Genomic DNA, 57,671 nt, shown 5'->3' on the forward strand with positions numbered 1-57,671 from the left:
GGTAGACCTCCTGACGATAGAGTTCGGTGGTCAGGGTGCCTTCCCCGAGGCCGTTTTCCAGACCGATCTGGAACAGCTCGCGCTGCTGTTCCGGCGAATGGATGGTCGCGGTGCCGAGTGGTACCGGGATGCCGGCACCGCCCGGCTGGCCACCAGTACGCGCCGAGCCCGGGTACCAGACGTCGCGGTCGGTGTGGCGCTGGACGTTCAGGTTGACGCTGACATCCTCGGCCAGGCGCTGCTTGTACTTGAGCAGCAGGGTATCGGAGCTGTAGCCGGTGTTCTCTTCGGTACCGTTGGGGCTCTTGTAATCGTTGACCTTGCGCCCGGCAACGCCCAGCACCAGGGCATGATCGGAGCTGGAGTCGCGCAGCAGCGTGGCGCCGGTGAAGCCCTTGTCGACGCTGCTGGCGCTGGTGGAGAAACGTCCGCTGCGCTCGTCCTGCTCGGTGAAGCGTGCCTGCGGCGTGATCAGGTTGACCACCCCGCCCATGGCCCCGCTGCCGTACAGCACCGAGCCCGGCCCCTTGACCACCTCGGCGCGTTCCAGCAGGCCGAGATCGAGCATTGAGGCCAGCGAGCCCTGCGGCTGGCCGGAGTTGACCCGCACGCCGTCGACCATCAGCACCACGCTTTCCTTCTTCATACCGCGTAGCACCGGGTTCTGGCCCCAAGCGCCGTCGCTGTGCACGGCCAGGCCCGGCTTTCCGCGGAACAGGCTGCCGGCCGGCGCTGCCGTTTCAGTTGGCTGTGCTTGCAGGACCTCGATGGCTTGCGGAATGTCCTGCGTCGCGGCCTCGTAGCCCTTGGCGGTGACGACCGTTTCCTGCAACTCCAGGGGCGCGGCGAGTACGGAAGAGGTGCTGACGGCCAGGCAGGCCAGGGCGAGCGGGTGAAGGCGGAGAATCATTGAGCTGCTCCCAGGTGGTTCGTCGGCTGCGAAACCGACTGGATGGGAGCGATTCTCGTTTAGTTGATAATAATTATCATTTGATCGGAATCAAGTTTATCGGTAATGCCGTCGCCGCTCGCTTATTGCTGCCAGTCGCAGAAACAGGCGACGGCCAGCGAATGCGTGGCGCGCACCTTACGGCCGGCGAGTACCGCGTCGAGGATTGGCTCGACGAAGCTGTTGTCCGAGCTGCACACAGCGCCCTCGCTGTAAGGCCCGATATAGACAAGCTCGCCGCTCTGGTCCCAGATGCCCACAGCAGGACTGGCCGGCAGTTGCTCGGAGCCGGGCAGGGCGCTGAGGGATTTGAGCGATAACAGCGGTTGCGGCAAGCGGCCCTTGCTGCCCGGCTTGCGGACTTCGTAGAAATCGACGGGTTGCCCGGCGAAGCGTTTCAGCAGTTCTTCCAAGTGCTGCTGATTGCCGACATTGCAGGGACAGCTTGGGTCCCAGAAATGCACGAAGCGCACTGACCCCGGGCCCTGTAGCTCTGCAGGCAGGCGCAGTGCATCGCCGGAGAACAGCTCGGCACGCTCACCGTCGAAGGTGCGCAGATAGCGCGCCTCGAACCACCAGAAGGCGGCCAGCATGGCGCCGCCCCAGAGCAGAGCGACCAGTGCAGCAATCAGGTATTTGCGACAAGCACTCATGGTGGGCTCCGATGTGGGTGCGCAAGCTTGCCATGGCACGACGCAGAGCAGAATATTCCGAGTCCTTGCCAACCGAAGAAAGTCCATGCCCGCGCGTATCCAGCCCGATCGCCTGCGTAACAGCCTGCCCGCCCTGTGCGAAGCAGCTGACGCATCCGCCGAAACGTTGCACTACCAGGCCTATTACGGCCTGGACATGCCGCATCGGGGAAATGTGCAGCGGCGGCTGGGGCGTTTTCGCGTGCACGATTACGACGTGGTTGCCCAGGCCTGGTGGCCTGAACAGCCCCACGCCAGCCTGCTTATTCTGCACGGCTACTACGACCACATGGGCCTGTACCGGCATGTGGTCGACTGGGGGCTGGAGATGGGTTTCGCCGTGCTCGCCTGCGACCTGCCGGGCCACGGGCTGTCCAGCGGTCCGCGCGCCAGTATCAACGAATTCGACGAGTATCAGGCCGTGCTGAGCGGGTTGTTCGAACAGGCGCGTCAGCTTGATCTGCCGCGGCCCTGGCATCTGCTTGGCCAGAGTACTGGCGGTGCGATCGCGCTGGATCACCTGCTGCATCAGGCCGACAACCATGACCTGGGCCGCACCATCCTGCTTGCCCCGCTGGTGCGTCCGCGCGCCTGGCTGCGCTCACGCGTCAGCTACGAACTGTTGCGGCGTTTCGTGCAGCAGATTCCGCGAACCTTCAGCGAGAACTCCGGCGACCCAGCCTTTCTCGAGTTCGTCCAGCGCCAGGACCCGCTGCAGCCGGACGTCCTGCCAACAGCCTGGGTCGGTGCGCTGTCACGCTGGATTCCGCGTATCGAGGGCGCGGCTGACAGTGCGCATTCGCCGCTGATCATCCAGGGGGAGGCGGACATGACGGTGGACTGGCAGTACAACCTGCCGATCCTCGAACGCAAGTTCGCCGGCGCGGAGGTTCTGCGTCTGCCCGGTGCTCGTCACCATCTGGTGAACGAGCGTGAAGAGTTGCGCCAGGCGTATTTCGACTTTCTGCGCGAGCGCCTGAACTAGCGCCGCGCAAGCAGTCAGTCAGATGCCTTGCTGCGGTTCCAGCTCGGTTCCGCTCATACCCACCGCGAGTCCGGCCCGCAGCGCCTTCAGCGCCGCCTGGTAATAGGACTTGCCCTCGTCGGACTGGGCGAACTGTACGTATTCCTCCAGCTCGGCGTCGGACAGGTCTCGATAGACATACAGCAGGGTATTGTCGAGGTCGGCTTCGGCCTGCTCGATCAAACGCTGGCGCTGGCTGCTCAGCAGACCCTGCGCCTGATTGCCGCCGAGCAGGCCGGGAATCATCTGGCTGAGGCTGTCGGCGGCCACACCGGCCAGCGCCAGGCTGACCTCCGCGCCCGCTTCGCTGGCCGGAATGGCGGTAGCCAGATGGCGGATGAGCAGTTGCCGGTTGCTTCCGGCCTCCACCCGCGGCAGGCCGTTGACGTGCTGCGCCAGTTGCTCGCGACGTGCGGCGAGCACTTCGGCAGAAACGATCTTGCGTCCCAGCGGGCTCTGGAAGAACTCCAGCGGCGGTTGCGGCTCGGCCAGGTTGTCACGCAATGCCTGCTGTGCGCGCTGATCGATGGCATGGGAGGCGAAACGGCGATTGCTGTTGGTCACCAGAGCCTGAAATACCGCCGGCGGCAGGGTGTCCTTATAGCGCTGCTGGGCTGCGGTCAGCGCATCGGCGAAATTGGCTCGCTGTTCGGTCCAGCCAGCGGTTTCATAGAGCTCGTTGTAGGTGTCGGCGAGGCTGTTGATGCTCAATGTCAGCAGTACACAGGCTAAGAGGGCGCGCATGGAAGCTCCTGTATGGCGGGCGGTTCATTTTCCGTGCCCCGGCGCATGCTTGTCGAGGCGTACAAGTGCTGCAGACATCTGGCGCAGCGACGGTGCTTGTGGCGGAGTCTCAACAGACCCTAGACTCCTGCGGTATCCCTTCGGAGTCACTTCCTTGCAGTTCTCTTCGATCATCGACGACCTGGCCGAGCGCGGCTGGTCGCTAAAGAGTTCTTTCCTTCCCAGTGATGTGACCCACAAGCTGGCCGACGAGTGCCGCAAGCGTGAGGCCGAAGGGGCGCTGGCGCCTGCGGGAGTTGGCCGTGGCGAAGCGCAGGCAGTGCGCGAGGGCATTCGCAGCGATCATATTCAGTGGCTGGAGCCGGGCCAGGCTGTGGTGTGCGATCACTACCTCACGGTGATGGATGAGCTGCGTCAGACGCTCAATCGCGAGCTGTTCCTCGGTCTGGAGGAGTTCGAGTGCCATTTTGCCTTCTACCCGCCAGGCGCCTTCTACCAGACGCATCTGGACCGTTTTCGCGATGACGACAGTCGTGCCGTCACCGCGGTGCTGTACCTGAACCCGGACTGGCAGCCCAGCCACGCCGGTGAGCTGCGCATGCATTTCCCCGACGGCAGGCAAATGGATGTGCCGCCGCTGGCCGGCAACCTGGTGGTCTTCCTCTCCGGTGAATTCCCCCATGAGGTGCTGGTCACCCAGGCCGATCGTCTGTCGTTGACCGGCTGGTTCCGGCGGCGCCCGGCGGATGTGCTTGCGATCTGACGAAGCTTTCTCCAGCCGAAAAAAAGCCCGGCATACGCCGGGCTAAAGGGAAGTAAGCGTTGAGGGTTACATGCCCAGCCAGTTCGGCAGTGCCAAGGAAATCGATGGCACGTAGGTGATGACCACCAGGAAGCTCAGCATCAGCGCCAGCCACGGCATCACTGCGCGGATGACCTGGGTAACCGGCATACCCGTCACCGCCGAGGCGACGAACAGGTTTAGCCCCACGGGTGGTGTTATCAATCCGATCTCCATGTTCACCACCATGATGATGCCCAAGTGAATCGGATCGATGCCCAGCTGAATGGCGATCGGGAACAGAATCGGCGCCAGGATCAGAATGATTGCCGACGGCTCCATGAAAGCACCGGCCACTAGAAGGACGATATTCACCACCAGCAAGAACATCCAGGGTTGCAGGCCTGCTTCGATCACCCAAGCGGTGATTGCCTGCGGAATCTGTTCGGTGGTCAGCACGTGGGCGAAGAGCATGGCGTTGGCGATGATGAACATCAGCATGATGCTCAGCTTGCCCGACTCCAGAATCACCTTCGGGCATTCGCGCAGCGTCATGTCTTTATAGACGAACAGCGCGATGAAGGCCGAATACACCGCCGCCACGGCTGCAGCCTCGGTGGGTGTGAACATGCCGGAGTAGATGCCGCCGAGGATGATCACCATCAGCAGCAGGCCCCAGAGCGCCTTGCGTGCAGCCGAGAGCCACTCGCGGAAAGATGCGCGCGGCAGCGCCGGCAGGTTCTTTTTCACCGCGATAATGTAGATCGCCACCATCAGTGCCAGGCCGAGCAGAACGCCCGGTATCACGCCGGCCATGAACAGCTTGCCCACGGACTGCTCGGTAGCAGCGGCGTAGACCACCATCACCACCGATGGTGGGATGAGGATACCCAGGGTGCCGGCGTTACAGACGATGCCGGCGCCGAAAGCCTGCGGGTAGCCGGAGCGCACCATGCCCGCAATGGCAATGGAACCGACTGCGGCCACGGTTGCCGGTGACGAACCGGACAGCGCGGCGAACAGCATACACGCCAGTACTGCGCCAATTGCCAGGCCGCCACGAATGTGGCCGACGCAGGCGTTGGCGAAATCGATCAGGCGACGTGCTACGCCGCCCGTCGTCATGAATGAGCCAGCCAGCAGGAAGAACGGGATCGCCAGCAGCGTGTAGTGTTCGGAGGTCTCGAACAGCTTGATCGCCAGCGAGCGCACCGAGTCCTGGCTGAAGATCATGATCGTCAGCGAACCGGCCAGGCCCAGGGAAACGGCCACCGGCACACCGATGAACATCAGTGCGAAGAGGGCGACGAACAGGAACAGAATGGTCATTACTTGGGCTCCTCTTCGCCGAGCTTGATGGCATCGGCCGCTTCATCGGCGAGGCCGAGGCCGGTCTGCTCGTTGCGCAGGATACGCACGAAGATCTCGGCGAAACGGATGAACACCATGGCGAAGCCGAATGGCACGATCATGCCTATGTGCCATTGCTTGATGCCGACATGACCGAGGTCTTCCGCACCGATGTTGGCGATGAACAGTGCCTGGATCCATTCGAAGCTGGCGACGGTCAGCAGGCCCGCGTAACCCAGGCAGAACAGGCAGGCAACGATGCCGATGACGCGCTGAATGTGGCGCGGCGCCAGCTTGACTAGGGCGTCGACACCGATGTGGCCAGCGGTGCGCACGCCGTAGGCAAGGCCGGAAAAGATCAGCCAGGCGAACAGTGCTTTGGTCAGCGCGGTACTCCAGGTCATGGCCTGAGCCAGGCCGATGATGAAGTCGCCGATGCCGAACCAGAAGTCGGCGCTTCCTTCGAACCGGTCGCCCAGATCGTAGAAGAGCGTGTAGAGATTGTTGAGGATCACGTAGACGAAGGTCACCAATGTCATGGCGGCCAGCAGAAAGGCGATGAAACCTTCCTCGAAGCGATCCCAGACGCGCCAGAGGGCGTTCATGGATGACATCTCCCGATGGACTGCTGTTATGCGAAGGCAGCACGGAGGTGCGCCGTGGACCAGCCGGGGTAGGCTGGGAGACAGAGCAATGAAAAACTCTTGTTGTCGCCATCGAAGGGGCGTGGCCCGGGATCACCTCGGCCTGGCCTTTCTGCCCTTGGGTGCGGGCATGATCTTCGCTAGCTGCTTTGTTTTTTCACTGAGCTGTCGGGTTTCGCTGGTGGTGCAGCAAAGGGGCGGGGTACCGCCCCTCGGCAAAGGCTTATTGAGCCTTGTTGGCAGCTTCGGCAGCCTGAATCAGGTTGGCTCCGATTTCGCCTTCGAACTTCTTCCAGACCGGCTTCATGGCTTCGCGCCACATTTCGCGCTGCTCTGGGGTCAGATCGATGATTTCAGTAGTGCCTGCATCGACGATGCGCTGCTTGTCGCCCTGGTTCAGCTCTTCGGCCTGCTTGTTCACCGCTACAGTCACTTCGTCCAGAATGGTCTCCAGTTCGCTGCGAATGTCAGCCGGCAGACCGTTCCAGAACTTGGTGTTGGTGATCACCATGTAGTCCAGCAGACCATGGTTGGACTCGGTGATGTACTTCTGCACTTCGTGCATTTTCTGCGAGTAGATGTTCGAGTAGGGGTTCTCGGCACCGTTTACCACGCCAGTCTGCAGGCCTTGGTAAACCTCAGCGAAGCTCATCTTGCGCGGGTTGGCGCGCACGGCCTTGAACTGCTCGTCCAGTACGGCGGAAGCCTGTACGCGGAACTTCAGACCACGGGCGTCCTTGGGCTCGCGCAGCGGCTTGTTGGCCGACAGCTGCTTCATGCCGTTGTGCCAGTAGCCCAGACCGGTGATGTTCTTGTCTTCCATCGAACGCAGCAGACTCTGGCCGGCTTCGCCTTTCTGGAAGCGGTCGACTGCCGCGATGTCATCGAACAGGAACGGCAGGTCGAAGACCTGAATGCCCTTGGAGTAATGCTCGAACTTGGCCAGCGACGGAGCGATCAGCTGAACGTCGCCCAGCAGCAGGGCTTCCATTTCCTTGCCATCACCGAACAGCGAGGAGTTCGCGTAAACCTGAACCTCGACCTTGCCGGCCAGACGCTCTTCCACCAGCTTCTTGAACATCAGGGCGCCCTGGCCTTTCGGCGTGTTTTCGGCGACCACATGGGAGAACTTGATGGAGATCGGGTCGGCCGCGTGGGCCAGACCAGCGATGCTAAGCGACAGGGCGCATGCCAGCGCCTTGGCAGTCAGTTTGAACATGGGTGTTTCCTCTTGTTGTGGATGGGTCGCCACGGGGCGTCCCGGCAGTAACCAGCTGGGCAAGTCTAGGCGTTCTAGCCATGGGGCGACGCTCGATCGCCACTCGTTCCGTCCGGTTCATTGAGTTTCAGGAGCAATGCCTGTGCCAATAGCGAGCAGAGCAGCCTGAGGGCATGGAGTTTACCCAGCAACAGATGAAGGTTTGAATGGCCAATCGCCAACAAGTGCGTCTAAGTCGCACCTTTGCGCCGGGCAGATGCTATTTGCGGGGCTCGCTGGCGCGGCGTTGTCAGGTGCGGCGATCGCTTCGGTCAAAACAAGCTGCATGGCGGTTTCCCGCCATCTACTCGCTTTCATCAGGCGAGCTTCCGCCAGTGTCGGTTGCGCTCAGGCCATGCTTGCGCAGCTTGTCGTGCAGCGTCTTGCGGGGCAGGCCCAGGGCCTCGGCAACGCTGCGCAGTGAACCGTGGGGACGGTTCAGCTCAGCGGCGATCAGAGCCTTTTCGAAGGCCTCCACCTGCTCGCCCAGGCTGCCGCTACCGGCAAGGCCCCCGGCCGGTTCGTCGCCCGGTAGCTCAAGCCCCAAACCCAATCCCAGGGCGAAGCGCTCGGCGGTGTTCTGCAGTTCACGCACGTTGCCTGGCCAGGCGTGACGTAGCAAGGCCGCGCGCTGCTCCGGCTGCAGCTCATGTATTGGCAGGCCGTGGCGCTGCGCGGCGGTCTCGGCAAAGTGCTGAAACAGCAGGAGGATGTCCTCGCTGCGCTCGCGCAGCGACGGAATTCGCAGCGGTGCCACATTGAGTCGGTAATACAGGTCGGCGCGGAATCGGCCCTGATCGGCAGCAATCCGCAGATCCTCCTTGGTTGCCGCGATGACACGGATATCCAGCGGTATCGACTGATTGCCGCCGAGGCGTTCGACGACCCGCTCCTGCAGCAGGCGCAGCAGCTTGACCTGCACGTCCAGGCTCATGCTCTCGATCTCGTCGAGAAACAGTGTGCCGCCATTGGCGAACTCGAATTTGCCTATCCGACGCTTCTGCGCGCCAGTGAACGCCCCCGGCTCATGCCCGAACAGTTCGCTTTCCACCACCGATTCGGCCAGCGCGCCGGCATTGATCGCCACGAACGGACCGCTGCGCCGGCTGGACAGGTCATGCAGGGCCCGAGCCACCACCTCCTTGCCGGCACCGGTCTCGCCGAGAATCAGCACGTCGGCCTGGGTGCTGGCCAGCGCGCCGATCTGTTCGCGCAGGCGCAACATCGCCTTCGACTGTCCGAGCAGGCGCGCCGAAAGCTGCTGACGGTCGGCCAGGGCCAGGCGCAGGGAGCGGTTGTCCAGCACCAGCTGACGTAGCGCCAGGGCGCGGCGCACGCTGTCCAGCAGCGCTTCGCTGGGGAACGGCTTTTCCAGAAAATCGTAAGCCCCGGCGCGCATCGCCTGCACCGCCAGCTGGATGTCGCCGTGGCCCGTGATCAGGATCACCGGCAGTTCGCTGTCGCGTGTGCGCAGCTGCTGCTGCAGTTCCAGTCCATCGATCCCAGGCATGCGGATGTCGCTGACCACTACGCCCGGCCAGTCCACCGGCAGCCGTGCGGCCAGGTCGCGGGCGTCGCCCAGGCTGACCACCTTGAGGCCGGCCAGATCGAGGGTTTGGCTCAGGGCCTGGCGCAGGTGTGGATCATCATCGATCAGCAGCACCTGCGCCTGGGCGCTGATCGGGTTGTCGCTGCTCATTGGAAGTGGTCCTCGGTGGGGAAGGCGACGCCGGGCTCGGCGCTGCGCAGAAACAGCCCAAGCTGCGCGCCACCCTCGGGGTGATTGCTCATGCGCAGCTCGCCGCCCAGGGCGCGAGTAAGCGTATCGCAGATCGCCAGGCCGAGCCCCAGGCCTTGAGCGCTGGTCTTGGTGGTGAAGAATGGCTCGCGGGCGCGCTGCAGGGCTTCAGCGCTGAAACCCGGGCCGTTGTCGCGCAGGCTGAGCAGCACGCCGTCGCCCTGCAGTTCTGCGCGCAGCCAGATGCGCCGCGGCGGTGGTCGCTCGGCCAGCGCGTCGAGCGCATTGGCCAGCAGGTTGGCGAGGATCTGCCGCAGCCGCGTTTCGCCTGCCTGCACCCATAGCGTGGCCTCCGGGAGATCGCGAATGAGTTCCACGCCCATGCCCTGGCGACGCTTGGCGAGCAGCGCCAGGGCATCGTCCAGAGCAGGCTGCAGCGCAACCCGCTCCGGCGCATGCTGGTCGCGGCGAGCGAAGGCACGCAGGTGGGCAATGATCGAAGCCATGCGTGCGGTCAATTCGCTGATCAGCCGCAGGTTGTCGCGGGCTTCGGCGTTGCGCTGTTGATCGAGCAAAACGCCGGCGTTGTCGGCGTAGCTGCGGATGGCCGCCAGCGGTTGGTTGAGTTCGTGGCTGATGCTCGCCGACATGGTGCCCAGGGCTGACAGCTTGCCAGCCTGCAGCAGTTCGTCCTGGGCGCGCACCAGCTCCTGCTGCGCCTGTTCGCGCTCCAGCACTTCGACCTTGAGCCGGCTGTTCAGCGCTTCCAGGTCATGGGTGCGTTCGAGCACACGCTGTTCCAGCTGCTGGCGTGCCTTGGTATCCAGCGCCATGCGTTCGATGAAGTGACGGCGGCGCTGCATCAGCAGGCCGAGCCAGAGCAGCAGTGCCAGCAGCATGGCTGCGCCGATGGCGACCACGGTGCGCACCGGGCGCTCGATCAGGTTGATCGGCGCGAGGATACGCACCGTCCAGCCGGTTTCCTTCAGCTCCCGGCTCTGGATCAGCCAAGCATCGATGTTCAGCGTCAGGTCCTGCGGATACAGAGTCGTATAGGGCTGATCGACAGCGATCTGTTCGCGTTCGTCGACACCTAGGCCACGGGTAGCGCGAAAGCGCCATTCCGGGCGGGAGGTGAGAATAACCACGCCGAAGTTATCGGTCACCAGCAGTTGTTCCGGGGTGTTGCCCCAGAGTGTCTCGGTGTGGTCCAGGTCGACCTTGACCACCAGCACGCCGAGGATGCCATCGTCGTCGCGTACGGCGGCGCCGAAGTAGTAGCCGCGCTTGCCGGACGTGGTTCCAAGGCCGAAGAAGCGTCCCAGGTGACCTTCCATGGCCTGGCGGAAATAGGGGCGGAAGGCGAAATTGCGGTCGACGAAGCTGTCTTCCTCATCCCAGTTCGAGGCCGCCAGGGTGGTGCCGTCCGTACCCATGAGATAGATCACGTCAGCGCCGGTCTGGTTGCGCAGGCGTTTGAGCAGGCGATTGGCATTGTCCCGCACAGCCGGTGCCTCGGCCTGCTGCAGAACGGCGCGTAGCGCCGGCAGATCGCCGAGGATGCGCGGCAGCACCTCGTAGCGGTTCAGCGTACCGAGCAGATTGGCCACGTACAGGTCGAGGGTCTGCCGGTTCTGTTCGGTCAGCTCATTGCGGTAATAGCGCTCGGCAAGCTGCTGCAACGGCCAGAGCAGTGGCGCGAGCAGCAAGGCCAGGAGGGCGAGGTTGCGCCAGCGAGGGCGGCGAGGAGGATGCAGTGCGGTCATGCGTGGGCGCCTGGGTGTCGGGCGCATTATGCATGCAGAGAGCTCCGGCGTTCAGTACCGGTGTGCGGGCCGGGCCCGGAGGGCGGGCTGGAAAAGCCGTCGCGGCAGCTTTTTGTACCGCGCCAGCCGCTCCCTGCTCAGCGGCCGGTAGCGGCGGTTTGGGGAGTGTTGGTGACGCCGAAGTGATGGGATTGAGCAATGCATTCGTGCAGTGCGGTTTCCCAGTCCGGCAGTCGGACGCCCCAGTCGCTTTGCAGGCGTGCGCAGTTAAGCCGGGAGTTGAGTGGGCGTTGTGCCGCAGTCGGATAGTCCTTCGACTGGATGGGCGTGATCTCGGCGCGCAAGCGGCCCTGTTGGCGAAGCTGCTCGGCGATGCTGCAAGCAAAGCCGTACCAGGATGTCTCGCCGCTAGCGGTAAGGTGATACAGACCGCTAGGGCCCGCGTCGCCTGCACTGCGCTTGCGCACCATCTCGGCGGTGGTACGGGCGATGGTGGCCGCCCAGGTCGGCGCACCGACCTCATCACTGACGATCGACAGCGAGTCACGCTCCTGCAGCAGCCGCTGCATGGTCAGCAGGAAGTTCTTGCCGTGCTGCGAATAGACCCAGCTGGTCCGCAGGATCAGGTATTCGCCACCGACCGCCTGTATGGCCTGCTCCCCGGCCAGCTTGCTGGCACCGTAGACGCTCAGTGGCTGCGGGACGTCGGCTTCGCTGTAGGGTTCGGTCTTGCGGCCGTCGAACACGTAGTCGGTGGAATAGTGGATCAGCGGTACACCAAGGCGCGCAGCTTCTTCGGCGAGCACCTGCGGCCCTCGCGCGTTGACCGCGAAGGCCAGCTCGCGATGGCTTTCCGCCGGGTCGACGGCGGTGTAGGCCGCCGCATTGATGATCAGGTCCGGCCGCAACAGGCGCACCTGTTCGCGAATCTGTTCCGGATCAGCCAGGTCCAGTGCGTTGTGCCCAAGCGCCAGCAGCTTGCCGGCACCCGCCAGCTCCAACTGCAGCTCACGGGCAAGTTGCCCCTTGCTGCCGGTGATCAGGATTTTCATGGAAACAGCTCCGCATCGCTGAGGCGCTTGCCAGCCTGGTCCTTTGCGGACAGCTGTGGCGGTTCGTCGAACGGCCATTCGATGCCGAGCTCCGGATCGTTCCACAACAGGCTGCGCTCGTGCTCTGGCGCGTAGTAGTCGGTGGTCTTGTAGAGGAACTCGGCGCTTTCGCTGAGTACCACGAAACCATGCGCGAAGCCCTCTGGGATCCACAGCTGACGCTGGTTCTGCGCGCTCAGGTGAGTCCCGACCCAACGGCCGAAGCTCGGCGAGCTCTTGCGCAGATCGACGGCGACGTCGAAGACTTCGCCGGCCACCACGCGCACCAGTTTCCCCTGCGGTTGCTGAATCTGGTAATGCAGCCCGCGCAGCACGCCGCGCTGGGACTTGGAGTGGTTGTCCTGGACGAACTGCCGCTGGAGCCCCGTGGCCGCCTCGAAGGCGGCCGCATTGAAGCTCTCGTAGAAGAAACCGCGTTCGTCGCCGAAGACCTTGGGCTCGATGATCAGTACGTCGGGAATGCTGGTTTCGATGATTTTCATGCGTCTTCACCCGCCAGTTTGAACAGATACTGGCCGTAGCCGGTCTTGCCCAGAGCGTCGGCGCGGCGCAGCAGCTGCTCGCGATCGATCCACTTGTTCTGGTAGGCGATTTCTTCCAGGCAGGCGACCTTCAGGCCCTGACGGTGCTCGATGGTCTGCACGTATTGCGAAGCTTCCAGCAGGCTGTCGTGGGTACCGGTATCGAGCCAGGCGAAGCCGCGGCCGAAGCGCTCGACATTGAGGTCTCCGCGCTCGAGGTAGGCCATGTTGACGTCGGTAATCTCAAGCTCGCCGCGTGGCGACGGCTTGATCGACTTGGCAATCTCGATCACGTCGTTGTCGTAGAAATACAGGCCGGTCACCGCATAGCTGGACTTGGGCTTCTTCGGCTTCTCTTCGATGGACAGCGCTTTGCCGGTCTCGTCGAAGTCGATCACCCCGAAACGCTCCGGGTCCTTGACCCAGTAACCGAATACGGTGGCGCCGGTCGGCTGGGCCGCGGCACGTTGCAGCTTCTCGGTGAAGTGCTGGCCGTGGAAGATGTTGTCGCCGAGGATCAGGCAAACTGAGTCATCACCGATGAATTCTTCACCGATCAGAAACGCCTGCGCCAGGCCATCCGGCGAAGGCTGCTCGGCATAGGTGAAATTGACGCCGAACTGGCTGCCATCACCCAGCAGGTTCTTGTACTGCGGCAAGTCCTGCGGGGTGGAGATCAGCAGGATGTCGCGGATGCCAGCGAGCATCAGCACCGAAATCGGGTAATAGGCCATCGGCTTGTCGTAGATCGGCAGCAGCTGCTTGGATACGCCAAGGGTGATGGGGTGCAGACGAGTGCCGGAGCCTCCGGCGAGGATGATTCCTTTCATGCGTTCTCCAGTGCGCCAAGGCGCTCGCGTTGATAGCTGCCGTCCTGAACGCGACGGCACCATTCGAGGTTGTTCAGATACCACTGCACGGTCTTGCGCAGCCCGGTCTGGAAGGTCTCTTCCGGCACCCAGCCCAGTTCACGCTCGATCTTGCTGGCATCGATCGCATAGCGCAGGTCGTGGCCAGGACGATCCTTGACGAAGGTGATCAGATCTTCATAGCGCGCAAGCCCGGCAGGCTTGCTCGGCGCCAGCTCTTCCAGCAGTGCGCAGATGCCGCGCACCACCTCGATGTTCTTCTGCTCGTTATGGCCGCCGATGTTGTAGGTCTCACCGACCTTGCCTTCGCTGACCACCTTGAACAGTGCACGGGCATGGTCCTCGACGAATAGCCAGTCGCGAATCTGCGAGCCATCGCCGTAAACAGGCAGCGGCTTGCCATCCAGAGCATTGAGGATGACCAGCGGGATCAGCTTCTCGGGGAAGTGATAAGGACCGTAATTGTTCGAGCAGTTGGTGATCAGCACCGGCAGGCCGTAAGTACGCTGCCAGGCGCGAACCAGGTGATCCGATGAGGCCTTGCTTGCCGAGTAGGGCGAGCTGGGCGCGTACGGCGTGGTTTCGGTGAACAGATCGTCGACACCGTGCAGGTCGCCATACACCTCGTCAGTGGAGATGTGGTGGAAACGAAACGCCTCGCGCCGTTCGGCCGACAAGCTCTGCCAATAGGCGCGGGTGGCCTCCAGCAACTGATAGGTGCCAACGATGTTGGTCTGGATGAACTCGGCCGGGCCGTCGATGGAGCGGTCGACGTGGGACTCGGCGGCCAGATGCATGATGGCGTCCGGCTGAAACTCCAGCAGCGCCTCGCTGACCCGCTCACGATCGGCGATGTCGGCCTGGAGGAACTGATAGCGTGGGTTGTCTTCCACAGTTACCAGCGACTCCAAGTTGCCGGCATAGGTCAGTTTGTCCAGGTTGAGCACGCTGTGCTCGGTATCGAGAATGAGGTGGCGGATCAGTGCGGAGCCGATGAACCCGGCTCCACCGGTAACGAGAATGCGCATAGTGATGTGGCTTCCTTGGCGCGCTGTCGAGCGTCAGGCTCTTAGCATGTCGGCACGATAGACCGGCCACTGATACAAAAATTCCCGAGCGCCTCGGGGTGTTGGGTAACCGACTGGTTACTAAGGTAACCATAGGGTGCTGGCGTAATGCCAGAAAGGCGCAGAATAGAGAGGTCGAGCAGCTGTCGGACGGCCCGATGCGGCTATCGCAAGGACTTGCGCAGTCGCGACAGCGCACCAAGAAAAAACACCGTGCCTATGAACGCCAACGCCAGCAGTTGCGGCCAGATCACCGATGCGCCAGCACCGCGGAACAGGATCGCCTGGGCCAGTTCAATGAAGTGCGTGGTGGGGGCTGCCAGCATGATGTTCTGCACCAGCTGGGGCATGCTCTCGCGTGGGGTCATGCCGCCGGAGAGAATCTGCAGCGGCATCAGCACCAAAATGATCAGCAGGCCCAGTTGCGGCATCGAGCGTGCGACGGTGCCGAAGAAGATGCCCATGGATGTGGTGGCGAACAGATGCAGCGCTGCGCCAGCCACGAATAGCATCAGCGACCCCTGGATCGGAATCTGCAACCAACCCTCGACGATAAAGCGCAGAGCGAACGCCGACGCGAGCAGTACCACCAGTCCCATCGCCCAGACTTTAGCCAGCATGATCTCGAACGGTGTGACCGGCATGACCAGCAGGTGCTCGATGGTGCCGTGTTCGCGCTCGCGGATAAGCGCCGCGCCCGTGAGAATGATCGAAAGCATGGTGATCTGGTTGATCACTTCGTTGACGGCACCGAACCAGGAACGCGTGAGATTGGGGTTGAACGCGGTGCGTACCACGGCTTCGACCGGCAGGGCGGTGTTGGCGCGATAGCGCTTAACGAAAGCGGTGACTTCGTCGTTGATGATCTGCTGGATGTGCCCGGCGCCAGTAAAGGCCTGGCTGACCTGGGTCGCATCGACGTTGAGCTGAATGGTCGGATTGCGTCCGGCCAGCAGGTCCTCCTGAAACCCTGGCGGAATGTTCAGCGTGAAGGTGTACAGGCCCGCGTCCATACCACTGTCCATCTGCCGCAGGTCGATGGGCACCGGTGGCAGGAAATAGGGCAGCTGGAAGGCATTGAGTATGCGCCGCGAGGCCTGGGACTGATCATCGTCGACCACCCCGAGCGTGGCGCGGTGGGGCGCTTCGGGCAACGCAGTGGCCGCAGTGTAAATGGCTAGGGTGAAGGCGTAGACGATCAGTACCAGCAACGCCGGGTCGCGGTACAGGCTGCGTAGCTCCTTGAGCCCCAGCTGGAAGACGTTGCCGAGTGTACGCATGTCATTTTTCCTGCTTGCGCAGGCCGGCGACGCTGAGCAGGGTCAGCAGCGGAATCGCCAGCAGCAAGGGGATGAAGTACCAATAGAGATCGGCCATGCCCAGCGCCTTGGAGAACACCCCGCGGCTGATTACCAGGAAGTGGCTGGTCGGGTAGATCTGGCCGAGAAAAGCGCTGAAGCCTTCCAGCGCGGACACCGGGTGGGTCAGTCCGGAGAACTGCACGGCTGGCAGCAGGGTGGCGATGGCGGTGCCGAAGATCGCCGCAATCTGGCTGTTCAGCACCGACGACATCAACAGGCCCAGACCTGTGGCGCAGGTCACGTAGAGCAGCGCGCCCAGCACCAGGGTGAACAGGCTGCCCTTGATCGGGATGCCAAAGACGAATACCGCCAGCAGTACCAACGTGACGAAATTGATCATGCCCAGGGCGATATAGGGCAGCTGCTTGCCAATCAGGAATTCCAGGCGGGTGACTGGCGTGACGTAGAAATTGGTGATCGAACCCAGCTCCTTCTCGCGTACCACCCCGAGTGCCGTCAGCATTGCCGGAATCATCATCAGCAGGATCGGGATCATCGCCGGCACCATCGCCGGCAGGCTCTGCACATCCGGGTTGTAGCGATAACGGATGGCCACGTTGGCCGCCGCCCTGCTGTCCACGCCGGCACTGCGCGCCAGGTCTTGCAGGTAGCTCATGTGCAGACCCTGTACGTAGCCCTTGATGGTGTCTGCGCGCATCGGCATGGCGCCGTCGATCCAGAACGCGATCTGCGGCACGGCACCGCGTTTGAGGTCACGGCCGAAGTTGGGCGGGATCTCGATGGCCAGAGCGATATCGCCGCTGCGCATGCGCTGGTCGAGATCCGAAGGGCTCGTCAGCGGAGCCTTTTCGATGAAATAGCGCGAGCCGGCGATGTTCAGTGCGTAGGCCTGGCTGGCTGTGGTCTGGTCGCGGTCGAGTACCGCGTAGGTCAGATCCTCTACGTCCAGGCTGATGCCGTAGCCCATGATGAACATCAACACCACCGTGCCGAGCATGGCCAGCGTTGCGCGGATCGGGTCACGGCGCAGCTCCATGGATTCACGGCGGGTATAGCTGAGCAGGCGACGCATGCTGAAGCGCGCCTGCAGCTCCCCGCTGCTAGCGACCTTAGCCGGACGTGGGCTGTCGGGGGTGGTGACGGCACTCGGTGGCGCGTTTGCTGCACTTTCGGCCATGGCATCTTCGAGATAAGCGATGAATGTTGCCTCGAGGGTTGGCAGGCCACGCTTGTCCATCAGACCCTGTGGTGTATCGCTGTCGAGCACACGGCCGGCGTGCATCAGCGACATGCGGTCACAACGCAGTGCCTCATTCATGAAGTGAGTGGAAATGAAGATGGTCACGCCGTCTTCGCGCGACAGCTGCACCAGCAGCTCCCAGAAACCGTCGCGAGCGACCGGGTCGACGCCAGAAGTGGGTTCGTCGAGGATCAGCATTTCTGGCGCGTGAATCACCGCCACTGCCAGCGACAGACGCTGGCGCACGCCCAGCGGTAAGGCTTCGGGCAGGCTGTCGGCTTCCTCGACGAGCTCGAAGCGTTCGAGCATTTCCTGAATGCGCGGCTCGCGGCGGTCGGGCGGCAGATGAAACAGCCGTGCATGCAGGTCGAGGTTCTGCCGTACCGTCAATTCGCTGTACAGCGAGAAGGCCTGGGACATGTAGCCAACCCGCTGACGGGTCTGCATATCGTGCGGGTCCACCGGCTTGCCAAACAGCAGCGCCTGCCCGTCGGTGGCCGGCAGCAGGCCGGTAAGCATCTTCATGGTGGTGGTTTTGCCGCAGCCGTTGGAGCCGAGAAAGCCGAAGATCTCCCCGCGCTCGATGCGCAGATTCACGCGATCCACCGCAACGAAGTCGCCGAAGCGCATGGTCAGGTCATGGGCTTCGATGGCGATGCTGTCGCTGGCCTGACGTGGCGGGATTTCCAGCGCACGATGTCGCCGACTTTTTTCTTCCGGCAGCAGGCGAATGAAGGCCTCTTCCAGACTGTCGCTGTCCGTACGGGTCAGCAGTTCCGCCGGGGTGCCGGTGGCAAGGATGCGCCCGGCATCCATCGCCACCAGGTGATCGAAGCGCTGCGCCTCATCCATGTAGGCGGTGGCCACCAGCACGCTCATCTGTGGCCGCTCGGTTCGGATGCGATCGATCAGCTCCCAGAATTGTGCGCGCGACAGTGGGTCGACGCCGGTGGTTGGCTCGTCGAGTATCAGCAGGTCGGGGTCGTGGATCAGTGCGCAGCAGAGGCCGAGCTTCTGCTTCATGCCGCCCGAAAGCTTGCCTGCGGGGCGGTCGACGAAGGGGCCAAGACCGGTGCTGCGGGTCAGCTCGGCGATGCGCCAGTGGCGTTCCTCGGCGTCTTGGCCGAACAGCCGGCCGAAGAACTCCAGGTTCTCGAATACCGTAAGTGTCGGGTACAGGTTCTTGCCCAGCCCCTGCGGCATATAGGCAATACGCGGACACACGGCCCGGCGATGACTGGCATCACCCATGTCACCGTCGAGCACCTGCACCCGGCCCTTTTGCAGTTGTCGCGCACCGGCGATCAGTGCCAGCAGGCTCGACTTACCGACTCCGTCCGGGCCGATCAAGCCGACCATGCAGCGGGCTGGCAGCGACAGGCTGAGGTCGTCCAGCGCGCAGGTCTTGCCGTACTGCAGGCTGACCCCTTCCACCTGCGCCACTGGCGCGAGCGACTGGTTCATGAGCCGACATTGATCTGCAGATGCGCCGGCCATTCGACGTCAGCGTCCAGCTTCAGATAGGCCATACCCGGCAAGCCGGTCTTGACCTGCTCCATGTGTTTCTTCAGCAGTTCCGGATCGATTCGCGCCTTGACCCGGAACATCAACTTCTCGCGCTCGCTCTCGGTTTCCACGGTTTTCGGGGTGAACTGCGCGACGCTGGCGACATAGGTGACTTTGGCCGGGATCACATACTGCGGCGCGGCGTCGATCACCAGGCGCACGTCTGAACCCAGCGCCACCCGCCCGGCCTGCCGTTCAGGGAGAAAGAAGGTCATGTAGACATCGGCCAAATCGACCAGATTGAGTAGCTTGCCGCCGGCACCGAGCACTTCACCCGGTTGCGCGACACGGTATTGCACCCGGGCGACGCGATCGGTCTTCAATTCGCTATCAGTGATGTCTGCCTGCAGACGCACGACGCTGGCCTGTGCCGCCTCCAGAGCCGATTGCGCTTCGATGACCTGGGATTTTGCGGCCGCAATGCCGGCATCGGCCGACAGCACCTGCGAACGCGAAGCGGCCAGTGCCGCCTGCGCGCTTTGCATGGCGGCGAGGTCGTCGTCCAGCTGTTGCCGCGGCAGGGCATTGCGGCCGACCAGGGTTTCGGTGCGTTGGTAACGCTTCTGTGCAGCGGTCAGCTCGGCACGTCGCTGCAGCACCACCGCCTCGGCCGTTGCTTTTTCGCTCTCGCGTTGGGTGACCAGCGCCTGGGCAGTGAGGATGGCGTTTTCCGCCTGGCGTACCTGCGCCCGGGCCTGGTTGAGCTGAGCATCCAGCACCTCGGTGTCCATACGCGCGATAACCTGGCCCGGCTGCACGAAATCACCTTCGTCGACGGTGATTTCGCGAATGCGCCCGCCGAGCTTGGTCGCCACGTCGATCTCGGTGGCCTCGATACGACCATTGCCGCTGGCGAAGCCTTCACCCAGGCCGTCCGTGCGCAGCTCCGACCAGGCGAGCAGAGCGATGACCACGACCACGACAAGACCTAACAGTACGCGGCGAAGATTTTTCTGGGCTGGCGCTTTCATGAGCATTCCTTTCGTGAAGCAATAGTTCGCATGCTAAGCGATTGTCATGAAGGTTGCGTTTAGCCTGAGTCAATAAAAGCGCACTTATTGCGTTATCTGACCATTTCGCGGCAATTCACTGCACAGGCTGGCTTTTTGCTACCTGTAACACCCAGTTTTGCAGTTGCAGGCTGAGCTGGTCGCTGGCTTGGCCGAACGCTTCGACCACGCTTTCCAACCGCGGGCTGCCGCTCGGTTGGAGGATTTCAAAGCGACGGCTGGCGAGGATGTGTTGATCTGCGGCCGATGCCAGCTGCGCGTCCAGACGAATCCGCACGTGGGGTTTGCCGTCGACGTACTCGCTTTGGAATGCCCGCAAATCGCTGAACAGCTCCAGTTCGGCGAACAGATTGCTTTCCTCATTGCTCACTGGGGTCGGTTGCCCGCTTTGTCTGAACTGCTCGATTAGCCGATCACGCAGCAGGGTTGGCGCCGTGTCGCCCCAGCGTGCACCCTGATAGCTGCTGATCTGATTGCCATCGGGCATCACGGCAATACGGGGCCCGGCGAGAATCCTGCTGGCATGTGGCGTATGAATGCGCAGTGCCTGGCGCAACGTACCGGCGGCCTGGTTCGCTGGGGCCTCGCTGGCCGGCAGCAAAAACACCCGGATCGACTCGGCCTCGGGCAGCAGCGTGCAGGCAGGGAGCGTGCCGAGCAGTGCTGCGACGGCGAACGAGCGAATCAGCGCAAGACGGCTCATGGGGTGAACTCCTTGATTTTTTCGCGACCGAGCAGGAAACCGCTCGGATTGTCTTCGAGGCGCTGGGTGACGCGACGCAGTGCACCAAGGGTTCCGCGCAACTCGTTGATTGCCGGGCCCAGCTCGCTGAAGCCTTGCAGGCCGTTATTCAAGGCGCCCTGATTGCTTGCCAGCAGCTCGTCCAGGCGCGAAGTGGCCCGCTCCAGGGCGGCCATCGACTCGCTGGCGCTGGTCAACACTTGACGACCTTCTCCGTCCAACAGGCCGTTGGCATTTCGCGTTAGAAGGCTGATTTCCTCCAGCGCTTTGTTGGTCTGCTGGCCTAGCTGGCCGAGTTGGGTTAGCGCCTGGCTAAGATCACCACGTTGCTCGGCAAGTACGCTGGTGGCCTGCTCTAGGTTGGCCAGCGTGCGGCTGATGTGTCCGGCATTGTCTTCTGAGAGCATCAGGTTAGCGCTGCGCAGCAGATTGTTGATGTTGGTCATCAGGTCTTCGCCGTTCTCCAGCAGCGCGCTCAGCGGCGACGGGTCCGCGACGATCAGCGGTGGCTCGCCGCGCTTGCCTTCCAGTGGCGGACTCTGCGGCGTGCCGCTGTGCAGCTGGATGATCATGCTGCCGGTGATGTTGGCCAGAGCCAGGCGGGCGCGGGTGTCCTGCTTGATCGGCGTTCCGGAATAGATACGGATGCGCGCGCGCACCTTGCGTGGGTCGTCCGGTTCCAGCCATAGCGCCTCGACGTCGCCAACCTTAATGCCGCTGTACTCCACCGAGCTACCGTTGGACAGGCCGCTGACTGCACGATTGAAGCTGATCTCGTAGTAGCTGTACTCGCGATCCATGCTCGACTTGCCCAGCCAGAGAGCGAACAGCAAGGCGCCGCCGACTGCCAGTACAGTGAAAAGGCCGATCAGCACATGATGGGCACGGGTTTCCATTTCAGTTCTCCAACAAATCGGCGGCCTGTTGCGCCGCCCGGCCGCGCGGGCCGTGGAAGTAGTCGCGGATCCAGGCGTCGTCGGTGGCTTCCACCACCTCCAGACGGTCGGCTACCAGCACCCGCTTGCGTGACAGCACGGCGACCCGATCGCAGATGGTGTAGAGCGTATCGAGATCGTGCGTTACCAAAAACACGCTCAGGCCCAAGGCATCGCGCAGCGTCAGAATCAGCTGATCGAAGGCTGCTGCGCCAATGGGATCGAGGCCTGCAGTGGGTTCGTCGAGAAACAGTACTTCAGGGTCCAGTGCCAGTGCACGGGCCAGGGCGGCACGCTTGACCATGCCGCCGGAGAGCTCGTCGGGGTACTTGCAGGCGGCATCTGGCGGCAATCCGGCCAGCGCCAGCTTCAGGCGGGCCAGGTGCTCGGCATCCTTGCGCTCGAGGCCGGCGTGCTCGATTAGGGACAGGGCAACGTTCTCCTGCAGGTTCAGCGAGGTGAACAGCGCGCCGCGCTGAAACAGTACACCGAAGCGTCGCTCCACCTGTGAGCGGCGCTCGGCCGGCAGTTCCAGCAGGTTCTCGCCAAACACCGTCACGCTGCCGGCATTCGGCCGCCGCAGGCCGACAATACTGCGCAGCAGCACTGATTTACCGGTCCCCGAGCCGCCGACGACGCCGAGGATCTCGCCGCAACGGATGTCCAGGTCGAGGTTCTCGTGCACGGTCTGGCTGCCAAAGCGATTGACCAGTCCACGTACCTGTATCAGAGCGTCGTTGCCCGTCACCAGCCCATCTCCATGAAGAACAGCGCGGCGATAGCGTCCAGCAGTATCACCATAAAGATCGCCTGGACCACGCTTGATGTGGTGTGTTCGCCTACCGATTGCGCGCTGCCGGTGACCTTGAAACCTTCCAGGCAGCCGATGACCGCGATGACGAAGGCGAACACCGGCGCCTTGACCAGCCCGACGAGGAAGTGGCTGACGGCGATGTCGCGCGCCATGATGTTGAAGAACATGGTCGCCGAAATATCCAGCGCCAGCACGCATACCACCAGCCCGCCGGCAATGCCGCTGAGCATGCCGACGAAGGTCAGGATCGGTAGCGTGATCAGCATCGCCAGCACCCGCGGCAGCACTAAAAGTTCGATGGGGCTTAGGCCAAGGGTGCGGATTGCGTCGATTTCTTCATTGGACTTCATCGAGCCGATCTGCGCGGCGAAGGCGCTGGCGCTGCGCCCGGCAAGCAGAATCGCCGCCAGCAGCACACCAAACTCGCGCAGGAAGGAAAAGCCCACCAGGTTGACGGTGTAGATGGTCGCACCGAAATCGGCGAGCACTGTGGCGCCAAGAAACGCCACCACTGCGCCGACCAGAAAGGTCAGTAACGCAACGATTGGCACGGCGTCCAGACCGGTCTGCTCGACATGCACGGCCAGCGACGTCATTCGCCAGCGCCGCGGCCGCGGCAGGGTCACTAGCAGGGTTTGCAGCGTCAGGCCGATAAAGCCCAGCAGCATGCGCTGTTGCTTCCATACGGCGGCAACCGTACGGCCGATGTGAGCCAGAATGTCGCCGAAGGCGTAGCCACGGGTGGGTTCGGCAGCTTCCGGCTGATCCAGCGCCGCCGCAACAGTGCGTAGCAGCGCCAGACGCTCAGCGGGTAGCTGTGGCGCCCAGGTTTCGATAGCGGCGATGCGCTCACCGCCCAGCAGCTCCACCAACAGGCCAGCGCCAGCCGTATCGAGTGCGCCCAGCCCGCTCAGTTCGACCTGACTGCGCTCGTCGATCCTCTCCCTGAGTCGTTTAACCTCACGCCGCAACGTCGCGTAATGAGCGAGCGTCCAGTCACCAGCGATGCGCGCGCGCAACGGCGAAGCGCCCTGTTCGATGGTCACTGAACCGGGAGACGAGGACATGGTGGCGCTCATCTTCTGCAAATGGGTGCCTATTGTGGCTAATGGAGTCCGGATTGATGCTAGCAGGGCTCCGCCTGGCAAGACAGAAGAAGGTCACCTGCGCGTCGCAGCCGGCCTACCGGCAACAGGCGACGGTGCCCAGGGCCGGGCCGTGGGCCGCATTAGTAAAAGGCTGCCTCGTCAAAGCGCGCCGTTGCGCTCGAGCCGGTACGTGCTGATCGCCTCGTACACAGCCTTGCGCAGGCGGTTGATGCCGCCAATGGGGCGGTGCTCCGGCAACGCGTGCCAGGGGTTGAAGCTGAGGTTGTCGCAGGCGAGGTTCTGCTCGGGGCTGTCGAAGTCCTGCGGCGGCAGGCGGATGTCGGCGACTGTCTCGAACGGCGCTATGGCTTCGTCCCACTCGATGCTGGTGTCCTCGATAGGCATGTAGTGCTCGGCATTCTGTCGCTGCACCTGCAGGGCGAAACAGGCGGGCGCGCGGTCGAGAGACAGCTGCTGGTAGAGCGCACTGCGCAGAAAGTTCGGCAGGTCGCGATTCTGTTCCGGCAACTGATAGGACGGGCAGTTTTCCGGTGTCGGGATAACCCGGTACTTGATGTTGTGCGGACCGAGCTTGTACGGCGCGACCGAGCTGTAGGTGGTCGCGACCGGGCTTTCCGGCGCCGGCGCGAGCGTCTGCAGCGCGATGAACAGGTGGCGCAGTTCCCAGCTACGTGGGTCAGCGCTCGGGAAGAACGCCAGTGCCTTCTTGCCCTGCGCCTGGGCGGCGAAATTGCTGCGATATTCAGCGACGTCGCGGACGAAGAAAACCGGGTGGTTGAACATCACGAAATCTTGCTCGCCGGCGTGGCGCGGATCGACCGTGAGTTTGTCACCGGGCACGTCGAGCAGCTTGATCGCCATGCCACGGGCATCCCTGATGCGATCGAACTGCGGATAGGCGTTGCCGTTGGACAGCCGCACCCAGCCCCGCCAGGTCTTGCCAGGCTCGCTGAACACACCCTGACGCAGCGTCGGCTCCAGGTCAGCGCGCACACTGACCTCGGCTCGCACACAGCCATGGGCCTTGGCATGGGCGTCGCGCAGCACGCGGGTGTTCTCGCTGTGCTGTTCGACCACGGCGATGGCGTCGGCGATGATCGCCTGGGTATCGGCCGCCTCGCTCGGCGCAATCTCCTCTTCGGTCGAAACGGGGCCGCGGTAGGTGAAGTGATAATGCAGCGCTGCGATGGCCCAGCCGATCAGACCGATGCAGAGCGTGGCCAGTAGCAGTCGGCCCAGCAGGCGACCGATCCAGAGCCAGAGTGTCGTGAGCATGTAGCAGATCCTTGTGCGATGGTCGGGTCAGGGGCAGCTTGGACCAGGGTTGTGGGGCCGATCCGGCAGTTCCTCGAGGCGCGGTTCGAAGCGGGGGTCGCCTAGCACCTTGAGGTACTCGACCAGTGCCCAGCGCTCGTGCGGCGCCAGGGCCCGGCCGATCACGCCGTTGCCGCGGCAGCCGGCGCGGAATTCATGGCCGCGGTTGCTATTACCGGTGATCGTGGTGTCCAGCAGAAAGCCGCCAGCGAAGCGCTCGGTGCGGATACCGACATGCAGCGGATCGTATTCGCGACTGCCGACCCAGAACTGTTTCTGTCGTTCGGCCACTGGTGACAGCAGCTGGAACAGGGTGGGGACCGAGCCGTTATGCAGGAACGGCGCCGTCGCCCAGATGCCGTCCAGCGGTCGGGCCTTGTAGCCGCGCAGCTCCTGCACGCCGATCGGCAGGCCGAAGCCGTCGAACTCCGCGCGTTCGGCCTCGCCGATGCCGGCGTCGCGATAGGCGTGCTCTTCGACATACGCGGTGATGTAGGCCAACCCCTTGGCGCTGGACACCTCGTTCAGATCCAGCGGACCCGACGACTTTCCGTACAGACGCACGTCCAGACGATCCAACTCATCCTGCGTCCAGCCCAGGCGAGTAAGGTCGAAGCGGTGGTCGGCAATATTGTCAGCCGTGGTCGGATCGGTACCGACGAAGGAGGTGGGGATCACCTTCATGCGCCACTCGGGGTCGCGCTCGGCAGCGTAGCGCTTGTCGACCGGCGTGGGCCTGGCGTCGTGGCAATTCGCACAGTTTTCCCGATAAAGCGCGCGGCCGAGGCTGGCCTGCTCTAGACCGACTGCGCCCAGGATCTGTTCTGGCCAGCGGGGCGGGGCCAGCTGCATGAGAGTGGTTTCCAGCTTATGTAGATCGCGCACGCGGACGCCCGATGCGTAGCGCTCGGCCTCGGCAACGGGCTGGCCGTTTTCGTGCAGCAGCTGCAGCGTGGCGCCGACACCCAGCGCCTCGCCGATATTGCGCGCCATCGGCTGCATGGCCGAGCCATTCCACTGCACCCAGTCAAACTTCCAGATATCCCACAGATGCGGGTAGCTCACCGGCGCGTTGGCCACGCGGTAGTTCACCGGATCGATGGCGTCGCCGAACACGCTGTTGGCAATGCGGCCGAACGCATCGGTGCGGCCGAAGCCTTCTTCGGTGGGGTAGAGCCCACGGTGCCAGTCGTTGTAAGCGGTGCCGAGCAGGCGGTCGAGCACCTGCTTGAAGTCATGACGCAGCTGCGCTCGATCCTGTTCGTAGCGCTCGCCCAGCACCTCATGGGCGAACCGACGGAACTTGAGCGGGTTGTAATAGGTGAAGGCCATGCTCATGCCGAGTGCCTGGCCGAACGAGCCACCGCGCAGGGTCGGCACGGTTGAGGCCAGCGAATGCATCGCCGCACCGCCGTCGATGCGGATGGCCTGACCCCCGTAGCGCAGCTCGCCGGTGTGGCAGGCCGCACAGGTCACATCCAGATAGGCGCGACCGGTCTCATCATCCTCGTGGCGGGCAAAGCCGACCGGCAAGTTGCCGGGGTTTGCCACCGTGGCTTGCTGTGCGGGATCGACCAGAAAGCCGAAGCGCGCGAGGTAGTCGGGCGTGGCGAACTTGTCCTCACTGAAGGGCAGCTCCAGCGCACGGAACCAGTCGTACTCCAGTCCCTTAACCTGGGTGCCTTGCGGCGTGTAGTAATAGGTCTGCCGCTGCGTGGCGTCCCACTGCTCCAGATAATGCAGCGCCTCTGGCGCTTCGTATTCTGGAAGGTTCGGGTAGGCCACAAAATACAGCCCAAACCCCACGGCCAGCACGGCCAACAACAAGACAGCCCTCAGGGCTCGGCGCAGCAATCGCATCGGTACATCCTTGTAGCGTTATGGCGAGTGCGCGTTTATGGCAGGGTTGTGGGGTGATGGCAATACGATGCCCAGCTGTCTTTGATGCGCTTCGCTGTTTGGCTTTAGATGATGGACTTAAAGAAATTCTCCTTTTCTTTATTTCTTTTTACCATGCAGGTAAGTTTTTTTGTTGACTCTGCTTGAGTCATAATGCTTTCAAAGGTCTCTGCCCGGCAGATCTTTTCGATAAACTAGTCCCATATTTTATATGTGCCTTCCAATGTTTCTAATTGCTTGTCGCGATGAAGTGATGAGCTCGAAACTTCTGTTGGACAATTTTCGCCTCTAGATCAGCGTGGGCCGATGTGATAAAAAATAATTGACAAGTAGTAACTTGCCAATCATTCACGTATTCCTTTCGCTTGTTGAGGTCGTAGGAGACCTGATGTCCCTTGTGATACAGGCAGCCGGTCACCAGCGGCTGGTCGGGATCGCCTTGGAGGAAGGTCACCAGCACTTCCATGCCGGCCCACGGGATGGTAATGGCGCCGTAGCAATTACCGTCCCAGCTAATGACTTACTCACAGCATTCTAATTGCCTGTGACAGCGGCTAGTCCATACCGCCCTCATACTTACCAGAGCCCGGATTGAAACTCCAAACATGCGATCTGGTAAGTGCTTGACCTTCTGCATTTATTACTTCGTCCGACTTATCTCGCTGATAAGAGAGAAATATCACATCATTGTAGCCATTATTTTTCGATCCGATTTCCTCCACGCCCGCGAAATAATCCCCCCCCAGAAATTGGAGAAAGCCCCTGCATTGGATGAAAATCCCAAAAGTTCTATCTTTGGCAGACCCCTGACTATCAAATGACTCAAATATGTAGTCCTGATTACCATCACCATTAAGGTCCGCTTGATAGGCGATACGTCCTCGCTCCCGTAAAATCTCAGCACCCTGAATGGTAGTCAAAATATTACTAATCCTGCCACCCTCCCACCACTCGGAAAGGAAACTTCTAGCACCCTTGTTTCCCTTGCAAACTTCAGCTTCGCCAGCAGCCGCATTGAAGCTAGCAAGAATCAATATGACTATCGAAAGTTTCATAATCAGGTATCCATTAAGAATGTGCCTCTGCCGGTACGTACCGATCCTTGCGGCTGGCCAGCACCAAACAGAATACTCGTCGACACAGTATTGTTCACAGCTGACGCTGCAGTAAGTAGACGCGCCGTCAACGCAGACTCATGAGCATCCACCCAGTTCGAAACTTGCAATTGCCAATTAATTGAGGGATTGCTATTTATCGCACCTTGAATTGCTGCAGTAACCCGATCATAGGCCGGGTTCACGACATGGGACGGCCTAAACACATGCCAGCGCAAAAGTATAGCGACAGCCTTCTCAGAGGTAAAAACCTCTCCCAAAGTGCTATTTATTGTATTTGTACCAACTTGAAAGCGAACACTTCTGCCTCGAATATCCCGAATTCTCTGTTTGGCCAGTTCCCACATCGCCTGTTGATATTCAGGAATAGTTCTTCCAGCCATGCTAATTCTGTAGATCCAGTGCCAGTTCTTTAAGTAGGCGGCCTCTGTCTTTGCCTTCAAGAGGGCGCTGAATTCAGTTCCTGCGTGAGTTGATTGCGAGGGCACATGAGTTTCGTTACTCAACTTTAGCCATGAGTTATATGTCCTAGTGCTGGACGAATAAATGTCTTCGTCACCCCATTCATACTCAGGGAAAAGACCAAAATTGCCGAATGCCCTGCTAAAAGCAACCTCGCTACGGCCAGCCAAATATGCGATGAATGCCGGAAATTCTGCCTTATCGTATTCGTTTCCGTTAGAAGCCCCCATTGTCCAATGACATGGCCCAGCAGAAAGCAAGGAATTATCCCAGGCGTTGATTACATCAAACCTCCCATAGCATTCAGCCTCGGCAACGGCTCTTACTACGCGATATGTAGAGAGTGGCGCCGTATTCAACTGCTGTGGATTTGCTGGAGCGCCGAGCATGTTCTCGACTGTCATTTCCGCTTCTGGAGCCCAACTATGTTTTTGGGTCGCATTGGGACCGCCTTGAGTATCATAGTAACCTATAGCGTGATACTGGGATGCGGGCCTCGTGGCAGGGTGGGTGTAATATTGGGTAAAATCACGAACGAAAATGCGTGGAGCACTACTTGTAAAGCTATTATGCTTCCATAAATTTGAACCGCCGACGGACAAAGCAGTCCGCGCGCCTGACTGGTTGACCGACCAAGCCTCAATCACGACTGGACATCTGTAATGATTCTCTAGCCAGAACTCAATAGCCGCCCTAGTACCTGAATCAACCACTCCACTTACTGGACCAGTATAAAAATGGCCATTGGCTATTTGCTCTAGAGAATCCACATAATATGATTTCAGCTCATCAGTTGACCCAGGAGTGTTAGGCGCCTGCCCGGCCTGAACAACAACGTGAGCAGAGCTATCATGGTAGATCTCACGGTGATTTACTAATTTCGAGGTCCCAGTAGACGTCAGTAACAACTGGCCAATTTTGTTTTCTTTAACTCGTGCCACATGGGCCATTCTGGCGTAGATCTGAAATTCCCTGACCGCCCACTCACTCGATTTACCAAAACTCCCATCGGGGGTTCCAATAATAGTGAACCCGAGTGTTTGCAAGTCTTCTTGCAGATGCCTTACATGCTCTGGAATCGTGAGTGATACGGTACTGCTGGAAGTGCCGACAGGACCTGTTTCTGCAGTCTCCTGCTGTATAGCGGGGTTGTCTACACCCCCCCAACGTGGAGGCGTATTCTGCTGTGAATTCCCGTCGTGGTCCCCTCGACGAAGATCGAAATTTCCGTATTTCATACTGCTGCTTTCCTACACATTGTGTTGCCTAATTAAAAGGTCCTGCTCAGATGTGGTTATGTGATCCTTATCAGTTAATTGACACGCCCGCTGAAAACAACGTGTTGCATACTGAGTCTTTGGGCCATCGATTCCATCTAATGCACCACTGTAGAATCCCAAGTTCTTCAACCGAGACTGCCGGCCAAGAACGTCATTAGCAGGAGCTTGCTTATTAATGTCTAGCTCCCATGTCCATGCCTGATGCTCTTGCCCGAACGGATAGAACGTCAGAGTGGCTTTTTTGGCTCCATTCGGAAGCGGTTGATCAACATGTCCGCCCTCGGCAGTGGTTCCTCTGTGTTCAATTCCGTCCACATTCAATACGTATGGCTGACCAGCTATGCCTTCATTTTCAAATGGCCGCTTGAGCTGTAATCGCAATCGGTTGCCTAGCTCCCTGGTAGGTTGGGAGGCAGCCACGTTGCCGGATGCCTGCTTGAGCACGTCCCCCGCCTCGTCCTTGTCCGCCTCGCCCGGCAGCACCGGCGGCTTGATCTTGATCCCCGAACTCTTGCCCGGCGCGCCGCCGGCGTTGATTCGCGCTAGCGGGCCAGAGACGGTGATGCCGCCTGGGTCGAGCTTGATGAAGCTGCCGCCTGCTTTGAGCGTGAGTTCGATGCCGGCTTCGATGACCATTTTCTGCCCGGCCTTGAGGTGGATCTCGCGGCCAGCCTTGGTCAGCTGGGCGGTGCCGAGCTTGATGTGTTGGGTCTGGCCGATGGTGAGGTGGTCGTCTGGTTTGACTTCGACCTTGCGATTGCTGGCAATGGTCAGGTGTTCCTCGGCCCGGAGCTCCGTGAAACTTGCGGCCTTGACGGTGTCGTGGCGCTCGTGGCCGACGCGGATCTTCTGGTCATGCTCGATGTTCTCGTCCCAGTCGCGCTGGGCGTGGAGGTAGATCTGCTCGGCGCCCTTGCGGTCTTCGATGCGCAGTTCGTTGTAGCCGCCACCGCCCGGGCTGCTCAGGGTCTTGAACACCGTGCGGGTCTTGTTCGCTGGCAGGTCGTAGGGGACCTGGTGTTCCTTGTGGTACAGGCAACCGGTCACCAGGGGTTGATCAGGATCGCCTTCGAGAAAGGTGACCAGTACCTCCATCCCGACTCGCGGAATGGCGATGCCGCCATAGCGGTCGCCGGCCCAGCTGGAGCTGACGCGCAGCCAGCAGCTGGTCTTGTCGTCGGCCTGGCCTTCGCGGTCCCAGTGGAACTGAACGCGCACGCGACCGTATTCGTCGCAGTGGATTGCTTCGCCAGCGGGGCCGGTGACCACGGCGGTCTGGCTGCCGAGCACCTTCGGTTTCGGATGGCTCAGAGGCGGGCGGAAGGGGATGTCCCAGGGCGTGGCGCTGAAGTGGTTGCGGTAGCCTTGTTGGAAGTCGGAGCTGGTAAGAGCCCCCTCACCCCAGCCCTCTCCCCACAGGGGAGAGGGAGTCAGCGCGGAGCCGCCTGATAGGTCGGTGACGGATTCCTCCAGCACCTGCGGTTGTTTGCCTTCATGCAGCACTTCGGTGAGCAGCCAGAGGTCGTTCCATTCCCGGCGCGGGTGGTCGGAGATTTCCAGTAGATGGCCGCTGGCCAACCGCGGCTGGTCGCTGTTGCCCTCGGCCAGGCGGTAGTCGTGACGGTGGCGTTCCAGGGCGCGTTGCGAGATGTGCTTGCCGCGGGCGCGTTCGGTGAAGCGACCGGGGTAGTCGTAGTCCTCCAGGTCGGGCTGCGGCATGGCGTTCGCCGCCAGCTCGCCGCGGTGGGCTGCTTCCATCAGCAGCCTGGGTTGTTCGAAGTCGTAATCACGCCGGCTGACCCGGCTGGTGCGTGTCGCGATGCGCACGGCGAAGCGCTTGATCACCGGCTCGTCAGCCGTCATGCCGTTGTCCTGCAGATAGGCGGTCGGCTGGCCGAGTCGGGCGAAGCTGGTCTGGTCGTCGCCGAAGACCAGGACGTGGCCTTCCGTGCTGTGCTCGAAGTGATAGTGGATGCCCTCTTCCTCGCACAAGCGTTGAATGAAGTGCAGGTCGGTTTCGTCGTACTGCACGCAATACTTGCGTGGCGGGTAGACCACCGGGCCGAGCTGGAAGCGGTAGGCGTTGGCCTGGATGCCGTGTTCCTCGAGTACCCGGGCAACGATCTGCGGCACGCTCAGGTGCTGGAAGATGCGCTGGTTGGTCCGGTGTGCGAGATAGGCCAGCTGCGGCACGAGCGTTAGCCGGTAGCGGGTCAGGCGTTTGCCCGATTCACCCTGGGCGATGCGGTGGACCAGGCCGTGGATACCCGTGCCGGCGGGGTCGAAAGCGAGAAAGGCGGGTTTATGCAGCAGCGCCTGCATATCTAGGTCGGGGCGCTCGCTGACCAGTTCCAGGTCGAAGCGATAGGGCTGACTGATGGCCTCGCGGCCCTGGAATTCAAGCACCTTGAAGTCGTGCTCGACGCCTTCCAAGATCAAGCTGAAGTGGGTTTCATTGGCCGCGTTGAACATTGGGCTGTCCTTGTCCTGATCTCATCCGTGGGAGTGGCCGAACCAGCGCTGCCAACGGCTCGGCGCGGGGCGGCTGAAGGCTTGCCACAGACCCGCCGCATCGATGCTGCGCTGCGCTTCGTCGAATGCCAACGCCAGACGCAGCGACGGCCAGCAGTGCGCGGGCAGCTGAGGCGGCCGCTGCAGCGCGCGGTCCAGTTCCATTGCCTTGGCCTGGCGGGCGCTGAGCCGACGATATGGGTGGCTGCCGCTGGCCAGCTCGTAGAGCACGCAAGCCAGCGCATAGATATCGGCGCTGGCGGTCAGCTCGCCGCCATCAAGCAACTCCAGTGCGGCATAACGCGGCGTCCAGGCTGCAAAACGCGTGCGGCACAGGCGCGGCAGACCGGGCAACAGGCCTTCCAGCGGTTGACCGAGGCCGTAGTCGAACAGGCGCAGGCCGTCATCGGCGAGCATCACGTTGCTCGGTTTCAGGTCGCCATGCAGCACGCCCAGGCTGTGGGAGTAGGTCAGCGCTTCCAGCAGCGGTAGCGCGATGCCCTGCAGTTCGCTCCAGGCCATGCCCTGCGGGCGTTCGCACAGCAGCTGATCGAGGGTTGGCCCCTTGAGCAGCTCCAAGGTGATAAAGGCGCGCTGGCTGGCCGGGTCAATGTCGAAGTTATATAGGCGCACCACATGCCGATGGCTGAGGCGTGTGGTCAGCGCGTACTCGCTGTAGAGCAGGGCGCTGGCATCGGGATATTCGGCGAAATCCTCGCTGAGCGTCTTCAGCGCCACGTAGGGTTCCGGATCGCCGAACTGTTCGCGCAGCAGGTCACGGGCGCGATAGACCGCGCCCATACCGCCGACGCCGAGCAGGCGCTCGATCCGGTAGCGGCCGCCGAGCACTTCCGGAAGCTCGCCGGCGATGGCCTTCGGCTCGACCGTTGCCGGCGTCGCCGCGGTGGACGCCAGGGCAAAGTAGGTGAGGTCGCTGGCCTGCAGTTGCGGTGCATTCATCGGCGGATCACCACGGCGCTGATGTTGTCCCGTGCCGGCCCCTTCAATGCCTGGCGAAACAGCCGCTCCAGTGCCAGGTGTGTGGATGGGAGGCTAAGTGCCGCACCGAGGGCGTCGGCGGACATGCTCTGGTAGAGGCCATCGCTGCATAGCAGCAGCGTGTCGCCCGGGAACACGGCGAATTCGAGGATATCCAGCTCCAGTTTCTCGCTGGCCCCGATGGCGCGGGTCAACGCGTGGGCGGCTGGGTGTTTGGCGGCTAGCTCGGGGCTGAGCTGCTGCTCGTCGATCAGTTGCTGCAACAGCGAGTGGTCGCGTGACAGCTGATAGAGACGGCCGCTGCGCCACAGGTAGCAGCGGCTGTCGCCGGCCCAGATGCAGGCGGCGTGGTCACCCTCCATGAGCAGGGCGACCACGGTGCTGCCGATCACCGGATCGGGGCGTTCGGCGGTGACCGTCAGTTCCTGGCTGAGCCGGCGATTCAGCTCGTGCAGGCAGCGCCGCAGCGCCAGTACCCGCTCCGGCAGGTCGCCCGTAGTGGATAGATCGGCCAGCTGCTCGACGATCAGGCGACTCGCCAGGGCGCCGTTCTGGTGCCCGCCCATGCCGTCGGCCACAGCCCAGAGGCCGGCCTGCGGCAAGTCGAGAAAGGCATCCTCGTTGCGCGCCCGCACCTTGCCAGTGTCGGTGCGCGCGGCGCTGCGCCAGCTGCATGCCGTTGCGTTCATCACAGCGTCGCCGGCAGCTTGAAGCCGCGCAGCAGCGCGAGGTCGAACGGATTCGGCGAGCGCTGCGCGTGCAGCAGGTAGTTGGCACGCAGACCGCCGAGATCGGCTTTGAGCATCAGCACGTCGCGGCCGCTGTGGTAGTCGACCTGCATCAGGTCGATCAGGCGGAACAGCGACCAGGGGCCGGTGTTCTTCTCGATGCCGACGCGACGCCCGCCCAATTCTTCCACCACCAGGCTGGTGCGTCCGTCATCGGCTTCGGCCGGCCAGCGGAACGCGGTCTGCACGATTGGGCCGTGGCGATACTCCATCTGCTGGTTGCCGAAGCGGAAATCGGCACGACCGAGGCTCGAATCCAGCGAATAGGGCTCGAGCTTGAACAGTATCTGCGGCTCGTTGGGGTTCTCGGCGAAGAAGCTGCGGCGAATCGTCTGCGCCCGGCTCATCTGCGCGAGGAACTGCTCGGACAGCGGCAGACCGCGACCGTCGACCCGGCGCAGCTGGTACTGGCCAGCGCTGCCGCTGACGAAGGGCTTGAGGTAGCGCTCGAAGAAGCTGTCCGCTAGACCCTGGGCCTTGAAGAACTCGCGGAAGTCGGCGAGGGCGACGTCGCTGGCGCTGTGGGCGCTGAACGGATAACGCTCGCGCAGCGAACCGCGGTAGCTGGCGTAGAGCTCGTTGCGATAGCGTTGGTTGAGGTAGTGGTAGGCATCGGTGAGCACCAGCGACCAGCTGTCTTCGGCCAGCAGCCCCAGCCACTTGCCGACCGGTTGCGGCAGCCGTGCTGCGCTGCTGCGCAGTTGGTTGATGGCGTCGCGCTGGCCGCCCATGCGTGCCTTGGCCATCTCGAATGCGGCCTGTTCCGGTGCGCTGGCATGGGCCAGGGAGGCCAGCTGCAGTTGCAGGGCGTCAAGTGCCTGCAGGCTGGCGCTCAGCTCGGGGCCGGCTGCGCCGTTTTCGTCGAGCAATTGATGCAGCGGTGCAAAGCGGCGCTCCAGGGCCTTGCGCGCGGTGTCCGGCAGGTTCTTCAGCAGGGCGGCCTGGGCCTGCTCCGCTGCGGCGGTGGCCAGCTTGGCCGCCTTGCCAAGCTTGCCGCCAGCGTTCTGGGCGGCATCGGCCAGTTCGCCGGCCTCCGCAGTCGCTTCCGCGAGACCGGCGAAGCGGGTGTTCTCGCGTACTTCCAGCAGCAGTTGCAGCAGCGGCGAATTGGCAGCGGTGAGCCCGGCGAGTTGCGCGGCACCCTGCGCCGCACTACCGGCGGGGAGAATGTTCAACTGGGCGATCGCTTCGCTCCAGTGCGCGGCGTAGTCGCGGAAGTACAGCTGTTCCATTTCCACCAGCAGGCGGCCGAGGTCCTTGGCGCTGAGGCTGTCACCTTCGCCCAGCACCCAGTTGTCACGCAGGATTTCGCTGACCAGCTCGGCGCCCTGGGCGACGAACAGCTTCTGATAGCCGCGCTGGGTGTAGAAGCCGGGAATCGCATAGTCGCCGCCGACGAACAGGGACGCCTGCGCGCCGAGCTGGGTGTTCAGTCGATAGTCGGGAAGGTTGCGCGCCTGATCGCGCAGCATGCGGTAGACCACTGCCGCCAGCGATTCGCTGCGCAACTGGGCACGGGCCTTGGCCACCAGATTGTCGTTCAGCTGATACGGCGCGAACGACTCCTCCAGCAGGCGGGCAAAATGGGTGTTCAGGCCTTGCTGGGCAACCGCGTTGCCGCTATGACGCAGCGACCAGTCGGCGGCCAGCCAGTCCTTGAGGAAGGCCGCATCCCGGCGTTCGGCAAGGTTCAGCATGAGGTATGCGCGCAGGCTACCGAGCAGCTGTTCGCGATCATTCAGGTTGGCGCGGATCTGCGCTTCCAGCTGCCGACCGACCCGTGGCAGCAGTAGCTTTTCCAGATTGCGGCGGTAGGCGTCGTGCAATGTCGGGTCGACCGCTTCGCCCTGGTACAGCCCTCCCCGGCGCAGCCAGGACACCTCGTCCCGCGGTGGGAAAACCTGGGTCGCCGCGTAGCTCGCGTCCAGCGCCTTGAGGGTGCGCAGTGCCTCGTCTTCCGCTTCGATGGCCTTGCGTTCGCCACCAAGCGTCTGGGCGATGTCACGCAGTTGTTCGAGGCGCTCGTGGTTGCTGGAGAAGTTCAGTGCCCAGGCGCCGCCGAACAGCACCAGGCAACCGAAGGCGCCTGCATAAAGCGCGCGCTGGCCCCAGTCGATGCGGCGGACCTCGCGCTGATCGAGGCCCGCCAGTTCGGCTTCGGGAAAGATCACCCGGCTGAGCAGTTGATTGATGAAGCGTGCACGACCGCTGCGGAAGGTCGGCAGTGCGCTGCTGGCCAGGCCGAGCTGGCGGCCGATGCCGGCAGTGAGCGGGTCGAGACCTTCGCGTAGCTGCGGCGCGCTGGTCAGGTAGAAACCACGCAACTGGCTGGCACGCTGGTAGCGGTTGCCGGCAAACGCGAGTTCGATGAACAGGCTCAGGCGCTCGCCGATCTGCCCCAGCTGATGCGGAAAGTCGAGGATGCGTCCGCGGCGCTGGGTGTCACGTTCCTGGTGCATGCGCATGATTACCTGGCTGTTCAGCCGGCGCAGCAGCTCCTCGAACTCCTCGCGTACCACCTGCGCATCGCTGCCGTTCTGCTCCTTACGGAAGCTGGCGCCGAGCACCTGATCGCTTTCCTCGCGGGACAGCTGATCGAAGAACTCGTCGAAACCGAGAATCCGATCGGCCTTGCTCAGCACCAGATAGACGGGGACATCGACGCCCAGGCGCTGGTGGATCTCATGCAGGCGCTGGCGAGCCTGACGCGCAAGATTCTCCAGCTCCAGTTCATTGCCGCCTAGCAGCTGATCCACTGGCAGGTTGACCAGTACGCCGTTGAGCGGTCGGGCACGGCGCTTGCGCAGCAGGCCGAGCAGAGTGTCCCAGGCGCTACCGTCGACGGCGGCGTCGGGCTGGGTCAGGTAACGGCCGGCAGTATCGATCAGCACGGCATGATCGGCGAAGTACCAATCGGCGTAGCGGGTGCCGGAGACGTCCTTGGTCAGGCGCTGCTGCTCGCTGCGGTTGAGCGGGAAATCCAGCCCGGAGAAATCCAGCAGGCTGGTCTTGCCGCTGCCCTGGGGGCCAATCAGCAGGTACCAGGGCAGCTCGCTGCGCCATTTCTCGCTGCGCCCGCGGTAGAGGCTGGAGGTTTTCAGGGTGCGCAGCGCCTGCCTGAAGCGATGGCGCAACTCCTGTTGCTCTTCGCCGATCAGGCCGTCGCGGCGTAGCTGCTCCTGAATGTCCTGGTCCTGGTCCTCGGCATCGCGCTTCTTGCGCGCGCTGGCGCGCCAGCTGGCGAAGACCATGGCCAGGCCCCAGCCGAGGAACAGGACGCTGATGCTCAGCAGACGACTGCTGGATGACTCCCAGAAGCGGTGGTCATTCACCGCCAGCAGCGGCCCGATGAACCACACCAGAACCGCCAGCAGCAGGACCAGCAGCAGGCTCCAGACCCAGGTTCGGCGCAGCACGGCGCCAAGTTTGCCGAAGAACGTCTTCATCTCATTTCATCCCTGAAAAGGTGGAGTCGCCGGCATCCATGTCCAGCGAGCGATAGGGCTGCAGCACGCTCTCGCGTTGTTCGCCGAGGACCCAGGCGAAGCCGCCGTAGATCACCCCGAGGCACATCAGGGTGAACAGCGCGACCATCCACCAGGGCACGATGCGCACCAGGCGCCGGCGGGTGTCCTTGAGGCCCTCCCAGTGCGGCGACAGCTCGCGCGGTATGTCGCCACGCATCTGCCTGATCTGCCGGTAGAGGCTGTCGCGCACCGCTTCCAGCTCAAGCATGCCGCGCGGCAACACGCGGTACTTGCCCTCGAAGCCGAGGGACAGGCACAGGTACATCAGTTCGAGCATCGGCAGGTGCTTGACCGGGTTGCGCGATAGCCGCTCGAGCAGCTGGAAGAACTTCTCGCCGCCGAAGGTCTCGTTGTGGAAGGAGGACAGCAGGCTCATCTGCGACCATTCGCTCTCGTTGCCCCAGGGCGTGGTCACTACGGCCTCGTCGAGAATGGTGCAGAGCACGTAGCGCGCCGCCATCACCTGACTGCTCTCGGCGCCGTCGTGCAGGGCGCGGTGCTCGAACAGCTTGATCGCGCTGCTCAATTGCCGGTGCAGTGCCTGCAGGTCTTCGCTGTCCAGGCTGTGCTTGAGCCGTACCACTTCCGAGAGCAGCGGCGAGGCGGCGGCCACCAGCGGATTGAGACTGATGTTGAAGGTTTCCGCCGGGCGCAGGCGGGCGGCGTAGATCATCCGCTCCTCCAGCTGCTCGAAGCGCGGCGGGGTGTCGAAGTCGGTCAACGGGCTCTGTGCCGGGGCCTCGCCGGCGCGGTTGACGATGACCGTGTGGTCGTTCTGTCCGTAATCCATTTCCTTGATCATGTCGCTCAGTCCCTGACCGCCCAGAATTTCAGTTCGAGCCCGGTGAAGTCACCGGACACATGGAAGGCAAAGCCGCCGGAGCGCTCCAGCTGCGCCTGGTCCTCGGCGCTGAGCTCCAGGGCGAAATAGGTCTTGCCGGCATGGAAGGGGATCTGCCGCGGCGCCACCGGCAGCGGATTGAGACGGATACCCGGCAGGTGCAGGTTGACCAGCTGGCGGATGCGCTCCACCGGACCGATCTTCAGATGCGCCGGCAGGCGGGTGCGCAGGGTTTCCGAATCGCATTGCGCGCTGGCGGCGAGCACGAAGGAGGCCGAGGCGAGCAGCTTGTGGTCGTGCAGCGGCGATACCTGGATGCCGTACTGGCGCTGCTGCAGCAGCAGTTCGATGGCGTGCTGCTCCAAGACCATCGACAGCACCTGACGGATCGCGTCCATCAGCTTGCGGAAGCTGGCGCCCTGGTCGCTGTGCTGGTAACGGCCATCCAGCCGTGAGCGCTTGCTCTCGCTGGAAAAGGTCGCCAGCTCGCCGAGCAGGCCGAGCAGGTCGCGATAGATCTGCTCCGGATGCACCTGCTCCACGCCTAGGTAGTGGCGCAGCACCGGCTCGTGACGGTTGATCAGCTGCAGCATCATGAAGTCGCCGACCTCGGCGCCACCCACCTTGCCGGTGGCGCTGATGCGTTCGGCGAGAGTGTCGCCGCGGTGGGCGAGCATGCTGATCACTTCCTTCAGGCAGGACAGCAGATAGCCGGAAGCCTGGAAATTGACGTAGGTAGGGATGAACTCGGGGTCCAGGCTGACGACCGCGTCGGGGGTGGTATCCATCACCTCGCACAGCTGCAGCTTCACATAGGCTTGGTCGCTCTGCTGCTCGCCCAAGAGCAGGCGGAAATCCGGCAGTCCGGTGCTGACCTGGCTGGTACTGCTGTCGCCGGCATTGGAATCGGCGACGTCCAGCTCATGGGCGGTATAACGCGCCAGCACGTCCTTCTGTTCGGGACGGCGGGTCTCGATGTGGTTGCCGGTGACCAGTGGCAGCGCGAGATAGACCGGTGTGCTGCCGGTGTTCGGCGGGATGTCCAGGGCCAGCGGCTCGCGCTCGCTGCCCAGCTCGAATAGGGTGCCGTCAGGGAGGATGCCGCTGGCCTGGCTGAGCACCAGCTTGCCCATGTTGAGGAACTGGCGGTCGATCTCCAGGTTGAAGAAACCCCAGGCGTAGCTGCCCAGCTTCTGGGTGCGCGCCTTGAGTTGGTGATCGTAGTAGCGATCGCTCTGCTGGAAGTGCTGCGGACGCAGCAGCATGCCTTCCTGCCAGACAACCTTGTGCAGGCTCATGCTTATTTTCCTTCTTCGGCAAGCGGATCGAACAGCGCGATGCCGCGCTCATCCAGGCTCAGGGCGACATGGGTGCGCGCCTGCGGCGGCAGCGAGATGACGTAGCGCCAGCTGGCTTCCGGCAGGTCGCGGTAGGCGGCCAGCACGCCGATGTAGCGGCTGCCGTCCTGTACCGAAAGCTTCAGTTCACGGCTTTCGCCCGGGCGTAGTTCCAGTTCCTCGGAGGTCACCAAATCAGGCACCAGGGCTTCCTTGGGCCGCTGATAGAGGGCGAAGAAATCGCCGTTCTCGAACGCCACTGGATGCTTGAGCTCCAGCAGGCGCAGCACGATCGGCGAGGGCCGGCCGTTGAGGTCGGGGTTGAGACGGTCGCTGCCGTGCAGCTCGAGATCCAGCTTGGTCAGCTTGGAGTAGGGCGAAAGCGCCGAGCAGCCGCCCAGCACGAGCAGCGAGGCCAGCATGGCCAGCATGGCCAGGGTAATGCGACGAGGCATGGGATCATCCTTGATGGGTGGAATCGAGGGTGGCGATCAGGCGCACCTGCTCCTCATAGGTCTTGGCGAAGTCACGGGCGAACAGCCGCTCGCTCCAGTCGGCGTCCTGGCCGAGGCTGTGATGCAAACGGCGATAGGCGCGCCAGCGGCTGCCGGCGGTAGCGATCAGCGGCTTGCGGCCCTCGCGCTCGAAACGCAGCGCCAGCTGTTCTGGCGCCAGTTGCTCGAACATTGCGTGGACGGCTGCGCGGCTGGCAGCCAGCAGTGCCACCTGATGCGCCTGCAGGTCGCGAAAGGCACGGCCGATGGCCTGTTCAGCCGGCAGCTGGCCAGGCTTGCCGCCGCGCAGCAGGGCGGACATTGCCTCGCCCGCATCGGGGCTGTGCTTGAGCGGGTTGTTGCCGGCGCTCTGCACGGTGGTCAGTGACAGGCGTAGTTCATTCTTTAGCTCGCTGCGGGTGCGCAGGCTCTGCTGCAGGCCGCCGATGCTCTGCTTGAGCAGGCGTGCGGCGTTCAGTGCCAGCGCCAGACGCTGGTCCTCGTCCAGATCCTCGAGATCGAAACCCAGCGCGTCGCCGAAACGCTCCCAGAAGCCGGGCGGCAGGTGTTCGGGCTCTGGCTCGCGCTTGGGTTCGGTCGCGGCCGGTGGCATGACCAGCTCCGGCAGCGGCAGGCTTTCGGTGTCGATGCGAGCGTAGTCGCGCTGCTGGGCCTGGCGCTGCGGCGCCACCAGTGCAAGGTCAAGGTCGTCGACTTCGGCATAGATGCGCTCCTGCTGATCCATGGCAACCAGCGGATCGAGGTCGAGGAAGGCATCGTCGGGGATGATGGTGCCAGCCGGCTGCGGGCGCCCGACGTCTCCTTCGAACAGTGCCGGGTCCTGGATCAGCCGTGCGCGGATCTCGAAGTCGCCCAGGCAATAGACGCTGCCATGCTCGATGCGCTGCGGCTGGCCCTTGACCAGGCTGGCGCCACTGTCCTTGAGCTGGATGCCGTTGCTGCTGGTGTCGGTGAGGAAGAACGCCCCGTCGCGATAACTGATCACGGCGTGGCGCCCGGAAAGTACACGTTTGCGATCCGGGATCACCCAGTCGCAGCCTTCTGCCCGGCCGATCACGCCGCCGGCCTGCTTGAAGGTTTTGGCGGTCAGCAGACCCGGCACGAATTGCTGGGCGCCCACCATATCGAAGACCAGTTCCATGGTCGTGTCGCTCCTTGCGGTTACTTGCCGCGATTCAAAGCCTGCGGGTCGCCCAGCGGACGATATTGGTCATCGTTGAATTTGTAGTTGCCGGTGCAGCCTGTGAGCAGCGCGGCGGCGATGAGCGAAACGAGGGCGTAATGGCGCATTGGCACGCGATTTCCTCCTTGAAGTCGTGTGTGGGGGCGAGGTGCGCGCGGCGCGACCTGGTGCCGACATTGAAGTTCACTTATCTCGCCGACTCGGTGATCGGGTTCACATAAAGTCGGATGGATGCGTCTAAAACGAGCGTGAGATCAGGTTGAGGCAGGCTAGGCAGCCGAATGGATAACGTAATGGCTGGCGAAAGCGCTGAGCACGGATGCGCGCCGAGAGGAACGTATGGGGTAGGTCATGCCCGCACGGGTTGCAACGGCTCTTTCGGAGTCGGAACAGCACGGCGGCGTGGCCTGGGGCACTGAGCGGGCTAGTAAGCAGAAACAAAAAAGCCCGCATGGGTGCGGGCTTCTTGGGGTGTTTCGTAGCCTGGCGGAGGCAGGTAGAAACAGATATTTGGCGCACCAGGCGGGATTCGAACCCACGACCCCTGCCTTCGGAGGGCAGTACTCTATCCAGCTGAGCTACTGGTGCGTTGCGGGGCGCAATCATACGCATGTCGCCGGCAGGCGTCCATGCCGGTTCGGACGGGCTTGTGCATGGCGCCGGTGGTGGTTGGTGCGACTTTATCACTGCTGCTCCGGGGCCGATTCGGCTGGTACCCTTGCGTGTCGCGGCCGGGGGCCGTGGTTGTTCGGTTTTTCGGGGGTTGGGGATGTCGGGCCATATCAAACTCTGGGACGTGCCGCTTCGGCTGTTCCACTGGTTGTTCGCTGCTGCGGTGATCGCGGCCATCATCACGGGATGGTTGGGTGGCAACCTGATGCCCTGGCACGGGCGTCTCGGTTTGCTGGTGCTGGGGCTGCTGGTGTTCCGTCTGGTGTGGGGCTTCGTTGGGTCGACCTACGCACGCTGGTCGCGGATATTTGCTGCCACCGTTGGCGTGAAGGACTATCTACAGGGCAATTGGCGCGAGGCGGGACACAATCCGCTCGGCGCGTTCTCGGTGCTGGCGATGCTGCTGCTGGTGAGTTTTCAGGTGACCAGCGGGCTGATGGCGACCGACGATATTGCGTTTCAAGGGCCGCTCCATGCGCTGGTCAGCAGTGAAATCGGCAGCTCGCTGAGTGGCCTGCACCGTCAGGCGAAGTGGCTGTTACTGGTATTGATCGGTATGCATATCGCGGCGATCGGTTATTACACGCTGGTGATGCGTCGGCCCCTTGTGCGGGCGATGATCGCAGGACGGGCAATCCGAGAGCACCCGACACAGCAAGACGCCAGGGGTGGGTCGCTGGTGGCGGCCGCTCTAGCTATCGCTTTGGCGGCCGGTGGCGTTTGGGGCATACAGTCGATCGCCGACTGGGCCAGGCCGGAGCCTGCTGCCGTGGCGCCTAGCCTCGACTGGTAAGTACAGCCGGCGGACGCCGGCCGTGCTTGAGCGCCAGCCCATCGTGCGTTTGCCTGACTGGACCCCCTGATTGGTGGGCTAAAGCCCACCCTACGCCAGACTGCGGATGGTCAGTCTTCGCGGAACTTGTCGTGGCAGGACTTGCAGCTGCCGCCGACATCGCCGAAGGCCTTCTTGATCGCGGCTTGATCGCCTTCTGCGGCGACCTTGGCGAGCTGGTTGGCGGCGGCCGTGAAGTTGCGGCCGATCTGCCCGGCTTCGTCGAGGTTCTGGAAGAACTCGGGCTTCAGGCGAGTCGCCTTGCTCAGTTGTGCCGTGGTGGTGTCCGGGCTGTACAGGCTGCCCATGCCGGAATTGGCAATGGCGGCGATGGCATTGGCGGCGGCAGCCACTTTGGCCTGGTCGTAGGGCTCCTTGCCGTCGATTACCTGGGCCTTGATCTTGCCCATGTTCCATGACATGAACTGGTAGCCGGCCTGGCGGGTTTCGACCATCTCTTCCGGCTTCATTTGCGCCTGGACGGCAGTGCTGGCCAGCAGGGCGGCGGCCACGGCGCCTGTCATCAATGCTTTCACGGTAACTCCTTATCGATCCTTGGTTGTCGGCGGCCTAGGCCGCTTGCGCGGAACTATACCCTGACCAGTAGTAGGGTTTGGGTAACAAGTCGTGACAGACCGTGCGATGCATCAGGCTGGTCAATGGCGCGACAACGTCATGCGTCATGAGCTTGCCGGGCCGGTGGCTGCGGTCCTAGCATGGCCTTTCGCAGTGCAATACGGCGACAAGAACCGGGCGGCGAAGGACGGTTCAGATGATCGTCGTGTTAGCCAAACTTTCCGCAGCGGGCCTGCCGCTACGATGCCCGAGGAGACTGCCATGCAACTCAAAGACACCGCTCTGTTCCGTCAGCAGGCTTATATAGATGGCGCCTGGGTCGACGCCGACAGCGGCCAGACCATCAGCGTGAACAACCCGGCCACCGGCGAGACGCTCGGTACGGTGCCGAAGATGGGCGCCGCGGAAACCCGCCGTGCCGTCGATGCAGCCGAGCGTGCGCTGCCGGCCTGGCGTGAACTGACCGCCAAGGAGCGTTCGCAGAAGCTGCGCCGCTGGTTCGAGTTGCTGATGGAGAATCAGGACGACCTGGGCCGCCTGATGACGCTGGAGCAAGGCAAGCCGTTGGCCGAATCCAAGGGCGAGATCGCCTACGCCGCCTCCTTCATCGAGTGGTTCGCCGAGGAAGCCAAGCGCATCTACGGCGATACGATTCCTGGCCACCAGAAAGACAAACGCATCATCGTCATCAAGCAGCCGATCGGTGTGACCGCGGCGATCACCCCGTGGAATTTCCCGGCGGCGATGATCACCCGCAAGGCTGGCCCGGCACTGGCGGCCGGCTGCACCATGGTGATCAAGCCCGCCTCGCAAACGCCGTTCTCGGCGCTGGCGATGGTCGAGCTGGCCGAGCGTGCCGGGATCCCCAAGGGTGTGCTCAGCGTGGTCACCGGCTCGGCCGGCGACATCGGCAACGAGCTGACCGCCAACCCCAAGGTACGCAAGATCTCCTTCACCGGCTCCACCGAGGTCGGCGCCAAGCTGATGGAGCAGTGCGCGCCGGGGATCAAGAAGGTCTCCCTCGAGCTGGGCGGCAACGCGCCGTTCATTGTCTTCGACGACGCCGACCTGGACGAGGCGGTGAAGGGCGCCGTGCAGTCCAAGTACCGCAATGCCGGGCAGACCTGCGTCTGCGTCAACCGCATCTATGTGCAAGATGGCGTCTACGACGCCTTCGCCGAGAAGTTCCAGGCGGCGGTGGCCAAGCTGCGGGTCGGCAATGGCCTGGAGGAGGGTACCGATCTCGGTCCGCTGATCGACGATCGCGCTGCCGCCAAGGTCCGCGAGCATATCGAAGACGCTGTGGCCCAGGGCGCGCGGCTGGTCGCCGGCGGTCAGGCGCACCAGCTGGGCGGCAGTTATTTCGAGCCGACCGTGTTGGTCGACGTGCCGGACAGCGCCAAGGTGGCCAAGGAAGAAACCTTCGGCCCGCTGGCGCCGCTGTTCCGCTTCAAGGACGAGGCCGATGCGATCGCCAAGGCCAACGACACCGAATTCGGCCTGGCCTCCTACTTCTATGCGCGCGATCTGGGTCGTGTGTTTCGCGTCGCCGAGGCACTGGAGTACGGGATGGTCGGCATCAACACCGGCATGATCTCCACCGAAGTGGCGCCGTTTGGCGGGGTGAAGTCCTCGGGTCTTGGGCGTGAAGGCTCCAAGTACGGCATTGAGGATTACCTGGAGATCAAGTACCTCTGCATGGGCATCTGAGCCCCTGAGACAGCCAGCCTCAATGTGTGAGGCTGGCTGCTTACCATGGACGCTCTCGTTGTTCAGCTACTCTGTTCTTGGCAGCGTCGAGCTAAAGAGCTGAAGCTCAACCTGACACGGCCGCTGATTGAGCTCCTCAAGGCATTGAGCCGACTTCGCTGGCCGGCGAACGGACGGTAGCGCTTGCTGCGTATCGATCCCGACCTGCTCGCTCGTGCCCCGCGGCAGCCGTTTCCGGCTGAAGCCGCCGCGTCCGCTTTGGCGGCGACATTCCTCTGACTGATAGTGCTGTGCAACGCCCGGTCCGGCTGCCGGCAATATCAAGCACTGACGCGCGTTGTGCCCATTTGCCTCGCTTGATTGCTGTCCGATGCCGGCCTATCGACATGCGTAACGTGACTCCTTTATTCTGCTGTGCGAAACATGATTCCGTGAAATTACAATTCCAATCAGCATTTCACACAGCGGAGGCCAGTCATGACAGATGTCGTACGGCTCGAAGTTCAGGGCGATATCGCGCTGATCACGGTCAACAATCCACCGGTCAACGCCCTCGGCCAGGTGGTGCGCGAGGGGCTGCTGAAGGCCTTTCAGCATGCCGAAGCGGACCAGCAGGTCCGCGCCGTGGCGTTGGTCTGCGAGGGCAACACCTTTATCGCCGGAGCCGACATCAAGGAATTCGGCAAGCCGCCGCAGGCGCCGAGCCTGCCCGAGGTGATCGAAATCATCGAAAGCTGCAGCAAACCGAGCGTCGCCGTCATTCATGGCACCGCGCTCGGTGGGGGCCTGGAAGTCGCGTTGGGCTGTCATTACCGCATCGCCCGCAAGGACGCCAAGGTCGGCCTCCCGGAAGTGAGGTTGGGTTTGTTGCCCGGCGCCGGTGGCACTCAGCGCTTGCCGCGTCTGGCAGGCGTCGAGAAGGCGCTGGACATGATTGTCAGCGGCACGCCGATCAGCGCCGCCGAGGCGGTCGCGCACAATATCGTCGACGAGCTGTTCGAGGGTGATCTGGTGGAAGCCGGCCTCGCCTACGCCCGTCGCATGGTCGAGGATGGCCGCACACCGCGACGTACTGGCGAGCAGACCCAAGGCCTTGAGGGCGCCGATAACGAGGCGCTGATCCGCACCAAGCATGCTGAAGTCGCCAAGCGCATGCCTGGGCTGTTCTCGCCGCTGCGTTGCATCGCTGCGGTAGAGGCAGCAACCAAGCTGCCGCTGGCCGAAGGTCTAAAGCGTGAGCGTGAGCTGTTTGCCGAATGTCTGAACTCGCCACAACGCGGCGCTCTGGTTCATTCATTTTTCGCCGAGCGCCAGGCCGGCAAGATCAACGGTCTGCCATCCGATGTGAAACCGCGGCCGATCAACACAGCCGCGGTGATCGGCGGCGGCACCATGGGTGTCGGTATTGCGCTGAGCTTCGCCAATGCCGGTGTTCCGGTGAAGCTGCTCGAAATCAACGACGAAGCCCTGCAGCGCGGTCTGCAGCGAGCCCGCGACACCTATGCGGCGAGCGTCAAGCGCGGCAGCCTGACCGAGGAGGCGATGGAGAAGCGCCTCGCGCTGGTCGAAGGCGTGACCGAGTACGCCGCGTTGGCCGATGCCGATGTGGTGGTTGAAGCGGTATTCGAGGAAATGGGCGTCAAGCAGCAGGTGTTCGAGCAGCTGGATGCGGCGTGCAAGCCGGGCGCGATCCTCGCTTCCAACACGTCATCGCTTGATCTGGACGCCATCGCGGCTTTCACCAAGCGTCCGGAAGACGTAGTCGGCCTGCATTTCTTCAGCCCGGCCAACGTCATGCGCTTGCTGGAAGTGGTGCGTGGCGAGCGGACCAGCGATGAAGTGCTCGCCACCGCCATGGCCATCGGCAAGCAACTGAAGAAGGTTTCGGTGGTAGTGGGCGTTTGTGACGGCTTCGTCGGCAACCGCATGGTCTTCCAGTACGGCCGCGAGGCGGAATTCCTCTTGGAGGAAGGCGCCACGCCGCAGCAGGTCGATAGTGCGCTGCGCAACTTCGGCATGGCCATGGGACCGTTCGCCATGCGTGACCTGTCGGGCCTCGACATCGGCCAGGCGATTCGCAAGCGCCAGCGCGCGACGCTGCCGGCGCACCTGGATTTCCCCACTGTCTCGGACAAGCTCTGCGCCGCCGGCATGCTCGGGCAGAAGACCGGCGCCGGCTACTACCGCTACGAACCCGGCAACCGCACCCCGCAGGAGAACACCGAGCTCGCGCCCATGCTGGAAGCCGCGTCGAGGGAAAAAGGCATCGAGCGGCAGGCGCTGGACGAGCAGTACATCGTCGAGCGCTGCATCTTCGCGCTGGTCAACGAGGGCGCGAAGATTCTCGAAGAGGGCATCGCCCAGCGCTCCAGTGATATCGACGTCATCTACCTCAACGGCTACGGCTTCCCGGCCTTCCGCGGCGGGCCGATGTTCTATGCCGACAGCGTTGGCCTGGACACCGTGCTGGCGCGGGTCAAGGAACTGCACGCACGTTGCGGCGGCTGGTGGAAACCGGCACCACTGCTGGAAAAACTGGCCGCCGAAGGCCGCACCTTCACCGAATGGCAGGCCGGGCAATGAGTACCGCCCGCCTGCACTCTGCCGATCGGATATCGAGGATTCATCCATGAACGTCAACTACACGGCCGAAGAGCTCGCCTTCCGCGATGAAGTACGCGCCTTTCTGAAAAGCGAGCTGCCGGCGGACATCGCCGCCAAGGCCAAGCTCGGCAAGCACATGTCCAAACAGGATCACGAGCGCTGGCAGCAGATCCTGGTCAAGCGCGGCTGGTATGCGCTGGGCTGGCCGGTGGAGCTGGGCGGCACCACCTGGGGCCCGGTGGAAAAGCACATCTTCGACGAGGAGTGCTCCGCCTTCGGCGCGCCGCGTACCGTGCCCTTCGGCGTCAACATGGTCGCGCCGGTGATCATCAAGTTCGGCACCCAGCAGCAGATCGACCATTACCTGCCGCGCATCCTCTCCGGTGAGGACTGGTGGTGCCAGGGCTATTCCGAGCCCGGCGCCGGCTCCGACCTCGCCAGCCTCAAGACCCGCGCCGTGCGTGATGGCGACCACTACGTGGTCAACGGCCAGAAGACCTGGACCACCCTCGGCCAGCACGCCAACATGATCTTCTGCCTGGTGCGCACCGACCCTGAAGCCCAGCAGCAGCGCGGCATCAGCTTTCTCCTGATCGACATGAAGAGCCCCGGCATCAGCGTGCGGCCGATCATCACCCTGGACGGCGATCACGAGGTCAACGAAGTCTTCTTCGACAACGTCCGCGTGCCGGTGGAGAACCTCGTCGGCGAGGAAAACCAGGGCTGGACCTGCGCCAAGTACCTGCTAACCCACGAGCGCACGGGCCTTGCCGGCATCGGCTCTTCGAAGGCGGTGTTGGCGCATCTGAAGCGCATCGCGATGAAGGAAGTTTGCGACGGCAAGCCGATGCTTGAAGACCCGCTGTTCCGCGCCCAGGTCGCGGAAGTGGAAATGCAGCTAATGGCCATCGAGATGAGCACCCTGCGCATCCTCGCCGCGGCGAAGGAGGGCGGCGTGCCCGGTGCGGAGTCCTCGATCCTCAAGGTCAAGGGCACCGAGATCCGCCAGGCCATCACTCACCTCTTGCGCAAGGTCATCGGCCCGTACGCGCTGCCGTTCCTCGAGGAGGAGCTGCAACTGGACTACGACGGCGAGCTGTTGCACGCGGATTACAGCGCATCGCTGGCCGGTGACTACTTCAACATGCGCAAGCTGTCGATCTTCGGCGGCTCCAACGAAATCCAAAAGAACATCGTCTCGAAGATGATTCTCGAGCTGTAAGGGGGCACCGCAATGGACTTCAAACTGACTGAAGAGCAGCAAATGCTGCAAGACACCGCGGCGCGCCTGGTGCGCGACGCCTACCCGTTTGAGCAGCGCGAGAAATTCAGCGAGTCGGAGCTGGGTTTTTCCTCCGAGTTCTGGGGCCAACTGGGCGAGCTGGGCCTGACCGCCGTACCCTTTGCCGAGGAGATCGGCGGCTTTGGCGGCGGCGGTGTGGAAATCATGCTGGTGATGACCGAACTGGGTCGCGGGCTGACGCTGGAGCCCTACCTGCAATCGGTAATCTTCGCTGGCGGCTTGCTCAATCAGCTGGGCAGCGAAGCGCAAATAGCGGACTTGCTGCCGCAGGTCGCGGCCGGTTCGCTGCAACTGGCGGTGGCTTTCGACGAGCCGCAGAGCCACTACAACCTCCACGATGTGCAGACCAAAGCTGAAGCGGCCGACGGCGGTTATCGGCTGTCCGGGCGCAAGGCCGTGGTGATTGGCGGACACAGCGCCGGGCAGATCATCGTGTCGGCGCGCACTTCCGGTGACAGCCGCGATGAAACGGGCATCAGCCTGTTCCTCGTCGATCCGAGCGCTCAGGGCGTCAGTCGCCGCGTCTATCCCACCATCGACGGGCGCAAGGGCTGCGAGCTGTTCCTCGACAACGTGCATGTCGGAGCCGATGCGGTGCTTGGCGAGATTGGCAATGCCTTACCCGCGATGCGCTACCAGCAAGGCCGCGCCATCGCCGCGCAATGCGCCGACGCGCTGGGCAGTATGGACGAAGCCTGCAAGCTGACCCTCGACTACCTGAAGACGCGCAAGCAGTTCGGCGTGCCGATTGGCAAGTTCCAGGTCCTGCAGCACCGCATGGTGGATATGCAGACCGAGCTGGAGCAGGCCACCAGCATGGCGATCCTCGCCGCGACCTTTGCCGATGGCGAAGACAACGACGAGCGCAGCCGAATCATCGCCGCCGCCAAATACATCTGCGCCCGCGCCGCGCGCAAGGTGGCCGAGGAAGCCATCCAGCTGCACGGCGGCATCGGCATGACCTGGGAATACAACCTCGCCCACCATGCCAAGCGCCTGGTTATGATTGCCCACCAGTTCGGTGACGATGATCACCACCTGAAGGCCTATGCCAAGCTGATGCAGGTGGCGTAACGCGCCACTCGCGACACCACGACCGGGCCCCTTTGCCCGGTTTTGCTTTGCGGAGATAGGGTCAGGTGCTTAGCCGACTACGGGCAGGTGTGGCGAGGCATCGTCTTCATTTCCGTTGTGCGGCGTTCCGCTTCAGCTCGCCGCCAGCACACAAACGGTGGGCTGAAGCCCACCCTACGGCGCTGCGCGCAAGATGGCAGCCCGGTAGGGTGGACGTCGCCTTTCTATCCACGCGAAGCAACTTGGGTCGCGTCTCGGTGGTTTATCCAGTGGGCGGTGATCGTACCGGCTGTGAGTCATTTGATCCGGATATAAAAAAGCCGGGCAAATGCCCGGCCTTTCTGCCACGCGATCAGCTAGCGATCAGATGCTGTCGAGTTGCGGGTTCAGGCGGTCCAGCAGGCGCTTGCTGCGGCGGCCGTCCTGCAGGTCACCCAGATCCGTCAGGCGCACGCGATCCTTCGGCTCGACCTTCAACTCTACGCCGCTGACCTTGCCGAGCAGAGCTTTCCTGAGCAGTTCGCAACCGTCTTTCATGCCCTTCGGCAGGTCCTTGAATTCGCGGCTGCAGTCCTTTTCGGTTTGTTCAACGACCTTCTCGTAATGCGCCTTGCGCTGTTTCTCGGCGCTGCCTTCGGTGGGGTTCAGCGGGGTGTTGTAGCGCTGATACAGGGCAATGCTGCGCTCGGCCATGCCGCGATCCTTGACGCTGAACGAGGCGCTCTGCAATTCGGCGCGCTCGACGCTCGATGCCAACTCGCCCAGCTCGCTCATGAATGCCCGCTGCCCCCGGTCGTCGCCACCGAAGCTCTCGCTCAGGCGCTGCAGCTTGCGATTAAAATCGCGCAGGTTACTCAGGCGGTAGCTGACACGCGAATCGAACAGTTCTGGCAGGTCGACTGCCAGCTCTGTTTCCAGGGTGCCGGCATCGTCATCGATATCCACATAGATCTCGACATCGTAGGGCTTGAGCTCGGCCAGACCGCTGATCAACGCGGGTTCGAAGCCGCGAGCGGTAGCCATGCCTCGGCCGAAGCCGCCGCCGGCCATCGCGCCGAGGCTGCTCAGGCCGCCGAGGGCACGGTTATCGGCCTCGACGCCATTGAAGCGCAGGCGCAAGCGGGTCCGTTCGTCGTTGATGGAGCGGTCGCTGATGATCACTTCAGCCACCTGCAGGCTTGGCTCGCGTCCACCGGCTTCCACTTGCAGCTCGGAGATCGTCACGCGGCCGCCGAATGGGCTGGACGATACCGACTTCCAACGCAGGGTGTCCTCAAGCTCGTGCTCGTAAACCCAGTCTTCGATCAGCTTTTCTGCCTGGCTGCTGCTGTAGGCGCTCAGGCCGAAGTAGCCGGCCACCAGTACGGCAACGGCAGCGCCGGCGATCAGGGGTAGGCGCTTGCTCATTCGTCATCTCCTTGGAGCTCGGCACGTTCGGGCCAGGCTTGTTGTATCAGCGATTTGGCCTCTTCCGGCGTCCAGTCCGGGTCACCGATTTCATGTCGTGCAAGTTTCAGCGGGTCGCGCAGATCGGCGCAGCCCTTTTCGCTGCAGGCTTGCAGCGTGGTGGCGCTGATCAGCGTCAGCGGTAGGTTTTGCTCATCCTTGCGCGACGCGTCCAGCCTCGCCTCGCCCTTGACCAGGAACCAGCCCTTGTCGGCGCTTTGCTCGCTGTCTTTGGTATCCAGAACAGCGGCGTACGGATAGTCGACCTCCCAGCCACCATCGGTCTTGCCATCGATATGCACGATCTGGCTGTAGCCCTGCGCGCGGCCTTGCATCATCGCGGCATAGCCGCCGCCACTGAACGGCGAGTAGCTGGCATCGCTGAGGATGCGTCCGTAGAGCTCTTCGGGCTTGCGGGTTTCACGGCGCAGCTGACGATACAACTGCAGCTGTTGCTCTGCCTGGCGAGCCAGCAGCTCGCGCTGACGCTGGGCTTCACGCTCGCGCTCCAGCTCGGCTCGGCGCTGCAGTTCAGCTTCCTTGCGCTCGTACGCGAACAGGTGATTGTTGGCCCGAGCGGGGTCGTATTCCCACTTCTGCGTACGGTAGTGGCGCGACAGCGATAGGTCGTAAAGCCAGAAATCTCGATCGCCTTCGTGCAGCCCTTTTTCCAGATCCCGCATGCCGTAGAAATGGATTGCCCTGATCTTCGGTGCGCTCTTGTCCAAGTGCGCGGTGGCGAGGTCGATGGTCCGGCGAATGCTTTCCAGATCGCGGAACAACTCACGGTTTTCGGTCAGTGCGATCAGCGTGACGCTGCCGGCATTCCAGTGGCCGTTATAGCTATGGCCCATGCGCAGCAGGTAATGCACCTTGCTGGCAGGTTCGCTATGCAACAGCAGCAGCAGATTCTTGCGCTGGTCGATGCCCACTACCGGAAGTTGCGGCGCGTCGCCGTAGATTTCCAGGCCATCGAGGAAGCTGCCTTTGAACTGATGCAGACGCACGCCATCGCGGCGGTTGAGCATCAGCGAGCCGGTGCCCTGCGCGTAGCCGTCCGGGCCGCATGTCACGCCGCTGGATGTCGCGGAGATGTTCGCTATGTCGTCCTCCGGCTTGAACCCCAGGCGGAAGCGGCAGCCGTTCTGATCGGCGACCTCTGTGATGAAGTCGGCCTTGGCAAAAACATCCCGGGCCAGCGGTGGTTGCCAGCCGCCAACGCTGAACTCTTTGGCGGCAACGGGGGTGGTGGCTACGGCCTGTTCAGCCGGAACTGGCGCTTCTGCCCGCTCAGCGGGTTTGGCATCGGCGACAGGCGCTACCGGCACTGCGGCTTGGGGTTGTGGTGCTTCAGTCTGGGCTTGCGTCGGTTTGTCCGGTTCCGGCTCTGCGGTGGCCGGAGCGGTCTCGCGCGCAGCAGGTGCAGCGGAAGCGGGGGCTTCAGCATGCGCTTGGGCGACGGTTGGCGCAGGTGCTTGCTCGGCTGCAGGCTGCGGAGCTGCCGGGGCAGTATCTGCTGCTTGCGCCAACCAGCCAGCGGCCTGGCTGGCGTTACCGCTGGCCTGGGTCTTGCCCGTGCTGTCTACACTGGTCCAGCTCAGTTGCGCGGCGCTCGAGCACTGAGTGGCGAACAGGCCGCCAAGTTTTGGCAACAAGCGGTTGATGGAGTCCTGATCTGCTGGGCCGGCAAATGCGAAACGCAGCTTCAGGTTGTCGCTGCACCAAGGCTGACCATCGGCATGGTCAACGAACACCTCGACGTTTTCCGCCTTCGAATAAGCCAGTCGGTGGCTGGCTGCCTGGGCCGAAGCCGCTACGGCCAGGCTGAGGGCCAGTAGGGAAATGTGGCGTACGTTCATCAGATCAGCTCCCAGGCACCGTCGGCCGCCTGACAGGCCTTGGCAGTCTGCTGCTCATTGCTGCCCTGTGCGGTGACGTCATATTTGATCGTCCGGCAGGTGGTCTGGGCGGTCATGGCCTGCTCGACCGGAACGGCATCCAGATCGATGGCGTCCAGATCGATGCCCTTGGAGGCTGCGCTGGCGATATCGAGGCTGTCGAGATCGGTCGCCGTTTCGGCTGCGGCGGTCTGGGTCGACTGGGCAGGCTTTTTAACCTGAGCCACCAACGGCGCGTAAACATAGCCGATGGTTACGCCGCGACGGCCGACCATGATCCAGTCGTTGTCCGTGCGGCCAATCGCGGTAAAGGTGGTGCCGGTTGGCAACCCTGCAACCTTTTCGGCTTTGAGGTCAGGCGCATTGCGTACGTTCGCCGATTTAACCGCCTGGTAGGGCTGGTTGATCAGCGTCATGTTCGCTACCGGCTGCACTTTGGGCGTGCGCTTGACTGCGACTTCACGCTGCACGGTTTCGGTCTTGATCGGGGTAATGGTGGCTTTGGCATCGCTGTGGCTCGACGACCACTGAGTGGCCTGGCCATCCTGAGTGTGCTGCAGCGCCTGTTGAGTCTGCAGTGCCAGCGCCTCGCGATCTCGCACGTCAAGCTTCGCGCCGATGGTCTTGCCCAGGTAACCGCCGGCCAGTGCGCCTGCGATCATCGCTGCGGTGCGACCGCTACCGTTTCCAACCTGGCTACCGATGAGAATGCCTGCTGCGGTGCCGACCAGGGTGCCGATGTTCTCTTTGTTCGCCCACTCGTTTTCGGCCATGTTGGCGCAACCGGCGCTGAACACGATGGCGCTGCTGAGCAACAGCACACTGGTTTTTTTCGCGAAGCCCATGAGGTAGTCCTTGTCTGAATGGCTGGCAGGTAGCATTCAGGACTGACTCGACGGCCAATGCCGTACCAACGGGGCTGCCGTTTCAATCCATGAAATGGCCGGCAATTACACACAAATATGGCCTGCATCACAAACCTAAATCGGTCTAGATCGGCAACTTCAGGGCGAACGGTGCTGCCCGAGGCATGTATGCCTACACGGCACCGCAGGCTGCACTTCGAAGGTCTGAAGCGCCACGGTAGCGAGATGTCGCTAAAAATGGCTCACCGTGTGAACGAGATCAGGAACAGGCAGGCGGCCAGTGCATGGTTTAGATGCACCGGCCGCTATGCGGCGATCCGTCACGCAGGGGTTGGCGTGGCAGCACCCTGCGGTTTCCATTCCTGCAGCCGATCCAGGCTGCCGCGGTAATGCTTGAGCCCCATGCCTAGCAGGATAATTGCGCCGACCAGCGCAACGCCGGTGACGATCAGCAGCGAGTACCGCAGGGCGTTGTCGTCGCCGAAGACGAAGTCGGTGCCCAGCGCCACCGCAGTCGGGCCGATGCCGAGGCCGACCATAGTGATGACGAACAGGTACACCGCCGAGGCCTGGCCGCGCATGGAGTTGGGCATGATCTCCTGAATCGCCGCCGGGCCGACGCCGAAGGGCATGGCGATGGTGAAGACGTGAAGGGCGATCAGCGCCAGCGCCAGTTCGCCGGTGCCGGCCAGGTAGGCGAGGTTGAGTGGCAGGGTCAGCGCGGCAGAGATGATGCCGACCCGCAACGGTGCATCGCGATAGCCGCGGCGGTGCAGCAGGTCCGACAGCCGCCCGCCAGCGATGATGCCGATCGAGCCGGCCACCGCCACCACCGAGCCGTAGAGCACGCCGACGTCGCTGGCCGACCAGCCGTAGGTGCGGATGAAGAACGTCGGAATCCACGCCGAACTGCCGTAGGCGGCGAAAGCCAGGCAGGCGAAGCCGAAGTTGTGGCACAGCACGGTGCGGCGGTTCTGCCGAATGTATCCGGCTACCTCGCTCAATGGCACCTCGACGCCGGCGCCGACGCCTTTGCGCGACGGCTCGCGGATCAGCAAGAGCACGGCGGTGAATAGCACGCCGGCCGCGCCGAGTACGAGGAAGATCAGCTGCCAGGGGCGGACCATGCCGAGCACCGGTAGCTCCACATCGCCTTGGGCCGAGGCGAACTTGACCACCAGCCCGCCGAGCAGAAAGGCCAGACCTGAGCCGATGTAGATGCCCATCGAATAGACGCTCATCGCGGTGCCGCGCAGCTTGGGCGGGAAACTGTCGGCGATCAGCGAATAGGCCGAGGGCGACAGCGCGGCCTCGCCGACACCGACGCCGATGCGGAACACGAGGAATTGCCAGAAGGTCCGCGCGGTGCCGCACAGTGCGGTCATCAGGCTCCACACCAGCACGCCGATGGCGATGATGCCGCGGCGGCTCTTGCGGTCGGCCAAGCGCCCGATGGGTACGCCGCAGATGGTGTAGAACACCGCGAAGGAGAAGCCCATCAGCAGGCTCATGTGGGTGTCGGTGATGTCCAGATCGCGGCGGATCGGCTCTACCAGCAGGTTGAGGATCTGCCGATCGACGAAGGACAGCACGTAGGCGAGCATGAGGATGGCGACCGTGACCCAGGCGCGGGTGCTCGAGGGGTAGCCGTTATTGTTGTTGTGCATGGCAAGGCTCCATTGGCGAGGAGGGCTGTAACCAGCCCATTCTCACTTTTGTCGGAGATTAGCCATCCGGCAAGTTGAATAACCCTCGCATATGTTTCGAAATATGCTAGCAGTGTTCCGCTCTGCGAAACTATTTGCCTTCTGAAGCCCTACGCCACTGTGCGTTGTTGGCTCGGCATCAGTTCGGGCAACAAATGCGGCGCCCAGAGATTGTCGGCAAAACCGCGGCGGAAAAAGCCGAAGTGGCCGATGCGCGTGGCGCCGATTTCGGCGGGCGCGATGCGCTGCATGGTCTTCGGTGCCGAGCTGTAGAAGCCATGCAGGGATTCGGTGTTGCGCGCTGACATCATTTCGTCATCACTGAAGGACAGCGACGTCAGCGGTGTGCGCACCGCGGCAAAGGCCTGACGCATGGGCTCGCCTTCGACACCGACCAGGTACTGCGGATGCAGGCACCAGCGCCGCCACTGGCGAATCACCCCGGCAGGAAGGTCGCCTACCGCCCCGATACGAGCGCCTGGGAAGTAACCCGCCACCGCAGTCAGCACGGGCGCCAGGCCATGCCAGAGCAGCCACGCCTTGTTGCGGATCTGCGGGCTGTTCTCGCGCCAGTAGCCGCTGCCGGCGGCGATGGTGACGATGCGGGTCAGGCGCTCATGGCCTTTGACCAGCGGCAGAATCTGCGCGCCTACGCTGTGGCCGATCCAGTACAGCGGCAATTCGCCGGCGGCATCGGCTGCCACGGCCAACATCGCACTGCAGTCATGGCGAGCCCAGTCGAGGATGTCGACATTCAACTGGCGAAGCGGCATTCGCCGCGAGCGGCCCATGCCCAGGTAATCGAAGGTCGCCACTTGGTAGCCGCGCTCGGCAAGCCATGTGGCGAAGTCGGTATAGAAGCGCTGCGGCACGCCCATCGCCGGCGCGATCAGCACGACCCCGCATGGCGCGCCGCTCGGCTGATACCAATGGCTGGACAAGACATGGCCGTTGCCATTGTCGATGGAGCGTTCTTCAACCTGTATCGTCGCCATCTTGTTGTTCTCCGCGCTTCTGCGATTGCTGCGATCGGTGCAGTATACGAAGGGTAGAAGATAATTCTAGAAAAATATTCTAGTTCAGACTGGAGGCCGGATGGCCCGTAGTAGCCGCAAGCAGGAAATCCTTCAGGGCGCACTCGCCTGTTTCACCGAGTTCGGCGTGGAGGCGACCACCATCGAGATGATTCGTGATCGTTCCGGCGCCAGCATCGGCAGCCTTTATCACCACTTCGGTAATCGTGAGCGGATCATCGCCGCGCTGTATCTGGAAGGGATCGGCGAGTACGCCGCGCTGCTGGAAGCCGGGCTGATCGAAACGCTGGACGCGGAAGCCTGCGTCCGGCTTTTCGTCACCAGCTACATCGACTGGGTGGTGGCGAATCCGGATTGGGCGCGCTTCGTTCTGCATAACCGCGGGCGGGTCGAGGCCGGGGAGATGGGCGAGCAGCTGCGCGAGGTCAATCGCACCCACGGTGAGCGGGTCGGGGCGATCCTTCGCCGTCACCGGGAAAGCGGAGCCTTTCGGCGGATGCCCGGCGACTGCTTTCTCGCAGTGGTGATCGGACCCTGCCATGACATGGCGCGTAACTGGCTGGCGGGACGTTCCCGCACCGCGCTGGCCGACTGCCGCGAGCTGCTCGCGGACATCGCCTGGGCCAGCGTCAGGGCCTGACGATCAGACGCCGAGGCTTTCGATATCGCGGGCGAGCATTTCCAGCTGGTGGGCCAGCGAGTTCTTCAGGGTGTCCTCGCTGAGCTGGAATGACGGCGCACCGCAGGTCAGCGCCATGATGCTGCCGTCGGCCAGGTGAAGCGGCACACCGGCAGCCATCACGTTGCGGTCCCAGTCGCCGAGCGACAGGCAGAAGCCGTGCTGTACGAACTCCTCGAACGAGGCGTGCAGCGAAGCCTCGATGGCGGTCCAGCCATCACCGTACTTGCTGGCCAGAGCGGCCATC

47 protein-coding genes, 1 tRNA gene and 1 pseudogene (2 of these 49 only partly in view) are annotated in these 57,671 nt (G+C 62.9%); 8 read left to right on the forward strand and 41 right to left on the reverse strand.

The annotated features are described in order from the left end of the window. Window positions 1-910: the 5' end (the start) of a TonB-dependent receptor plug domain-containing protein gene (locus CXK91_RS18995; RefSeq protein WP_103457620.1), read on the reverse strand. 1,154 nt of this gene lie to the left of the window's left edge; 910 of the gene's 2,064 nt are visible here — the first part of the coding sequence; the start codon lies at window positions 908-910; its stop codon lies beyond the left edge, outside the window. A gap of 122 nt (window positions 911-1,032) precedes the next feature. Continuing rightward, window positions 1,033-1,602, reverse strand: a complete 570-nt coding sequence (locus CXK91_RS19000; RefSeq protein ID WP_103457621.1) for a DUF6436 domain-containing protein — start codon at window positions 1,600-1,602, stop codon at window positions 1,033-1,035. Window positions 1,603-1,687: 85 nt separating this feature from the next. On the opposite strand from CXK91_RS19000, the gene CXK91_RS19005 reads away from it, so the two are divergent. After that, window positions 1,688-2,626, forward strand: a complete 939-nt coding sequence (locus CXK91_RS19005; RefSeq protein ID WP_103457622.1) for an alpha/beta hydrolase — start codon at window positions 1,688-1,690, stop codon at window positions 2,624-2,626. An 18-nt stretch (window positions 2,627-2,644) separates the two neighbouring features. On the opposite strand, the gene CXK91_RS19010 is transcribed toward CXK91_RS19005, so the two are convergent. Then, a complete protein-coding gene (locus CXK91_RS19010; protein ID WP_103457623.1) occupies window positions 2,645-3,409 on the reverse strand; it encodes a hypothetical protein in 765 nt (254 codons plus the stop codon). Between the two features lie 154 nt (window positions 3,410-3,563). Between CXK91_RS19010 and CXK91_RS19015 the strand changes: the two genes are divergently transcribed. Then, complete coding sequence (locus CXK91_RS19015) at window positions 3,564-4,172, forward strand: 2OG-Fe(II) oxygenase (RefSeq protein ID WP_058063291.1); 609 nt, start codon at window positions 3,564-3,566, stop codon at window positions 4,170-4,172. A 66-nt stretch (window positions 4,173-4,238) separates the two neighbouring features. Here CXK91_RS19015 and dctM read toward each other — a convergent pair whose 3' ends face one another. From dctM to CXK91_RS19170, 31 genes and pseudogenes are all read right to left on the reverse strand, one after another. Beyond that, a complete protein-coding gene (gene dctM, locus CXK91_RS19020) occupies window positions 4,239-5,519 on the reverse strand; it encodes a C4-dicarboxylate TRAP transporter large permease protein DctM (protein WP_003282430.1) in 1,281 nt (426 codons plus the stop codon). Further along, the gene (locus CXK91_RS19025) at window positions 5,519-6,145 is read right to left on the reverse strand and encodes a TRAP transporter small permease (RefSeq protein WP_103457624.1); all 627 of its coding nucleotides are present in this window, start codon (window positions 6,143-6,145) and stop codon (window positions 5,519-5,521) included. Before CXK91_RS19025 ends, dctM begins: the two co-directional genes overlap by 1 nt. A gap of 262 nt (window positions 6,146-6,407) precedes the next feature. Then, window positions 6,408-7,403 (reverse strand): C4-dicarboxylate TRAP substrate-binding protein DctP, encoded by a 996-nt coding sequence (gene dctP / locus CXK91_RS19030; protein ID WP_103457625.1) that lies wholly within the window; start codon window positions 7,401-7,403, stop codon window positions 6,408-6,410. Window positions 7,404-7,746: 343 nt separating this feature from the next. After that, window positions 7,747-9,141: a sigma-54-dependent transcriptional regulator gene (locus tag CXK91_RS19035; RefSeq protein ID WP_103457626.1), complete on the reverse strand. Its 1,395-nt coding sequence runs from the start codon at window positions 9,139-9,141 to the stop codon at window positions 7,747-7,749. Beyond that, the gene (locus tag CXK91_RS19040; RefSeq protein WP_103457627.1) at window positions 9,138-10,946 is read right to left on the reverse strand and encodes a sensor histidine kinase; all 1,809 of its coding nucleotides are present in this window, start codon (window positions 10,944-10,946) and stop codon (window positions 9,138-9,140) included. The genes CXK91_RS19035 and CXK91_RS19040 overlap by 4 nt, the downstream gene beginning before the upstream one ends. 137 nt (window positions 10,947-11,083) lie before the next feature. Continuing rightward, window positions 11,084-11,998, reverse strand: coding sequence for a dTDP-4-dehydrorhamnose reductase (gene rfbD, locus CXK91_RS19045; protein WP_103457628.1), 915 nt, complete (start codon window positions 11,996-11,998; stop codon window positions 11,084-11,086). Further along, window positions 11,995-12,540, reverse strand: coding sequence for a dTDP-4-dehydrorhamnose 3,5-epimerase (rfbC, locus tag CXK91_RS19050; protein WP_102833205.1), 546 nt, complete (start codon window positions 12,538-12,540; stop codon window positions 11,995-11,997). Before rfbC ends, rfbD begins: the two co-directional genes overlap by 4 nt. Further along, window positions 12,537-13,409, reverse strand: coding sequence for a glucose-1-phosphate thymidylyltransferase RfbA (gene rfbA, locus CXK91_RS19055; protein WP_003282440.1), 873 nt, complete (start codon window positions 13,407-13,409; stop codon window positions 12,537-12,539). Before rfbA ends, rfbC begins: the two co-directional genes overlap by 4 nt. After that, window positions 13,406-14,476 (reverse strand): dTDP-glucose 4,6-dehydratase, encoded by a 1,071-nt coding sequence (gene rfbB / locus CXK91_RS19060; RefSeq protein ID WP_103457629.1) that lies wholly within the window; start codon window positions 14,474-14,476, stop codon window positions 13,406-13,408. The genes rfbA and rfbB overlap by 4 nt, the downstream gene beginning before the upstream one ends. A 203-nt stretch (window positions 14,477-14,679) precedes the next feature. Beyond that, entirely contained in the window at window positions 14,680-15,795 is a 1,116-nt protein-coding gene (locus tag CXK91_RS19065) for an ABC transporter permease (RefSeq protein WP_103457630.1), read from the reverse strand. 1 nt (window position 15,796) lies between these two features. Next, complete coding sequence (gene rbbA / locus CXK91_RS19070; protein WP_103457631.1) at window positions 15,797-18,541, reverse strand: ribosome-associated ATPase/putative transporter RbbA; 2,745 nt, start codon at window positions 18,539-18,541, stop codon at window positions 15,797-15,799. Then, a complete protein-coding gene (locus CXK91_RS19075; RefSeq protein ID WP_103457632.1) occupies window positions 18,538-19,614 on the reverse strand; it encodes an HlyD family secretion protein in 1,077 nt (358 codons plus the stop codon). The genes rbbA and CXK91_RS19075 overlap by 4 nt, the downstream gene beginning before the upstream one ends. 115 nt (window positions 19,615-19,729) lie before the next feature. Next, window positions 19,730-20,356 carry an ABC-type transport auxiliary lipoprotein family protein gene (locus CXK91_RS19080; protein WP_103457633.1) on the reverse strand — a complete coding sequence of 209 codons (627 nt, stop codon included), beginning with the start codon at window positions 20,354-20,356 and terminating at the stop codon, window positions 19,730-19,732. Beyond that, window positions 20,353-21,291: an MlaD family protein gene (locus CXK91_RS19085; protein WP_103457634.1), complete on the reverse strand. Its 939-nt coding sequence runs from the start codon at window positions 21,289-21,291 to the stop codon at window positions 20,353-20,355. Before CXK91_RS19085 ends, CXK91_RS19080 begins: the two co-directional genes overlap by 4 nt. Window position 21,292: 1 nt before the next feature. Further along, on the reverse strand, window positions 21,293-22,078 hold the full coding sequence (locus CXK91_RS19090) for an ABC transporter ATP-binding protein (protein WP_103457635.1): 786 nt from the start codon (window positions 22,076-22,078) through the stop codon (window positions 21,293-21,295). Then, window positions 22,075-23,223, reverse strand: coding sequence for an MlaE family ABC transporter permease (locus CXK91_RS19095; protein ID WP_103457683.1), 1,149 nt, complete (start codon window positions 23,221-23,223; stop codon window positions 22,075-22,077). Before CXK91_RS19095 ends, CXK91_RS19090 begins: the two co-directional genes overlap by 4 nt. 168 nt (window positions 23,224-23,391) lie before the next feature. Continuing rightward, window positions 23,392-24,528: a catalase family protein gene (locus tag CXK91_RS19100; protein WP_103457636.1), complete on the reverse strand. Its 1,137-nt coding sequence runs from the start codon at window positions 24,526-24,528 to the stop codon at window positions 23,392-23,394. Window positions 24,529-24,555: 27 nt separating this feature from the next. Continuing rightward, window positions 24,556-26,427, reverse strand: a complete 1,872-nt coding sequence (locus CXK91_RS19105; protein WP_103457637.1) for a di-heme-cytochrome C peroxidase — start codon at window positions 26,425-26,427, stop codon at window positions 24,556-24,558. A 397-nt stretch (window positions 26,428-26,824) separates the two neighbouring features. Further along, a pseudogene (locus CXK91_RS22960) lies at window positions 26,825-26,980 on the reverse strand (phage baseplate assembly protein V); the annotation flags it as partial. A gap of 40 nt (window positions 26,981-27,020) precedes the next feature. Beyond that, entirely contained in the window at window positions 27,021-27,521 is a 501-nt protein-coding gene (locus tag CXK91_RS19115; protein ID WP_103457639.1) for a hypothetical protein, read from the reverse strand. A 2-nt stretch (window positions 27,522-27,523) separates the two neighbouring features. After that, complete coding sequence (locus CXK91_RS19120) at window positions 27,524-29,281, reverse strand: peptidoglycan-binding domain-containing protein (protein WP_103457640.1); 1,758 nt, start codon at window positions 29,279-29,281, stop codon at window positions 27,524-27,526. 12 nt (window positions 29,282-29,293) lie between these two features. After that, complete coding sequence (gene tssI / locus CXK91_RS19125; protein ID WP_103457641.1) at window positions 29,294-31,795, reverse strand: type VI secretion system tip protein TssI/VgrG; 2,502 nt, start codon at window positions 31,793-31,795, stop codon at window positions 29,294-29,296. A 21-nt stretch (window positions 31,796-31,816) separates the two neighbouring features. Then, window positions 31,817-32,794, reverse strand: a complete 978-nt coding sequence (locus CXK91_RS19130) for a serine/threonine-protein kinase (protein ID WP_103457642.1) — start codon at window positions 32,792-32,794, stop codon at window positions 31,817-31,819. Further along, entirely contained in the window at window positions 32,791-33,522 is a 732-nt protein-coding gene (locus tag CXK91_RS19135; protein ID WP_103457643.1) for a PP2C family protein-serine/threonine phosphatase, read from the reverse strand. Before CXK91_RS19135 ends, CXK91_RS19130 begins: the two co-directional genes overlap by 4 nt. Further along, a complete protein-coding gene (tssM, locus tag CXK91_RS19140) occupies window positions 33,522-37,067 on the reverse strand; it encodes a type VI secretion system membrane subunit TssM (RefSeq protein ID WP_103457644.1) in 3,546 nt (1,181 codons plus the stop codon). The genes CXK91_RS19135 and tssM overlap by 1 nt, the downstream gene beginning before the upstream one ends. Window position 37,068: 1 nt before the next feature. Continuing rightward, window positions 37,069-37,950: a type IVB secretion system protein IcmH/DotU gene (icmH, locus tag CXK91_RS19145; protein WP_103457645.1), complete on the reverse strand. Its 882-nt coding sequence runs from the start codon at window positions 37,948-37,950 to the stop codon at window positions 37,069-37,071. A 5-nt stretch (window positions 37,951-37,955) separates the two neighbouring features. Next, window positions 37,956-39,287: a type VI secretion system baseplate subunit TssK gene (tssK, locus tag CXK91_RS19150; protein ID WP_103457646.1), complete on the reverse strand. Its 1,332-nt coding sequence runs from the start codon at window positions 39,285-39,287 to the stop codon at window positions 37,956-37,958. A 2-nt stretch (window positions 39,288-39,289) separates the two neighbouring features. Further along, on the reverse strand, window positions 39,290-39,781 hold the full coding sequence (tssJ, locus tag CXK91_RS19155) for a type VI secretion system lipoprotein TssJ (protein ID WP_103457647.1): 492 nt from the start codon (window positions 39,779-39,781) through the stop codon (window positions 39,290-39,292). Window positions 39,782-39,785: 4 nt separating this feature from the next. Next, on the reverse strand, window positions 39,786-40,982 hold the full coding sequence (gene tagH / locus CXK91_RS19160) for a type VI secretion system-associated FHA domain protein TagH (RefSeq protein WP_103457648.1): 1,197 nt from the start codon (window positions 40,980-40,982) through the stop codon (window positions 39,786-39,788). 20 nt (window positions 40,983-41,002) lie between these two features. Beyond that, a complete protein-coding gene (locus tag CXK91_RS19165; RefSeq protein WP_103457649.1) occupies window positions 41,003-41,137 on the reverse strand; it encodes a type VI secretion protein in 135 nt (44 codons plus the stop codon). Between the two features lie 398 nt (window positions 41,138-41,535). Then, window positions 41,536-41,612, reverse strand: a tRNA-Arg gene (locus CXK91_RS19170). A gap of 181 nt (window positions 41,613-41,793) precedes the next feature. Between CXK91_RS19170 and CXK91_RS19175 the strand changes: the two genes are divergently transcribed. Next, window positions 41,794-42,489 (forward strand): cytochrome b/b6 domain-containing protein, encoded by a 696-nt coding sequence (locus tag CXK91_RS19175; protein WP_103457650.1) that lies wholly within the window; start codon window positions 41,794-41,796, stop codon window positions 42,487-42,489. 110 nt (window positions 42,490-42,599) lie between these two features. On the opposite strand, the gene CXK91_RS19180 is transcribed toward CXK91_RS19175, so the two are convergent. Continuing rightward, the gene (locus tag CXK91_RS19180) at window positions 42,600-43,052 is read right to left on the reverse strand and encodes a c-type cytochrome (protein WP_103457651.1); all 453 of its coding nucleotides are present in this window, start codon (window positions 43,050-43,052) and stop codon (window positions 42,600-42,602) included. A 313-nt stretch (window positions 43,053-43,365) separates the two neighbouring features. On the opposite strand from CXK91_RS19180, the gene gabD reads away from it, so the two are divergent. The 4 genes from gabD (at window position 43,366) to CXK91_RS19200 (ending at window position 49,795) form a co-directional block, all read left to right on the forward strand. Next, window positions 43,366-44,814, forward strand: coding sequence for an NADP-dependent succinate-semialdehyde dehydrogenase (gene gabD / locus CXK91_RS19185; RefSeq protein WP_103457684.1), 1,449 nt, complete (start codon window positions 43,366-43,368; stop codon window positions 44,812-44,814). A gap of 477 nt (window positions 44,815-45,291) precedes the next feature. After that, window positions 45,292-47,397 carry a 3-hydroxyacyl-CoA dehydrogenase NAD-binding domain-containing protein gene (locus tag CXK91_RS19190; protein WP_103457652.1) on the forward strand — a complete coding sequence of 702 codons (2,106 nt, stop codon included), beginning with the start codon at window positions 45,292-45,294 and terminating at the stop codon, window positions 47,395-47,397. 46 nt (window positions 47,398-47,443) lie between these two features. Next, window positions 47,444-48,640, forward strand: a complete 1,197-nt coding sequence (locus CXK91_RS19195) for an acyl-CoA dehydrogenase family protein (RefSeq protein WP_103457653.1) — start codon at window positions 47,444-47,446, stop codon at window positions 48,638-48,640. Between the two features lie 12 nt (window positions 48,641-48,652). Further along, window positions 48,653-49,795 (forward strand): acyl-CoA dehydrogenase family protein, encoded by a 1,143-nt coding sequence (locus tag CXK91_RS19200; RefSeq protein ID WP_103457654.1) that lies wholly within the window; start codon window positions 48,653-48,655, stop codon window positions 49,793-49,795. A gap of 363 nt (window positions 49,796-50,158) precedes the next feature. Here the strand turns inward: CXK91_RS19200 and CXK91_RS19205 are convergent, their stop codons facing one another. From CXK91_RS19205 to CXK91_RS19225, 5 genes are all read right to left on the reverse strand, one after another. Next, a complete protein-coding gene (locus tag CXK91_RS19205) occupies window positions 50,159-51,202 on the reverse strand; it encodes a hypothetical protein (protein ID WP_103457655.1) in 1,044 nt (347 codons plus the stop codon). After that, on the reverse strand, window positions 51,199-53,100 hold the full coding sequence (locus tag CXK91_RS19210; protein ID WP_103457656.1) for a hypothetical protein: 1,902 nt from the start codon (window positions 53,098-53,100) through the stop codon (window positions 51,199-51,201). The genes CXK91_RS19205 and CXK91_RS19210 overlap by 4 nt, the downstream gene beginning before the upstream one ends. After that, window positions 53,100-53,984, reverse strand: a complete 885-nt coding sequence (locus CXK91_RS19215; RefSeq protein WP_103457657.1) for an SH3 domain-containing protein — start codon at window positions 53,982-53,984, stop codon at window positions 53,100-53,102. Before CXK91_RS19215 ends, CXK91_RS19210 begins: the two co-directional genes overlap by 1 nt. Window positions 53,985-54,325: 341 nt before the next feature. Continuing rightward, window positions 54,326-55,672, reverse strand: coding sequence for a spinster family MFS transporter (locus tag CXK91_RS19220; protein WP_103457658.1), 1,347 nt, complete (start codon window positions 55,670-55,672; stop codon window positions 54,326-54,328). A 149-nt stretch (window positions 55,673-55,821) separates the two neighbouring features. Then, on the reverse strand, window positions 55,822-56,706 hold the full coding sequence (locus CXK91_RS19225) for an alpha/beta fold hydrolase (protein WP_103457659.1): 885 nt from the start codon (window positions 56,704-56,706) through the stop codon (window positions 55,822-55,824). Window positions 56,707-56,806: 100 nt separating this feature from the next. On the opposite strand from CXK91_RS19225, the gene CXK91_RS19230 reads away from it, so the two are divergent. Further along, window positions 56,807-57,385: a TetR/AcrR family transcriptional regulator gene (locus CXK91_RS19230; protein WP_103457660.1), complete on the forward strand. Its 579-nt coding sequence runs from the start codon at window positions 56,807-56,809 to the stop codon at window positions 57,383-57,385. A gap of 3 nt (window positions 57,386-57,388) precedes the next feature. Here CXK91_RS19230 and CXK91_RS19235 read toward each other — a convergent pair whose 3' ends face one another. After that, window positions 57,389-57,671: the final stretch of an IclR family transcriptional regulator gene (locus tag CXK91_RS19235; RefSeq protein WP_103457661.1), read on the reverse strand. The gene runs 503 nt beyond the window's last position; only the last 283 of its 786 coding nucleotides appear in the window; the start codon falls outside the window, past its right edge; it ends in the stop codon at window positions 57,389-57,391.

It is taken from the genome of Stutzerimonas stutzeri (genome assembly GCF_002909485.1).
GTDB lineage: Bacteria > Pseudomonadota > Gammaproteobacteria > Pseudomonadales > Pseudomonadaceae > Stutzerimonas > Stutzerimonas stutzeri_AH.

Coding starts and splice junctions, on each gene's coding strand:
- CXK91_RS19000 (WP_103457621.1), bottom strand. CDS start 1,602: ATGAGTGCTTGTCGCAAATACCTGATTGCTGCACTGGTCGCTCTGCTC.
- CXK91_RS19005 (WP_103457622.1), top strand. CDS start 1,688: ATGCCCGCGCGTATCCAGCCCGATCGCCTGCGTAACAGCCTGCCCGCC.
- CXK91_RS19010 (WP_103457623.1), bottom strand. CDS start 3,409: ATGCGCGCCCTCTTAGCCTGTGTACTGCTGACATTGAGCATCAACAGC.
- dctM (WP_003282430.1), bottom strand. CDS start 5,519: ATGACCATTCTGTTCCTGTTCGTCGCCCTCTTCGCACTGATGTTCATC.
- CXK91_RS19025 (WP_103457624.1), bottom strand. CDS start 6,145: ATGAACGCCCTCTGGCGCGTCTGGGATCGCTTCGAGGAAGGTTTCATC.
- dctP (WP_103457625.1), bottom strand. CDS start 7,403: ATGTTCAAACTGACTGCCAAGGCGCTGGCATGCGCCCTGTCGCTTAGC.
- CXK91_RS19035 (WP_103457626.1), bottom strand. CDS start 9,141: ATGAGCAGCGACAACCCGATCAGCGCCCAGGCGCAGGTGCTGCTGATC.
- CXK91_RS19040 (WP_103457627.1), bottom strand. CDS start 10,946: ATGACCGCACTGCATCCTCCTCGCCGCCCTCGCTGGCGCAACCTCGCC.
- rfbD (WP_103457628.1), bottom strand. CDS start 11,998: ATGAAAATCCTGATCACCGGCAGCAAGGGGCAACTTGCCCGTGAGCTG.
- rfbC (WP_102833205.1), bottom strand. CDS start 12,540: ATGAAAATCATCGAAACCAGCATTCCCGACGTACTGATCATCGAGCCC.
- rfbA (WP_003282440.1), bottom strand. CDS start 13,409: ATGAAAGGAATCATCCTCGCCGGAGGCTCCGGCACTCGTCTGCACCCC.
- rfbB (WP_103457629.1), bottom strand. CDS start 14,476: ATGCGCATTCTCGTTACCGGTGGAGCCGGGTTCATCGGCTCCGCACTG.
- CXK91_RS19065 (WP_103457630.1), bottom strand. CDS start 15,795: ATGCGTACACTCGGCAACGTCTTCCAGCTGGGGCTCAAGGAGCTACGC.
- rbbA (WP_103457631.1), bottom strand. CDS start 18,541: ATGAACCAGTCGCTCGCGCCAGTGGCGCAGGTGGAAGGGGTCAGCCTG.
- CXK91_RS19075 (WP_103457632.1), bottom strand. CDS start 19,614: ATGAAAGCGCCAGCCCAGAAAAATCTTCGCCGCGTACTGTTAGGTCTT.
- CXK91_RS19080 (WP_103457633.1), bottom strand. CDS start 20,356: ATGAGCCGTCTTGCGCTGATTCGCTCGTTCGCCGTCGCAGCACTGCTC.
- CXK91_RS19085 (WP_103457634.1), bottom strand. CDS start 21,291: ATGGAAACCCGTGCCCATCATGTGCTGATCGGCCTTTTCACTGTACTG.
- CXK91_RS19095 (WP_103457683.1), bottom strand. CDS start 23,223: ATGAGCGCCACCATGTCCTCGTCTCCCGGTTCAGTGACCATCGAACAG.
- CXK91_RS19100 (WP_103457636.1), bottom strand. CDS start 24,528: ATGCTCACGACACTCTGGCTCTGGATCGGTCGCCTGCTGGGCCGACTG.
- CXK91_RS19105 (WP_103457637.1), bottom strand. CDS start 26,427: ATGCGATTGCTGCGCCGAGCCCTGAGGGCTGTCTTGTTGTTGGCCGTG.
- CXK91_RS19115 (WP_103457639.1), bottom strand. CDS start 27,521: ATGAAACTTTCGATAGTCATATTGATTCTTGCTAGCTTCAATGCGGCT.
- CXK91_RS19120 (WP_103457640.1), bottom strand. CDS start 29,281: ATGAAATACGGAAATTTCGATCTTCGTCGAGGGGACCACGACGGGAAT.
- tssI (WP_103457641.1), bottom strand. CDS start 31,795: ATGTTCAACGCGGCCAATGAAACCCACTTCAGCTTGATCTTGGAAGGC.
- CXK91_RS19130 (WP_103457642.1), bottom strand. CDS start 32,794: ATGAATGCACCGCAACTGCAGGCCAGCGACCTCACCTACTTTGCCCTG.
- CXK91_RS19135 (WP_103457643.1), bottom strand. CDS start 33,522: ATGAACGCAACGGCATGCAGCTGGCGCAGCGCCGCGCGCACCGACACT.
- tssM (WP_103457644.1), bottom strand. CDS start 37,067: ATGAAGACGTTCTTCGGCAAACTTGGCGCCGTGCTGCGCCGAACCTGG.
- icmH (WP_103457645.1), bottom strand. CDS start 37,950: ATGATCAAGGAAATGGATTACGGACAGAACGACCACACGGTCATCGTC.
- tssK (WP_103457646.1), bottom strand. CDS start 39,287: ATGAGCCTGCACAAGGTTGTCTGGCAGGAAGGCATGCTGCTGCGTCCG.
- tssJ (WP_103457647.1), bottom strand. CDS start 39,781: ATGCCTCGTCGCATTACCCTGGCCATGCTGGCCATGCTGGCCTCGCTG.
- tagH (WP_103457648.1), bottom strand. CDS start 40,982: ATGGAACTGGTCTTCGATATGGTGGGCGCCCAGCAATTCGTGCCGGGT.
- CXK91_RS19175 (WP_103457650.1), top strand. CDS start 41,794: ATGTCGGGCCATATCAAACTCTGGGACGTGCCGCTTCGGCTGTTCCAC.
- CXK91_RS19180 (WP_103457651.1), bottom strand. CDS start 43,052: ATGACAGGCGCCGTGGCCGCCGCCCTGCTGGCCAGCACTGCCGTCCAG.
- gabD (WP_103457684.1), top strand. CDS start 43,366: ATGCAACTCAAAGACACCGCTCTGTTCCGTCAGCAGGCTTATATAGAT.
- CXK91_RS19190 (WP_103457652.1), top strand. CDS start 45,292: ATGACAGATGTCGTACGGCTCGAAGTTCAGGGCGATATCGCGCTGATC.
- CXK91_RS19195 (WP_103457653.1), top strand. CDS start 47,444: ATGAACGTCAACTACACGGCCGAAGAGCTCGCCTTCCGCGATGAAGTA.
- CXK91_RS19200 (WP_103457654.1), top strand. CDS start 48,653: ATGGACTTCAAACTGACTGAAGAGCAGCAAATGCTGCAAGACACCGCG.
- CXK91_RS19205 (WP_103457655.1), bottom strand. CDS start 51,202: ATGAGCAAGCGCCTACCCCTGATCGCCGGCGCTGCCGTTGCCGTACTG.
- CXK91_RS19210 (WP_103457656.1), bottom strand. CDS start 53,100: ATGAACGTACGCCACATTTCCCTACTGGCCCTCAGCCTGGCCGTAGCG.
- CXK91_RS19215 (WP_103457657.1), bottom strand. CDS start 53,984: ATGGGCTTCGCGAAAAAAACCAGTGTGCTGTTGCTCAGCAGCGCCATC.
- CXK91_RS19220 (WP_103457658.1), bottom strand. CDS start 55,672: ATGCACAACAACAATAACGGCTACCCCTCGAGCACCCGCGCCTGGGTC.
- CXK91_RS19225 (WP_103457659.1), bottom strand. CDS start 56,706: ATGGCGACGATACAGGTTGAAGAACGCTCCATCGACAATGGCAACGGC.
- CXK91_RS19230 (WP_103457660.1), top strand. CDS start 56,807: ATGGCCCGTAGTAGCCGCAAGCAGGAAATCCTTCAGGGCGCACTCGCC.